Annotated in this window: 57 protein-coding genes (2 of these 57 only partly in view); 40 read left to right on the forward strand and 17 right to left on the reverse strand. The window is 69.0% G+C overall.

The features are described from left to right. Both CKW34_RS10515 and CKW34_RS10520 read left to right on the forward strand, forming a co-directional pair. On the forward strand, positions 1-519 hold the 3' portion of the coding sequence (locus tag CKW34_RS10515; RefSeq protein ID WP_059381328.1) for an adenine phosphoribosyltransferase. It extends 39 nt beyond the left edge of the window; the window shows 519 of its 558 coding nt (coding positions 40-558); its start codon lies beyond the left edge, outside the window; its stop codon occupies positions 517-519. Positions 520-623: 104 nt separating this feature from the next. Next, on the forward strand, positions 624-2936 hold the full coding sequence (locus CKW34_RS10520) for a RelA/SpoT family protein (protein WP_016694930.1): 2313 nt from the start codon (positions 624-626) through the stop codon (positions 2934-2936). 22 nt (positions 2937-2958) lie between these two features. Here CKW34_RS10520 and CKW34_RS10525 read toward each other — a convergent pair whose 3' ends face one another. The 3 genes from CKW34_RS10525 to CKW34_RS10535 all read right to left on the reverse strand — a co-directional run bounded on the left by CKW34_RS10525 (position 2959) and on the right by CKW34_RS10535 (position 5626). Then, a complete protein-coding gene (locus CKW34_RS10525; RefSeq protein WP_059381329.1) occupies positions 2959-3756 on the reverse strand; it encodes a peptidylprolyl isomerase in 798 nt (265 codons plus the stop codon). 212 nt (positions 3757-3968) lie between these two features. Further along, on the reverse strand, positions 3969-4751 hold the full coding sequence (locus CKW34_RS10530) for a peptidylprolyl isomerase (protein WP_059381330.1): 783 nt from the start codon (positions 4749-4751) through the stop codon (positions 3969-3971). Beyond that, positions 4751-5626: a peptidylprolyl isomerase gene (locus tag CKW34_RS10535; RefSeq protein ID WP_059381331.1), complete on the reverse strand. Its 876-nt coding sequence runs from the start codon at positions 5624-5626 to the stop codon at positions 4751-4753. Before CKW34_RS10535 ends, CKW34_RS10530 begins: the two co-directional genes overlap by 1 nt. Before the next feature lie 149 nt (positions 5627-5775). On the opposite strand from CKW34_RS10535, the gene CKW34_RS10540 reads away from it, so the two are divergent. The 3 genes from CKW34_RS10540 to CKW34_RS10550 all read left to right on the forward strand — a co-directional run bounded on the left by CKW34_RS10540 (position 5776) and on the right by CKW34_RS10550 (position 8470). Further along, entirely contained in the window at positions 5776-6459 is a 684-nt protein-coding gene (locus CKW34_RS10540) for an MBL fold metallo-hydrolase (protein WP_179161701.1), read from the forward strand. A gap of 105 nt (positions 6460-6564) precedes the next feature. Further along, positions 6565-7839 (forward strand): histidine--tRNA ligase, encoded by a 1275-nt coding sequence (gene hisS, locus CKW34_RS10545; RefSeq protein WP_059381333.1) that lies wholly within the window; start codon positions 6565-6567, stop codon positions 7837-7839. Continuing rightward, positions 7826-8470, forward strand: coding sequence for a hypothetical protein (locus CKW34_RS10550; RefSeq protein ID WP_174479579.1), 645 nt, complete (start codon positions 7826-7828; stop codon positions 8468-8470). The genes hisS and CKW34_RS10550 overlap by 14 nt, the downstream gene beginning before the upstream one ends. 25 nt (positions 8471-8495) lie before the next feature. Here CKW34_RS10550 and CKW34_RS10555 read toward each other — a convergent pair whose 3' ends face one another. Together CKW34_RS10555 and CKW34_RS10560 are read right to left on the reverse strand one after the other, a co-directional pair. Next, positions 8496-9713, reverse strand: a complete 1218-nt coding sequence (locus tag CKW34_RS10555; RefSeq protein WP_059381501.1) for a hypothetical protein — start codon at positions 9711-9713, stop codon at positions 8496-8498. After that, entirely contained in the window at positions 9713-10048 is a 336-nt protein-coding gene (locus tag CKW34_RS10560; protein WP_059381334.1) for a type VII secretion target, read from the reverse strand. The genes CKW34_RS10555 and CKW34_RS10560 overlap by 1 nt, the downstream gene beginning before the upstream one ends. 197 nt (positions 10049-10245) lie before the next feature. Here CKW34_RS10560 and CKW34_RS10565 point away from each other — a divergent pair, with 197 nt between their 5' ends. Then, on the forward strand, positions 10246-11274 hold the full coding sequence (locus CKW34_RS10565) for an Rv2578c family radical SAM protein (protein ID WP_059381335.1): 1029 nt from the start codon (positions 10246-10248) through the stop codon (positions 11272-11274). Between the two features lie 20 nt (positions 11275-11294). Here CKW34_RS10565 and CKW34_RS10570 read toward each other — a convergent pair whose 3' ends face one another. Together CKW34_RS10570 and CKW34_RS10575 are read right to left on the reverse strand one after the other, a co-directional pair. After that, the gene (locus CKW34_RS10570; RefSeq protein WP_059381336.1) at positions 11295-11738 is read right to left on the reverse strand and encodes an acyl-CoA thioesterase; all 444 of its coding nucleotides are present in this window, start codon (positions 11736-11738) and stop codon (positions 11295-11297) included. 109 nt (positions 11739-11847) lie between these two features. Beyond that, a complete protein-coding gene (locus CKW34_RS10575) occupies positions 11848-12312 on the reverse strand; it encodes a MarR family winged helix-turn-helix transcriptional regulator (protein WP_059381337.1) in 465 nt (154 codons plus the stop codon). Positions 12313-12404: 92 nt separating this feature from the next. Here CKW34_RS10575 and CKW34_RS10580 point away from each other — a divergent pair, with 92 nt between their 5' ends. Together CKW34_RS10580 and CKW34_RS10585 are read left to right on the forward strand one after the other, a co-directional pair. After that, positions 12405-13430, forward strand: a complete 1026-nt coding sequence (locus CKW34_RS10580; protein ID WP_059381338.1) for a pirin family protein — start codon at positions 12405-12407, stop codon at positions 13428-13430. Beyond that, positions 13427-14206 carry a pirin family protein gene (locus tag CKW34_RS10585; RefSeq protein WP_059381339.1) on the forward strand — a complete coding sequence of 260 codons (780 nt, stop codon included), beginning with the start codon at positions 13427-13429 and terminating at the stop codon, positions 14204-14206. Before CKW34_RS10580 ends, CKW34_RS10585 begins: the two co-directional genes overlap by 4 nt. An 87-nt stretch (positions 14207-14293) precedes the next feature. Here CKW34_RS10585 and CKW34_RS10590 read toward each other — a convergent pair whose 3' ends face one another. Both CKW34_RS10590 and CKW34_RS10595 read right to left on the reverse strand, forming a co-directional pair. Continuing rightward, entirely contained in the window at positions 14294-15307 is a 1014-nt protein-coding gene (locus CKW34_RS10590; protein ID WP_174479580.1) for a hemolysin family protein, read from the reverse strand. Continuing rightward, positions 15300-16667, reverse strand: coding sequence for a hemolysin family protein (locus CKW34_RS10595; RefSeq protein ID WP_059381341.1), 1368 nt, complete (start codon positions 16665-16667; stop codon positions 15300-15302). Before CKW34_RS10595 ends, CKW34_RS10590 begins: the two co-directional genes overlap by 8 nt. Positions 16668-17097: 430 nt before the next feature. Between CKW34_RS10595 and CKW34_RS24780 the strand changes: the two genes are divergently transcribed. Both CKW34_RS24780 and CKW34_RS10600 read left to right on the forward strand, forming a co-directional pair. Continuing rightward, positions 17098-17220, forward strand: coding sequence for a hypothetical protein (locus tag CKW34_RS24780; protein ID WP_016933989.1), 123 nt, complete (start codon positions 17098-17100; stop codon positions 17218-17220). A gap of 265 nt (positions 17221-17485) precedes the next feature. Further along, a complete protein-coding gene (locus tag CKW34_RS10600; RefSeq protein WP_174479588.1) occupies positions 17486-17920 on the forward strand; it encodes a DUF4383 domain-containing protein in 435 nt (144 codons plus the stop codon). Between the two features lie 46 nt (positions 17921-17966). On the opposite strand, the gene CKW34_RS10605 is transcribed toward CKW34_RS10600, so the two are convergent. Beyond that, positions 17967-19727, reverse strand: a complete 1761-nt coding sequence (locus tag CKW34_RS10605; protein WP_059381343.1) for a RecQ family ATP-dependent DNA helicase — start codon at positions 19725-19727, stop codon at positions 17967-17969. A 163-nt stretch (positions 19728-19890) separates the two neighbouring features. On the opposite strand from CKW34_RS10605, the gene CKW34_RS10610 reads away from it, so the two are divergent. Next, positions 19891-20682 carry an SDR family NAD(P)-dependent oxidoreductase gene (locus tag CKW34_RS10610; protein ID WP_059381344.1) on the forward strand — a complete coding sequence of 264 codons (792 nt, stop codon included), beginning with the start codon at positions 19891-19893 and terminating at the stop codon, positions 20680-20682. A 79-nt stretch (positions 20683-20761) separates the two neighbouring features. Here the strand turns inward: CKW34_RS10610 and CKW34_RS10615 are convergent, their stop codons facing one another. Together CKW34_RS10615 and CKW34_RS10620 are read right to left on the reverse strand one after the other, a co-directional pair. Further along, positions 20762-21385 carry a nucleoside/nucleotide kinase family protein gene (locus tag CKW34_RS10615; protein ID WP_059381345.1) on the reverse strand — a complete coding sequence of 208 codons (624 nt, stop codon included), beginning with the start codon at positions 21383-21385 and terminating at the stop codon, positions 20762-20764. A gap of 33 nt (positions 21386-21418) precedes the next feature. Beyond that, a complete protein-coding gene (locus tag CKW34_RS10620) occupies positions 21419-21880 on the reverse strand; it encodes a hypothetical protein (RefSeq protein ID WP_231921869.1) in 462 nt (153 codons plus the stop codon). A 154-nt stretch (positions 21881-22034) separates the two neighbouring features. Between CKW34_RS10620 and CKW34_RS10625 the strand changes: the two genes are divergently transcribed. Beyond that, on the forward strand, positions 22035-22334 hold the full coding sequence (locus CKW34_RS10625) for a protease inhibitor I42 family protein (protein WP_059381347.1): 300 nt from the start codon (positions 22035-22037) through the stop codon (positions 22332-22334). 49 nt (positions 22335-22383) lie between these two features. Here the strand turns inward: CKW34_RS10625 and ypfJ are convergent, their stop codons facing one another. After that, complete coding sequence (ypfJ, locus tag CKW34_RS10630; RefSeq protein WP_059381348.1) at positions 22384-23301, reverse strand: KPN_02809 family neutral zinc metallopeptidase; 918 nt, start codon at positions 23299-23301, stop codon at positions 22384-22386. Positions 23302-23440: 139 nt separating this feature from the next. Here ypfJ and aspS point away from each other — a divergent pair, with 139 nt between their 5' ends. The 3 genes from aspS (at position 23441) to CKW34_RS10645 (ending at position 27047) form a co-directional block, all read left to right on the forward strand. Beyond that, positions 23441-25228 carry an aspartate--tRNA ligase gene (aspS, locus tag CKW34_RS10635; protein WP_059381349.1) on the forward strand — a complete coding sequence of 596 codons (1788 nt, stop codon included), beginning with the start codon at positions 23441-23443 and terminating at the stop codon, positions 25226-25228. A gap of 181 nt (positions 25229-25409) precedes the next feature. Continuing rightward, positions 25410-25679 carry a DUF4235 domain-containing protein gene (locus tag CKW34_RS10640; protein ID WP_006551422.1) on the forward strand — a complete coding sequence of 90 codons (270 nt, stop codon included), beginning with the start codon at positions 25410-25412 and terminating at the stop codon, positions 25677-25679. A gap of 204 nt (positions 25680-25883) precedes the next feature. Next, complete coding sequence (locus CKW34_RS10645) at positions 25884-27047, forward strand: hypothetical protein (RefSeq protein ID WP_059381350.1); 1164 nt, start codon at positions 25884-25886, stop codon at positions 27045-27047. Positions 27048-27078: 31 nt separating this feature from the next. Here CKW34_RS10645 and CKW34_RS10650 read toward each other — a convergent pair whose 3' ends face one another. Continuing rightward, positions 27079-28716: an alkaline phosphatase D family protein gene (locus CKW34_RS10650; RefSeq protein ID WP_059381502.1), complete on the reverse strand. Its 1638-nt coding sequence runs from the start codon at positions 28714-28716 to the stop codon at positions 27079-27081. A gap of 95 nt (positions 28717-28811) precedes the next feature. On the opposite strand from CKW34_RS10650, the gene CKW34_RS10655 reads away from it, so the two are divergent. From CKW34_RS10655 to CKW34_RS10690, 8 genes are all read left to right on the forward strand, one after another. Further along, the gene (locus CKW34_RS10655; RefSeq protein ID WP_059381351.1) at positions 28812-30224 is read left to right on the forward strand and encodes a replication-associated recombination protein A; all 1413 of its coding nucleotides are present in this window, start codon (positions 28812-28814) and stop codon (positions 30222-30224) included. A 169-nt stretch (positions 30225-30393) separates the two neighbouring features. Then, positions 30394-33060, forward strand: a complete 2667-nt coding sequence (gene alaS, locus CKW34_RS10660; protein WP_059381352.1) for an alanine--tRNA ligase — start codon at positions 30394-30396, stop codon at positions 33058-33060. A 2-nt stretch (positions 33061-33062) separates the two neighbouring features. Further along, positions 33063-33581, forward strand: a complete 519-nt coding sequence (gene ruvX, locus CKW34_RS10665; RefSeq protein ID WP_059381353.1) for a Holliday junction resolvase RuvX — start codon at positions 33063-33065, stop codon at positions 33579-33581. Then, positions 33578-35497, forward strand: a complete 1920-nt coding sequence (locus CKW34_RS10670) for an endolytic transglycosylase MltG (RefSeq protein WP_059381354.1) — start codon at positions 33578-33580, stop codon at positions 35495-35497. The genes ruvX and CKW34_RS10670 overlap by 4 nt, the downstream gene beginning before the upstream one ends. Beyond that, positions 35487-36341, forward strand: coding sequence for a shikimate dehydrogenase (locus CKW34_RS10675; RefSeq protein WP_059381355.1), 855 nt, complete (start codon positions 35487-35489; stop codon positions 36339-36341). Before CKW34_RS10670 ends, CKW34_RS10675 begins: the two co-directional genes overlap by 11 nt. A gap of 162 nt (positions 36342-36503) precedes the next feature. Beyond that, positions 36504-37655 carry a thiolase family protein gene (locus CKW34_RS10680; protein ID WP_059381356.1) on the forward strand — a complete coding sequence of 384 codons (1152 nt, stop codon included), beginning with the start codon at positions 36504-36506 and terminating at the stop codon, positions 37653-37655. 147 nt (positions 37656-37802) lie between these two features. After that, positions 37803-38159: a YciI family protein gene (locus CKW34_RS10685; protein ID WP_059381357.1), complete on the forward strand. Its 357-nt coding sequence runs from the start codon at positions 37803-37805 to the stop codon at positions 38157-38159. A gap of 13 nt (positions 38160-38172) precedes the next feature. Further along, positions 38173-39420 (forward strand): RNA polymerase sigma factor, encoded by a 1248-nt coding sequence (locus CKW34_RS10690; protein ID WP_059381503.1) that lies wholly within the window; start codon positions 38173-38175, stop codon positions 39418-39420. Here CKW34_RS10690 and CKW34_RS10695 read toward each other — a convergent pair. Then, positions 39413-39793, reverse strand: a complete 381-nt coding sequence (locus CKW34_RS10695) for a DUF1622 domain-containing protein (RefSeq protein ID WP_059381358.1) — start codon at positions 39791-39793, stop codon at positions 39413-39415. The two genes, CKW34_RS10690 and CKW34_RS10695, sit on opposite strands and share 8 nt — an antisense overlap. 152 nt (positions 39794-39945) lie before the next feature. Between CKW34_RS10695 and CKW34_RS10700 the strand changes: the two genes are divergently transcribed. Genes CKW34_RS10700 through aroB form a run of 4 tightly spaced genes read left to right on the forward strand, consistent with a single transcriptional unit; the run spans position 39946 to position 43488 of the window. Continuing rightward, entirely contained in the window at positions 39946-40575 is a 630-nt protein-coding gene (locus tag CKW34_RS10700; RefSeq protein ID WP_059381359.1) for a prepilin peptidase, read from the forward strand. A gap of 48 nt (positions 40576-40623) precedes the next feature. Next, entirely contained in the window at positions 40624-41811 is a 1188-nt protein-coding gene (aroC, locus tag CKW34_RS10705; protein ID WP_059381360.1) for a chorismate synthase, read from the forward strand. A 4-nt stretch (positions 41812-41815) separates the two neighbouring features. After that, on the forward strand, positions 41816-42382 hold the full coding sequence (locus CKW34_RS10710; RefSeq protein WP_016691666.1) for a shikimate kinase: 567 nt from the start codon (positions 41816-41818) through the stop codon (positions 42380-42382). Then, a complete protein-coding gene (gene aroB / locus CKW34_RS10715) occupies positions 42379-43488 on the forward strand; it encodes a 3-dehydroquinate synthase (protein ID WP_059381361.1) in 1110 nt (369 codons plus the stop codon). Before CKW34_RS10710 ends, aroB begins: the two co-directional genes overlap by 4 nt. Positions 43489-43507: 19 nt before the next feature. On the opposite strand, the gene CKW34_RS10720 is transcribed toward aroB, so the two are convergent. Both CKW34_RS10720 and CKW34_RS10725 read right to left on the reverse strand, forming a co-directional pair. Continuing rightward, positions 43508-44116, reverse strand: a complete 609-nt coding sequence (locus tag CKW34_RS10720; protein ID WP_059381362.1) for a TIGR03086 family metal-binding protein — start codon at positions 44114-44116, stop codon at positions 43508-43510. A 117-nt stretch (positions 44117-44233) separates the two neighbouring features. Continuing rightward, the gene (locus CKW34_RS10725) at positions 44234-44836 is read right to left on the reverse strand and encodes a B-4DMT family transporter (RefSeq protein WP_059381363.1); all 603 of its coding nucleotides are present in this window, start codon (positions 44834-44836) and stop codon (positions 44234-44236) included. Between the two features lie 75 nt (positions 44837-44911). Here CKW34_RS10725 and CKW34_RS10730 point away from each other — a divergent pair, with 75 nt between their 5' ends. From CKW34_RS10730 to rpoZ, 13 genes are all read left to right on the forward strand, one after another. Further along, a complete protein-coding gene (locus CKW34_RS10730; protein WP_059381364.1) occupies positions 44912-46009 on the forward strand; it encodes a M24 family metallopeptidase in 1098 nt (365 codons plus the stop codon). A 34-nt stretch (positions 46010-46043) separates the two neighbouring features. Further along, a complete protein-coding gene (efp, locus tag CKW34_RS10735) occupies positions 46044-46607 on the forward strand; it encodes an elongation factor P (protein ID WP_059381365.1) in 564 nt (187 codons plus the stop codon). Next, entirely contained in the window at positions 46608-47117 is a 510-nt protein-coding gene (gene nusB, locus CKW34_RS10740) for a transcription antitermination factor NusB (protein ID WP_059381366.1), read from the forward strand. Between the two features lie 207 nt (positions 47118-47324). Further along, positions 47325-47942 carry a bifunctional pyr operon transcriptional regulator/uracil phosphoribosyltransferase PyrR gene (gene pyrR / locus CKW34_RS10745; RefSeq protein ID WP_024100783.1) on the forward strand — a complete coding sequence of 206 codons (618 nt, stop codon included), beginning with the start codon at positions 47325-47327 and terminating at the stop codon, positions 47940-47942. Next, entirely contained in the window at positions 47939-48880 is a 942-nt protein-coding gene (locus CKW34_RS10750) for an aspartate carbamoyltransferase catalytic subunit (protein WP_016691672.1), read from the forward strand. Before pyrR ends, CKW34_RS10750 begins: the two co-directional genes overlap by 4 nt. A 44-nt stretch (positions 48881-48924) precedes the next feature. Further along, positions 48925-50238, forward strand: coding sequence for a dihydroorotase (locus tag CKW34_RS10755; protein ID WP_059381504.1), 1314 nt, complete (start codon positions 48925-48927; stop codon positions 50236-50238). Positions 50239-50246: 8 nt separating this feature from the next. Continuing rightward, positions 50247-50738 carry a PH-like domain-containing protein gene (locus CKW34_RS10760; RefSeq protein WP_059381367.1) on the forward strand — a complete coding sequence of 164 codons (492 nt, stop codon included), beginning with the start codon at positions 50247-50249 and terminating at the stop codon, positions 50736-50738. A gap of 117 nt (positions 50739-50855) precedes the next feature. Further along, positions 50856-52040 (forward strand): glutamine-hydrolyzing carbamoyl-phosphate synthase small subunit, encoded by a 1185-nt coding sequence (gene carA, locus CKW34_RS10765; RefSeq protein ID WP_033096601.1) that lies wholly within the window; start codon positions 50856-50858, stop codon positions 52038-52040. Further along, complete coding sequence (carB, locus tag CKW34_RS10770; RefSeq protein WP_059381368.1) at positions 52040-55384, forward strand: carbamoyl-phosphate synthase large subunit; 3345 nt, start codon at positions 52040-52042, stop codon at positions 55382-55384. Before carA ends, carB begins: the two co-directional genes overlap by 1 nt. Further along, on the forward strand, positions 55381-56223 hold the full coding sequence (pyrF, locus tag CKW34_RS10775) for an orotidine-5'-phosphate decarboxylase (protein ID WP_059381369.1): 843 nt from the start codon (positions 55381-55383) through the stop codon (positions 56221-56223). Before carB ends, pyrF begins: the two co-directional genes overlap by 4 nt. A gap of 429 nt (positions 56224-56652) precedes the next feature. Further along, positions 56653-56973 carry an integration host factor, actinobacterial type gene (gene mihF / locus CKW34_RS10780; protein WP_006551450.1) on the forward strand — a complete coding sequence of 107 codons (321 nt, stop codon included), beginning with the start codon at positions 56653-56655 and terminating at the stop codon, positions 56971-56973. A gap of 65 nt (positions 56974-57038) precedes the next feature. Next, positions 57039-57590, forward strand: a complete 552-nt coding sequence (gene gmk, locus CKW34_RS10785; RefSeq protein WP_016691679.1) for a guanylate kinase — start codon at positions 57039-57041, stop codon at positions 57588-57590. A 75-nt stretch (positions 57591-57665) separates the two neighbouring features. Further along, a protein-coding gene (gene rpoZ / locus CKW34_RS10790) for a DNA-directed RNA polymerase subunit omega (protein WP_016691680.1) crosses the window boundary here: on the forward strand, positions 57666-57671 show its beginning. It continues 297 nt past the right edge of the window; only the first 6 of its 303 coding nucleotides appear in the window; it begins with the start codon at positions 57666-57668; its stop codon lies off the right edge, out of view.

Genomic DNA, 57671 nt, shown 5'->3' on the forward strand with positions numbered 1-57671 from the left:
GAAGCTGCCGGGGCCGTGGCCGAACACACCCGATGGGTCGACGACTTCCCGACCGCAGGTGTCCGTTTCGCCGACCTGACGCCCGTCTTCGCCGACGGACCGTCCTTCTCGGCCGTGATCGCGGCGCTGGCCTCCGCTGCGCCCGACGCCGAACTCGTCGCCGGTATCGATGCGCGCGGCTTTCTCCTCGGCGGCGGCATCGCCCGCACCCTCGGGGTGGGCGTGCTCGCCGTCCGCAAGGCGGGCAAACTCCCGCCGCCCGTCCAGACTTGTGAATACAGCCTCGAATACGGCACCGCCGCGATCGAGATCCCGGGCGACTGGATGGCCCTCCAGGGCCGCAAGGTGCTCGTCGTCGACGACGTCCTCGCGACCGGCGGAACCCTCGCCGCGACCGTCGAACTGCTCGAACGCGTCGGCGCCGAGGTCGTCGGGATCACCGTCGTCACCGAGATCGAAGCTCTCGGAGGCCGGGCGCGACTGCAGAAGTACCCGCTCACGTCTCTCGTGCGGATCTGAGAGATAGAGTTGCCACAGGTGCCGGTGAACCCGCCGGGCCCGTACGGTCCGGACATGCGCATCGGTGACGAACCGGGTTCGCAGCCGCGACGGGAGGTGGAGGCATGACCCAGAATCTCGATCGGTCCCACAATTCCGGTCAGAACCCGACCCCCACACCGGCATCGACCTCCGCGTCGAGGCGGGTACGCGCCCGCCTGGCGCGACGCATCACCGGTCAGCGGGGCACGAGCCTCAAGCCGGTCCTCGAGCCGCTGGTCACCATCCACCGCGAGCTGTATCCGAAGGCCGACCTCTCGCAGCTGCAGCGCGCGTACGACGTCGCCGAGGAACGGCACGCCAGCCAGAAGCGCAAGTCCGGTGATCCGTACATCACCCACCCGCTGGCGGTCGCCACGATCCTTGCCGAACTCGGCATGGACACCACGACCCTCGTCGCGGCACTGCTCCACGACACAGTCGAGGACACCGGGTACACGCTCGAGCAGCTCACCGCCGAGTTCGGCGAAGAGGTCGCGCATCTCGTCGACGGCGTCACCAAACTCGACAAGGTCGTGCTCGGCTCGGCCGCCGAGGGCGAGACCATCCGCAAGATGATCATCGCGATGGCACGCGACCCCCGGGTGCTCGTCATCAAGGTCGCCGACCGCCTGCACAACATGCGGACCATGCGTTTCCTGCCTCCCGAGAAGCAGGCCCGCAAGGCACGCGAGACCCTCGAGGTCATCGCCCCGCTGGCCCACCGTCTCGGGATGGCGACGGTCAAGTGGGAGCTCGAGGACCTCGCGTTCGCGATCCTCCACCCGAAGAAGTACGAGGAGATCGTCCGGCTCGTCGCGACCCGCGCGCCGTCCCGCGACACCTACCTGGCCACCGTCCGCGACGAGATCGGGCGGACGCTCGCCGCGTCGCGGATCGACGCGGTCGTCGAGGGTCGGCCCAAGCACTACTGGTCGATCTACCAGAAGATGATCGTCAAGGGCCGCGACTTCGACGACATCCACGACCTGGTCGGCGTGCGCATCCTGTGCAACGAGATCCGCGACTGTTACGCGGCCGTCGGCGTCGTGCACTCGCTGTGGCAGCCCATGGCGGGACGGTTCAAGGACTACATCGCGCAGCCCCGTTACGGCGTCTACCAGTCGCTGCACACCACCGTCATCGGTCCCGAGGGCAAGCCGCTCGAGGTGCAGATCCGCACGCACGAGATGCACCGCACCGCCGAGTTCGGCATCGCCGCGCACTGGCGGTACAAGGAGACCAAGGGACGCCACTCGGGTGATGTCGCCGAGCTCGACGACATGGCCTGGATGCGGCAGCTCCTCGACTGGCAGCGGGAAGCGGCCGACCCGGGGGAGTTCCTCGAGTCGCTCCGCTACGACCTGGCGGTCAAGGAGATCTTCGTCTTCACACCCAAGGGCGACGTGATCACCCTGCCCTCCGGGTCGACCCCCGTGGACTTCGCGTACGCCGTGCACACCGAGGTCGGGCATCGCTGCATCGGAGCCCGCGTCAACGGTCGGCTCGTGGCCCTCGAACGCAAGCTCGAGAACGGCGAGGTCGTGGAGGTCTTCACCTCCAAGGACCCCAACGCCGGGCCGAGCCGCGACTGGCAGTCGTTCGTCGTCTCCCCTCGCGCCAAGGCGAAGATCCGGCAGTGGTTCGCCAAGGAGCGTCGCGAGGAGGCCCTCGAATCGGGCAAGGACGCCATCGCGAAGGAGGTCCGTCGCGTCGGTCTGCCGCTGCAGCGCCTGATGAACGCCGACCTGATGGTCGCGGTCGCCAAGGAGCTGCGCTACGCCGACGTCTCGGCGCTGTACACCGCCGTCGGCGAGCACCACGTCTCGGCGCACCACGTCGTGCAACGGCTGGTCGCGCTGCTCGGCGGGGTCGGTGGCGTCGAGGAGGAGCTGGCCGAACGGTCCACCCCGTCGACCATCCCCACCCGCTCGCGGCACAGCGGCGACTCCGGTGTCCTCGTACCGGGCGCGCCGGGCACGGTCTCGAAGCTCGCCAAGTGCTGCACGCCTGTCCCCGGTGACGAGATCATGGGCTTCGTGACCCGCACCGGAGCGGTGAGCGTGCACCGCACCGACTGCACCAATGCGGGGTCGTTGCGGGAGCAGTCGGAGCGCATCATCGAGGTGCAGTGGGCGCCCTCGCCGTCGTCGGTCTTCCTCGTCGCGATCCAGATCGAGGCGCTCGACCGGCATCGCCTGCTGTCGGACGTCACCAAGGCCCTCGCCGACGAGAAGGTCAACATCCTGTCGGCCTCGGTGACCACCACGGGCGACCGGGTCGCGGTAAGCCGGTTCACCTTCGAGATGGGCGATCCGAAGCATCTCGGACACGTGCTCAACGTCGTCCGCAACGTCGAGGGTGTCTACGACGTCTACCGGGTGACCTCCGCCGCCTGATCACCCCGGTCACGTCATTCCGTCACCGCACGGCCCCGATCACGACCGGTGTCGTGGGTACGCCGCCCCCGAGCGGGCTGGAACCGTCGTGTCCGTCCGCGGCGGCCGCGTCGAGCACCGGCATCCCGGCATCGGCGATGCGGCCGAAGGCCGTGAAGTCCGGGCGCAACAGTGAATCTCCGAGCAGCAGGAAGAACTGGCTGCCGTTGCTGTCCTCCACGCCGGCATTGGCCATCGCGATCGTGCCGCGCGGATACAGCACCGCCGGCGGGAGATAGGACGTCGCGGCCTCCGCCGCGAACTGCGGCACCGGGTACTCGTCGGCGAACGTGTACCCGGGCCCGCCGGATCCCGTCCCGGTGGGGTCGCCGCACTGGTAGAGCTCGCCGCCCGGATCGGTCGCCAGACGGTGGCAGGACGTGCCGTCGTAGAACCCGCGACGCGCGAGATCGACGAAGCTGTTGACCGTGCACGGCGCCTGGGTCCGGTCGAGCACGAGCGGGATCGCGCCGATCGACGTCTCGAGGGTCAGATCGACGATGCCCACGGTCGATGCGGTGGACGGGGGACGAGCACCACCCTTGTCGACGTACTCGCACGTCACGGTCGGTGCCGGTTGGGCCGGGACCTCGGGGAGTCCGCGGTAGATGGACAGATCGCGTGGGGGAGCCGACCGCGGTTGTGCGACCTCGGTGACCTTCGTGGTGGCGGAACCGGCGTCCTGCGCACAGCCGCCGAGCAGCGCTGCGACGGCGACGAGACAGAGCGGAACAACGGTGCGGAGCCGGGACGCGAACCGCCGCTCGGTGGTGTGGATCACAGCATCGGGACGCTATCGGAACCCTGCACGAACCGATAGGGGCCGAGAGCGGATCGATGAACAATCACCCCCGAGATCACCCCGTGAGGTGGTGCGCTCCAGTGGATCTCGTACCGGGCGGCAGAGTCCGCCCTCTCCGGAGTCCCGAAGACGCGCCGTCCCCGCCCCGGGATCCGGGGCGGGGACGGCGCGTGCTGTGGCGCGAGCGGGTGTCAGGACCCGACGGTCACCGACTCGATCTGCACCGCGCGGTTGGGGGCACCGCCGCCGGCCGCCATCGATCCGTCGTCGCCCTCTGCCGCGACCTCCTCGATCACGGCGAGTCCGGCCTCGTCGACCGTCCCGAAGACCGTGTAGGTGGGGGGAAGCTGCGAATCCTCGTAGACCAGGAAGAACTGGCTGCCGTTGCTGCCGGGCCGGCCGGTGTTGGCCATCGCGACCGTACCGCGCGGGTAGATCACCGGCTGCCGCAGCTGGGCGTCGCCGGGCGCGTACACGTTCTCCGGGTACTCGGTGTCGAAGCCGTAACCCGGCCCGCCCGTGCCGGTGCCCGTCGGATCGCCGCACTGCAGAACCTGCAGACCCGGCGAGGTCACCAGACGGTGGCAGGGCGTGTCGTCGAAGTAGCCCTGCTCCGCGAGGGACACGAAGCTGTTCACCGTGCACGGTGCCGCGGCCCGGTCGAGTTCCACGCCGATCACGCCGACGCTGGTGGTGATCTGCGCGGCGGTGGTGCCGGAGGCGGAGACGTCGTCCGCGGACGGGGCGGTCACGTCGCGCGCGGCTTCACCCGAGGCGTTGTAGGTGCACGAGACGGAATCGCCACCGGCGGGCCGTTCCGGCAGTTCGCCCGTGTAGGCGGGGGACTGACGGTCGGCGACGGACGCCGGTGCCGAGGAGGTCGCGGCGCTGTCGGTGGACGTGTCGTCGGAACATCCCGTGAGCAGGAGTGCCAGCCCGGCGCCGGCGGCGAGGGTGGTGCGCAATCGGATCATCAGTCCATCCTGACCGACGTGAGCGTGGTCTCCAGCGCGGGGGCACCGTCGGCGGCTCCACCTGCGACACCGGCCGCGGCGATCGTGTCGAGGGTCGCGAGTCCGGTCTCGTCGATCGTGCCGAAGACGGTGTACTGCGGCGGCAGCACCGAATCGCCGTACACCAGGAAGAACTGGCTGCCGTTGGTGTCCGGACCGGCGTTGGCCATCGCGAGCGTGCCGCGCGGATAGGTCATCGGTTCCTGCGCCGCGGGATCGTCGGCGGCGAACTGGTCGGTCGGGAACTCGTTCGCGAACTGGTAACCCGGTCCGCCCGATCCGCTACCCGACGGGTCGCCGCACTGCAGGACCTGCAGGGACGGCGAGGTGGTGAGCCGATGGCAGGCCGTCTCGTCGAAGAAGTTCTGCGAGGCGAGCGACAGGAAGCTGTTGACGGTGCACGGCGAATCGTCGTTGTGCAGGATCAGGCCGATGTTCCCCTGGCTCGTCTCCACGCTGACGCTGATGTCCGTGTTGCCCTCGCCGGTGGTGCGGATGCCCTCGGTGCGCGGCGGCTCTGCCGGCTTCGACGGTTCGCGGCCGTCCGCGGGGTAGGAGCAGCTCACCGTCTCGGGCAACGGTTCGGACCGGCCCTCGGGGAGGGCGGCGTACTCGAGTTCGGAATCCGAGGTGTCGTTCGACGCCGCCTCGGTGGCCGTGTCGTCGCCCCGGTTGACCGCCCACAGAGCAACACCCGCGCCGACGACCACGATCACTCCGAGCGCGGACAGCGCGATCATCGTGCGGCGCCGCTTGCGCTCGCGTTCGGCTCGACGCTCGAGCTGCCGTTCGAGTTTGCGTTTCGCGGCCTGGCGCCGTTGTGCGTTGCTCGGCACTGCAGTAGTCCTCCCGTGAACGATCGATGTGGTCCAACCGACTTCGAAGCAGACCCGAGTCTGCCACTCGGGACCGGCAACCCGTGGGCAGGGCGCAACGCATAGTCTGTAGGAGACCTCGAAGGCTTCCACCCGTAGGAGCGATGCTCGTGCTCGTGACCGGATTCCCTGCCGGGATGTTCCAGACCAACTGCTACATCCTCGCGCAGGACAACGCGAAGGAGTGCGTCGTCGTCGATCCAGGCCAGGACGCCGCCGAGCCGCTCGTGGAGTTCCTCACCGGATCCGATCTCACGCCCCGGGCGGTGCTGCTCACGCACGGTCACCTCGACCACATGTGGTCGGCGCAGCCGGTGGCCGACCGGTACGGGATCCCCGTCTACATCCACCCGGACGACCGGATGATGCTCACCGATCCGCTGCAGGGCATGGGATCGAGCCTTGCGCCCTTCCTGGACGGTGTCGAGTTCGTCGAACCGCAGCAGGTCGTGGAGTTCGCCGACGGGGACGAGATCGAACACGCCGGAATCGAGTTCGTCGTCGACCACACGCCCGGACACACCCGCGGCTCGGTCGTCCTGCGCACCCGCACCACCACGCCCGATGGCGCCGTCCTGAACGTCGCACTGACCGGCGACACCCTGTTCCAGGGATCGATCGGCCGCACCGACCTGCCCGGCGGCGACCACGCGCAACTCCTCGACTCGATCGCGCGCAAGCTGCTCGTGCTCGACGACGGCACCAACATCCTCCCCGGACACGGCGGGGCGAGCACGATCGGCCAGGAGCGGGTGTCGAACCCCTTCCTCACCGGCCTGGCAGAATCCCGCTGACGGCACGAACACCGACGCACGAACGCCGGCGCATCGATACCGACGCACGAACACCGCGATCCGTCCGGTGACCAACCGAGAGAATCCCGAGAGAAGGCAGTACCAGTGAGCAAGGCCTCCACGTTTTCGGCGCCGAAGGGTGTGCCCGATTACGTTCCCCCGCAGTCGGCGGAGTTCGTGGCGGTACGGGACGGTCTGACCCGTGCCGCACGCCTGGCGGGGTACGGGCACGTCGAGCTGCCCATCTTCGAGGACACCGGCTTGTTCGCTCGCGGCGTCGGCGAGTCCACCGATGTCGTCACGAAGGAGATGTACACCTTCGCCGATCGCGGTGAACGCTCGGTCACGCTGCGTCCCGAGGGCACCGCAGGCGTGATGCGCGCGGTGATCGAGCACGGCCTCGACCGTGGTCAGCTCCCCGTGAAGCTGTCCTATTCCGGACCGTTCTTCCGCTACGAGCGCCCCCAGGCGGGTCGCTACCGTCAGCTGCAGCAGGTCGGCGTCGAGGCGATCGGCGTCGACGATCCCGCGCTCGACGCCGAGGTCATCGCGGTCGCCGACGCAGGATTCCGGTCGCTCGGACTCGACGGTTTCCGCCTCGAGATCACGTCCCTCGGCGACGAGACCTGCCGCCCGCAGTACCGGGAGAAGCTGCAGCAGTTCCTGTTCGCGCTCCCGCTCGACGAGGAGACGCGCCGCCGCGCCGAGATCAACCCGCTGCGCGTGCTCGACGACAAGCGCCCGGAGGTCCGCGAGATGACCGCCGACGCGCCGTTGATGCTCGACCACCTCTCGGACACCGCTCGCGCGCACTTCGACGAGGTGCTCGCGCACCTCGATGCGATCGGCGTTCCGTACGTCGTCAATCCGCGCATGGTGCGCGGTCTCGACTACTACACGAAGACCACCTTCGAGTTCGTCCACGACGGGCTCGGCGCCCAGTCCGGCATCGGTGGTGGTGGTCGCTACGACGGACTCATGGAACAGCTCGGCGGCCAGCCGCTCTCGGGCATCGGATTCGGGATCGGCGTCGATCGCACGGTTCTCGCGCTCGCCGCCGAGGGCAAGACCGCCGGCAGCCCCGCGCGGTGCGAGGTGTACGGGGTGCCGATGGGCGACGCCGCGAAGGCCGCGCTCGTGCCCATCGCGCACAAGCTGCGCGCCGCGGGTGTCCGCGTCGACCTCGCCTACGGTGGGCGCGGCCTCAAGGGCGCGATGAAGGCGGCCGACAAGTCCGGTGCCGTCGTCGCGCTCGTGCTCGGCGATCGCGAACTCGAGGCGGGCGAGATCGTCGTCAAGGATCTGCGCAACGGCGAGCAGCACAGCGTTGCACTCACGGACGTCGTAGCCCGTGTGGGTGAGGTCGTTGCCGGCGCATGACGACCGGGACGGTGCCACCGTCCCGCTCGATCTGATCCCGTCCCGGCTGCTCAGGCCACGCGCCCGCAGGATCGCGCTGCTCGCGCTCGTCGTCGGCGTCGTCCTCGGCTTTCTCGTCTGGATCGTCGCGCCCGGCTGGGTCGCCCTGCTCGTCGGGGCCGTCTTCACGGTGCCGCCGGCCGTCGGTGCGTTCCTGGCCACGCGCCGGCACCTGCTGCTGCGTGGCACCGTCGTCACCCTGTCGGGGGCGTTCCGGTCGCGCAGTGTCGATCTCGCGCGACTCGCCGGGGTCGAACTGATCGTTCGGGTGGGTGGCGTGTCGCAGGCCGTCGTGCGCGTCAACGACGGTGAGCACAATCTGGTGTCGGTCCCGCTCGCCCTGTATGCGAACGGCGGCGGTCGCGAACTCGATGTCCTGTCTCTGCGAAAGCTCGCCAATGCGCTCGCCACCAGCGAGATCGCTCCGGCGGCGGCGATCTCGTCGGTGCTCGTCGAACAGCTGCGGGCGGAGGCCCGCGACGCCGCGCTCGGCGAACGCCCGCTCTACCGGGCGATCGAACTCGCGCGCGGCGCCGGCCGCGTGCCGCAGACGACGCTGACCGATCACGAGGTGGCCTCCCTCGTCGACTGACGGGCTCGCCCGATGGACGAGGTGCTCAGCGGTCGTCGTGCGATCCGATCACCGCGGGAACGACCAACGGCAGTTCTCCGACGACCTCGCTTCCCTCCGCGGCGGCGCTCAGCAGACGGGTGGCGGAGCGATGCTCCTCGTCGTCGGATCCGCGGGCCGAGGTCGCGGGGACCATCCCGCCGGTCGACGGCGCCCGTCCCATCGCGCTTGCGCCGGTCGTGGCCGGCGAACCCCCATTCGAACCCGGTGCGGTCGGAATCGGAGCGGCGGCAGGCACGGCCGCAGTTCCGAACGCAGCCCCCGCGGGGCCGTGACCTGCGATCACTCCGGCCGACACGGTTCCGGCCGATCCCGCGACCGCCGCGCCGACGGTCGGAACCGCCGTGTGTGCGGTGGGCACGGTCGCCGCGTAGGCAGTGGGAGTGGTCGCGGCGTGCGCGGCGGCCGTGAACGGGGCTGCGACACCCGACGCGACATCGGTTGCGGCAGTGGCGGCCGTGCGCATCTCGTGCACTCCGGCCACGGCGACCGGCGCGGGTACGGGAACCGGTGTGGTCAGCGCGGTCATCGCGGCGGTGTGGATCGTCAGCTCGCCTCGGGTGCGCGCGACGACGGCCAGTGCCGCCTGGAGATGCTGCGCGGCGGACGCCAACAGGGCGGCCTGGCCCGGCGGCGTCGCGAGAGCAGGCGCGGCCGCTGTCGCCGTGGCCACGAACGACTGTGCGATGCCGGTCAATTCGATGTTGCCGCGTTCGACGGTCGCCGTGGCGGCGCGGGTGACATCGCCGATCCGGTCGCCGCGGTCGGCCAGTTCGAGGGCGGACTGCTGCGCGCGCACCCCGTGCCCTGCGGCCTCGTCGGCCGTGACTCCCTCCCATGACTCCGGAAGTGCGTGCAGTGCACTGCGTCCGAGCATCGTGGCGGTCTCGAGCAGACGCGACCCCTGCTGCAGGATCGCCGAGGGATCGAGCGAGTCGAGGATGCCGGTGCCGAACATCGAGCAGAGTTCGGTGAGCGGCTGCACGATCGTCTCGAGGTCGGGCAGGACCGGTACCGGGATCGTCCCGAGCAGTTCGGCGATCGAATTCACCTCGGGGACGGGCAGACCCGGCTCGGGGAGGACGGCTTCCGGCAGTACCGGCAGCGGTGCGTCGAGGACCGGTCCGATCGGGGACGCGCGGAGAGCGTCGAGAACGGTCGGTGACGCGGCGGGTGTCGCGGTGTCGGCGACCGATCCCTGCATCACAGTCCTCCCGCCGCATCGGCCAGCGCCGAAGCCGTTCCGGTGTCGGCTGTTTCGTAGCCGGTGGCCGCCTCGTGTGCTGCGATGCCGTTGGACGCGTAGGCCCATGACAGTTGCGCGACGGCGCGGGTGTGCTCGGACTGGGCTGCGGCGAACACTGCGAGGAACTCTCCGCCGATGAGTCCCATGGCCGGGCTCAGCGCGGAGATGTTGGCCTGCAGATCGAACGTCCCCGCCTGCGCCACCTGCTCGGCCGCACGAAGATTCGTGGTCCCGAACGCTCGAATTCCGTCGGGCACCACCCGGATTCCGGCACCGGGAAACAGACCGCTCATCGAACCCCCCATCGAAGATCAGTGTGGCGAGCACTGTAACTCGAGCGCACCGGGCGAGCCACCGGTCCCTCGGGCGCCTGTGGATGGAGCGCGCGGAAAGCCGATGTATTCGTTGCACAACGAATGCGCCTCATCCGATCGAACACGATGTCGAACGATCTGTTGACACCGAATAGCACACATGTTCGACTGGAGGCATGAGGTGGGCGGGTCAGACTGTGGACGCGGACGACGGAGCTCTGCCGGGTCTCGAGCGGGCAGGCCTCGTCCGTAGTGTCCGCACACCGGAGTTCGAGGGCGTCACCTTCCACGAGGTGCTGTGCAAGAGCGCGCTGAACAGGACGCCGGAGGCATCCCGGTTACCGTTCCGGTACACCGTCAACACCTTCCGCGGGTGCACCCACGCGTGCCGGTACTGCTTCGCCCGTCCCACGCACGAGTATCTCGATCTCGACGCCGGGCACGACTTCGACTCGCAACTGGTCGTCAAGACCAACGTCGCCGCCGTCCTGCGCCGCGAACTCGCGCGCCGATCCTGGACCCGGGAACACGTGGCGCTCGGTACCAACACCGATCCCTACCAGCGTGCAGAGGGGCGTTACCGGCTGATGCCCGGAGTCATCCGGGCCTTCGCCGAATCCGGCACCCCCTTCTCCATTCTCACGAAGGGCACGCTTCTGCGCCGCGATCTCCCGTTGCTGTCGCTGGCGGCCGGTCGGGTCGATGTGTCGGTCGCGGTGTCGCTCCCCATCGGCGATCCCGAACTCGCCGCGCAGATCGAACCGGGCACGCCGTCACCGAAGGCCCGTCTCGATCTCGTGAAGGCGATCGTCGACGCCGGGTTGTCGTGCCACGTCATGGTCGCTCCGGTGCTGCCCTTCCTCACCGATTCGCGTCAGCACCTCGACACGCTGTTCGACTCCCTGGCCACGGCCGGCGCGTCGGGGGTGACGGTGATACCGCTGCACCTGCGCGGCTCGACCCGCGGGTGGTTCCTGTCGTGGCTCGCCCAGGAGCATCCTGCCCTCATGCGACGCTATCGCCGCCTCTACGGACGGGGTGCCTACGTCGCGCCCGAGTACTCGCAGTGGTTGGACGAGCGGGTCGCGCCCCTGCTCGAACGCCATCACCTCGGGACCCGGGCGTCCGCTCGGCGCGAGGAGACGGGCGCGTTGCGGACCGACGAACGCGCTCCCGAACCCGAGGCGGCGCTCACCCTGTTCTGAGGCGGTTCGTGGACGTCGCGTCAGTCGCCGTATGCGAGCCGGAACTTCTCGAACGCCAGGCGTGAGGCTTCGGGGACCGGACGTGATCCGCCTTCGGCGGCGGTGCCGACGTCCACCGAATCGGCGAGCGCGACGCACCGGCCGTGCTGGAACAGGGCCGAGCCGATCACGACCGACGACGTTCCTGTGCGGTGGACGCCGGTGGCGATGACGATGTCGTGCGGATAGAACACCTCGGCCAGGAAGTTGATCTCGATCTTCGCGAGTACCGCACGCTCGAAGGGATGCGTGCCGCCCAGGGTTGACGACACTGCCTCCATGACGAGGACGCGGGCCTGTTCGAAGTAGCGGGCGATCGAGACGTTGTTGATGTGCCCGAGCGCGTCGGTGTCGCCGAACAGGGGCGTGATCGTGCGCTGCAACGGATACAGGTCGAGCGAGGTGCGCCGCGGGTCGTACCGCATGGGAGGTACCGCCTTCGAGATGGTGACTGTGACCCGGTCAACATATCCGTGAGCGGGTGGGCGCCCCCGCCCCGGAGGTGCGGGCGGCGTTCGGCCGCGGGCGGGAGGCCTACCGCCTACCGTCGATCATGCGATCGCGCATGCGGGTGAAGGCCTCGGTCATGGAGGTGATGTCGTCGGGGGAGAGCAGGTCGAACATGTTCTCGCGGACCGCCTCGACGTGGCCCGGACCCGCCTCGGCGAGTCTCGCGTAGCCGACGTCCGTCAGTTCGGCCCACGCACCACGTCGGTCGGATTCGCACTCCACGCGCCGCACCCACCCGGCGTTCTCCATGCGGGAGACGGCGCGGGTGATGCCGCTGCGGGTCGTGGTGCTGGCGTCCGCGAGGTCGCGCATGCGCATCCGGCGATCGGGTGCCTCGGACAGCAGGACCAGGATCTCGAAGTCGGTGAAGGAGATGTCGGAGTCCCGCAGCAGCTGCTTGTCGAGATTCTGGAACAGCAGTCGCGTCGCATCCAGATAGGCGCGCCACAGGCGCTGTTCGTCGTCGCCGAGCCACTTCGCTTCTCCCATGACCTCCAGTGTACCCGTGTTAGTTGACTGCGCAATCAAATGTGACACACTGGAAGCGTCGACCGACGGACCACCGAGAGGAGTCGAGCGGCATGAGCAACACCGACACCCGTCCCGAGGAGATCCGCTGCCGGACGGAGGACCTCCCGATTCGCGACCCGCTCCGCCCCCGCGTGGAGATCATCACCTCGCGTGAGGTCCCGCTCGGCGGCCCCCGGGCCATGCCCGTCCGCCGCACGCTCCCGCAACGGCAACGTTCGCTGATCGGTGCGTGGTGCTTCGTCGACCACTACGGTCCCGACGACGTCTCCCGCACCGGCGGCATGGACGTCGCACCGCACCCCCACACCGGGCTCCAGACGGTGTCGTGGCTGTTCACCGGGGAGATCGAACACCGCGACAGTCACGGCGTGCACGCGATGGTCCGGCCGGGGGAGTTGAACCTCATGACCGGAGGCCACGGGATCTGCCACTCCGAGGTCTCCACCGCCGCGACCACGACGCTGCACGGTGTCCAGCTGTGGGTGGCCCTGCCCGACGCGCATCGCGATGCGCCCCGCGACTTCCAGCACCACGTGCCGCCGGTCGTCCGGGTGCCCGGCGCCGACGTCAAGGTCTTCCTCGGTTCGCTCGCCGGCCAGGAGTCGCCCGTGACGACGTACACCCCGCTGCTCGGCGCGGAGATCGTCCTGGACCCCGCAGCGAGTATCACCCTCGACGTCGACCCGTCGTTCGAACACGGGGTGCTCGTCGACACCGGTACGGTCGCACTGTTCGGCACCGTGCTCACCCGTGCCGCGCTCGGCTACACCGGAACCGGCGTGCCGGCCCTCGAACTGGCCAACACCACCGACGAACCCGCACGTATCGTCCTCCTCGGCGGAACACCCTTCGGCGAGGAGATCGTCATGTGGTGGAACTTCGTCGGGCGCGACCACGACGAGATCGTCGCCTACCGGGACGCCTGGGAACGCGGCTCCGATCGGTTCGGCAGCGTCTCCGGCTACACCGGCAGGGTCGAGCGTCTCCCGGCGCCACCCCTGCCCCAGGCACGTATCCGCCCCCGCCGCAATCCGCCCACCGCAGATCCGAACTGCCCGACACAGGACCCCGCATGAGCACCGCACCGATTCTCGACGTCCGCCGCGCGGACGACCGCCTCCACACGAAGATCGACTGGCTCGACTCGAGGCACTCCTTCTCGTTCGGCCACCACTACGATCCCGACAACACGCATTTCGGGATGCTGATGGTCAACAACGACGACATCGTCCGTCCGGGAAGCGGTTTCGACACCCACCCGCATCGCGACATGGAAATCGTCACCTGGGTGCTGCGCGGATCGCTCGTGCACCAGGACTCCACGGGGCATTCCGGGGTGATCTACCCGGGTCTCGCGCAGCGCATGAGCGCGGGCTCCGGGATCCTCCACTCCGAGAAGAACGACTCGTGGCGTCATCCCGGCGCCACCGCGTCGTATGCCGCCGAGCACGACGAACCGGTGCGGTTCGTGCAGATGTGGGTGCTGCCGGACGAAGCCGGGATCGAGCCGGGATACGAACAACTCGAGATCGACGACGAACTGCTCTCCGGCGGTCTCGTGCCGGTCGCATCCGGAATGGACGCCTACGCCGACCATTCCGCCATCCGCATCCGCAACAGATATGCCGCCATGCACGTCGCGCGGATGCGTCCGGATCGCCCCGTGACGCTGCCGGACGCACCCTTCGTGCACCTCTTCGTCGCCCGGGGCGAAGCCGCACTCGAGGGAGCCGGACCTCTCGCCGAAGGAGACGCGGTGCGGATCGCCGGAGGTGGCGGTCGAGCGCTCACCACGGCGACCGGCGCCGAGATCATCGTCTGGGAGATGCACGCCGCACTCGGACATTCCTGAACACCGGCACTGCCGACCGCTCCGGCGGACCGGAAACGGCAACAGGCCCGCCCCGCAGATCCGGGACGGGCCTGTCGCCGTCGTGGGTCAGTTCGCGGCGCCGCTCATCGGCAGCAACCGGGCCAGGACGTCCGACAGGGTGATCAACCCGACGATCCGTCCGTTCTCGGTGACGGTGACCAGATGGTTCCTGGTCTCCCGCATCGTCGTGAGCGCCTCGTAGACCGGCGTCGCGGCGTCGATCGTCAGCGCGGGGCGCATCAGTTCGACCGCCGTGGTTCCGGGTGCGGCCTGGAGACTGTCACGTACGTGCACGACACCGTCCACGTGCCCGTTGGCGCGTACGAGCAGCCGGAGATGCCCCGTGCGATGAGCCGTCTCACGGATCTCGTCGGCCGTCGAGGTCGGCTTCACACTGCTCGGCTCCGCCTGCGGCGTGACGATCTCGCCGAGCGTGAGCGTCTCGAGCTCCAGCGCGCTGCTCAGGTGCCCGTGATAGCGCTCGTCGAGCGTGCCGACGGTGGCCGAGTGCTCGACCAGATGGCGGAGTGCATCGGGATCCTGACCTTCGGCGACCTGATCCACGGGATCCACGCCGACCTTCCGCAGGCACCAGTTCGCCATGTGGTTCAACCGGACGAGCAACGGCCGGGTCACCCACATGAACGCCCGCATCGGCAGCGCCAGCATCGTGGCGGACTTCTCCGGGTGGGCGATCGCCCACGACTTCGGTGCCATCTCGCCGACGACGAGGTGCAGGAACGTCACGATGATCAGCGCAAGGACGAAGCCGGCGACATCCGCGAGCCACAGCGGCGCGCCCCAGTTCTCGAACAAGGGCGTGAGCCAGTGGTGCACTGCGGGTTTCGTCGTCGCACCGAGTGCGAGCGTGCACACCGTGATACCGAGCTGGGATCCTGCGAGCAGCACCGACAGTTCGGACGCGCTGCGCAGGGCGGCGCGCGCCGACCGGCTCGACGGCGCTGCGTCCTCGAGCCGGTGTCGTCGCGCCGCGATGAGCGCGAACTCGACCGCGACGAAGAACGCGCTGGCGGCGATCAGGCCGATCGTCACCACCGCGACGACCACAGGACTACTCATTGCCGGTCACCTCGTCCGTCAGAACCGTCACGCGCACGGACGACGGCACGTGCTTGTCGATGTCGCGGACCTCGGCCACCAGGGTCCTGTGGAGCGGGCCGTCCTCGTTCAGCAGTTCGGCCGGATCCGGATCCAGCGTGATCCGGACGGTGTCACCCACCTCGGGCAGGCCGCCGAACTCGGTGATGACCAGACCCGCGAGCGTCTCGTAGTCGCCCTCGGGCAGTTCGTGGTCGAGGGTGCGGGCCACCTCGTCGATATGTGCATCGCCTCGGACGATCCAGCCGTCACCCTCGGGGCGGATGACCTCGACGGCCATCGCGGGATCGTGCTCGTCGGCGATCTCGCCGACCAGTTCCTCCGCGATGTCCTCGAGCGTGACGACGCCGGCGAAACCGCCGTACTCGTCGATCACCAGCGCCATCTCGTCCTCGGCCCGGGCCAGCTCGGTGAGAACCTCCGGCAGGGCCAGCGTGGCCGGCACGATCACGGGCGGACGGCAGACCGTCGCGGCCGTGCCCGTCGGTGTGTCGAGGCCGAGGAGGTCGTGCAGATGCACGACACCGCGCAGATCGTCGGACGAGGTGCCCACCACCGGGTAGCGGGTGTGCCCCTCGCTCATCTTGTCGAGGATCGTGGCGACCGGCTCGTCCAGCTCGACGACGTCGACCCGCGACCGCGGGATCATCGCGTGTTCGGCGGTCCGGGTCGGGAACTCGAGGATCCGGTCGAGGAGGGTGGACAACTCCGGCGGAAGTTCACCGGTCTCGCGGGACGCGGCCACGATGTGTTCGAGGTCGCGCGGTGTCGCGGAGTGCTCGACGTCGTGCACCGGCTCGATGCGCAATGCCCGCAGCAGGAGATTCGACGAGGCGTCGAACAGTTTGATCAGCCATCCGAAGACGGCGAGATAGGCGCTCGTCGACAGGGCGAGGCGGCGTGCGACCGGTTCGGGACGGGCGATGGCGAGGTTCTTGGGTACCAGCTCACCGAAGACCATCTGGACGACGGTCGAGAAGAGCACGGCCAGCACGGTGCCGACGGCGACTCCCACGGCGGTGGGGATGCCCACACCGCCCAGCAGTTCGCCGAGGCCGCTACCGATCAGTGGTTCCGCGACGTAACCGACGAGCAGGCCGGTGACGGTGATGCCGAGCTGAGCGCCCGAGAGCATGAAGGAGGTGCGGCGGGTGACCGCCAGTGCGCGGGCCGCAGCCGAGTCACCGCCTTCGGCGCGGGCCTTCAGGCGGGAACGGTCGACGGCCATGTACGCGAATTCCTGCGCGACGAAGTAGCCGGTCAGGGCAGTGATGGCGAGAACGACAAGAATGCCGGCCGCGATTCCGAGGGCGGTCAGCACTTCGGGGACCGGGCTCGGGTGACGAGCAGAGCGTCACGTCTGGGCGGGACGGGTCTTCGAGGTTTTCGCTTGGGGCGTTTCATGACTCCCTCGGGGTCGGGTCGGTCGGACGGATGCATTCACAGGATAGGACGAACGGATGGGGGTGGAAGTTCCCGCCGTCCGGGTGGAGGTATGGTCACAGGGCGATCTTGTAATCTTCGGATTTTCATCCGAATGGACCGTATTGTCCGTCCCGGGTATTTCCGAACGATTACGACATATCTGACCGATTTTTTCGAGAAGATCTTCGTTTTCGCTGGTGGAAGCGCTTTGTGGCCTGTATTACAAATTTAAGTGCTGCGCGGACGTGGAATGCAGGTAACAATTGGATCGCGTGTCGACGCGCGTCGTCACAACTTCGTTGTTGTTCCATTGATGGGAGAAGCCCGTGCCTGCACTCGAGTTCCTTGTCGACCTCTTCGGTAACCTTTCCGACCTGTTCGACGTGCTGAACTTCTTCACCGGTTCCGCTGATGCGGCCGGCGATGCGTTCGGCAGCAGCCAGGCCTGAGCCTCGCAGACTCGAAGGCCCGTGGGTTGATCCCGCGGGCCTTCGTCGTGTCCGGAGATGGTCGTCTCCATCCGGACCGGGGGAGCGGAGTACCGCCCCGCTCCACACCCCGCTCGGCCCCGGTCTCGACGCCGGAAACCGACGTTTGGGTTCGTTTCATCACGGCTAACCCGTGAATGTAATTCGGACCACTCAACCGAAACGGACGTTCGGTGAGAGGACACGAAAGATGACATCTCGATCACCAAGCCCGGGCCGCGGCTCGATGACGGCAACGCCGGTGCAGACCGCGGCGCTCGTGGTGGGCGCCGTCTTCCTACTGGTGGGCATCCTCGGGTTCATCCCGGGTGTCACGTCGGACTACGACCAGCTCTCGGGCGCAGGCCACCATTCCGAGGCTCTGCTGTTGGGGATCTTCCAGGTCTCCATCCTCCACAACATCGTGCACCTGCTCTTCGGTGTCCTGGGCCTCGCAGCGGCCCGGGCTGCAGCCACGGCCCGCAGTTTCCTCATCATCGGTGGTGCGATCTATCTGGTGCTCTGGATCTACGGCCTGATCATCGACAAGGACAGCAGCGCCAACTTCGTGCCCGTGAACTCCGCAGACGACTGGCTGCACTTCGTTCTGGGGCTGGGCATGATCGCTCTCGGCGTGCTCCTGACGCGTGCGCGAACGGCCCCGGGCACGGCTCGTCCCTGACCCGAGCCCGCACCTCCCGACATCGGGATCCGGAAGAACCCGTGGTTCACGCCACGGGTTCTTCCATGTGGGCAGGCAGGGCCGCGGTGGAGGCCTCGTCGGGAAGGTGGTCGTCGTCGACCGTCAGCACTCCCGACTCGGCGACCGCGGCGAGCGACAGGGTCCGATAGCCCTCGCTGTCGAACAGGACGGTGACCCGATCGTGCTCGCAGGTCATCACCACTCCCGGTCCCCACTCGGTGTGCACCACACGAGTGTTCGGGATGAATTCCGTCGTCTCGCAGTCCGGTTGCGCAGCCCCGGTGCCCGGAAGCACGGATACCGTTGCGACCTCGTCGGACGCGCCGTCCCGGCAGGTGTCGCACCGGCCGCAGGGGTCGGCCGATGTCTCGCCGAAGTATCCGAGCAGGAACCGGCGGCGGCACCCACGGGTCTCGGCGTAGCCGCGCATCATCTCGACCCGCGATCGGTCGAGTCGCTCGCCCGACGCGGCCGTCTCGCGTGCCTGCTCGATCGCCTGACGTCGCGGGATGTCGGTTGCGGAGAGTCCACGCCGGCCGGAGACGAGAGCCCCGCACCGTTCGAGCAGGTTCACCGCATTGGACAGCCGCCGCCCCCGCACGTCGAGTTCGGTGCGCAGCCGTCCGAGCTTCATCGGCGATGCGGAGCGGACCGCCGAGAACACCCGACCGATCAACTCCTCGTCGGGGTTGTGGGTGGTGAAGAAGGTCGCGAGCGACAGATCCTCGGGACGGTAGAACATCAGGACGGTGGCCGGTTCCCCGTCGCGCCCGGCACGCCCGATCTGCTGGTAGTAGGAATCGACCGAGTCGGGCACCGAGGCGTGCACGACGAAACGCACGTCAGGCTTGTCGATGCCCATGCCGAAGGCGGAGGTCGCGACCACGACGTCGCAGCGACCGTCGAGGAATCCGAGGTGGACGTCCTCGCGCTCGGCCGCCCGCATCCCGGCGTGATAGGGGCACGCGTCGATCCCGCGTTCACGCAGGGCGTCGGCGTACCGCTCGGTGTCCTTGCGGGTCGCGGCGTAGAGGATGCCCGGACCCGGCAGGGACGCCACGGCCTCGACGACGGCGCGTCGCTTCTCACCGTCGTCGGTGTGCCTGCGCACCTCGATGTCGAGATTCGGCCGGTCGAAACCTCCGGCGACGACGAGCGGATCCCGCATGCGCAACGCCTCGACGATGTCCTCGCGGACCGGCGGTGAGGCGGTCGCGGTGAGCGCGACGACGGGTGGTCGGCCCAGGGCCTCGGCCACGTCTCCCAGGCGTAGATATTCCGGCCTGAAGTCGTGGCCCCACATGGCGACGCAGTGCGCTTCGTCGACGACGAGGAGCGAGACCTCCACGCTCCTCAGGCGCTCCAGGACCTCGTCCTTGGCGAGTTGTTCGGGAGCGAGGAAGACGTAGTCGGCGTCGTGTTCGAGCACGGCGCGCCAGTTCGCCTCGTTCTCCGACTCGCGCTGGCGCGAATTGATCGCGACCGCCTCGGGCGCCTCCGAGTGGTCCAGGCCGGCGATCTGATCGTTCTGCAGCGCGATCAAGGGGGAGACGACGACCGTCACCCCCGGTAACAGGAGTGAGGGCACCTGATAGATCGCGGATTTCCCGGAGCCGGTGGCCATCACGGCCAGGACGTCGCGTCCGTCGAGCAGCGGAACCATCGCGTCCAGCTGCTCGGGGCGAAGCGTGTCCCAGCCGAACACCTTCTGCGCGGCGGTGCAGAGTTCCTCGCGTGCATCGTCCGATGCTCGGGCGGACGACGGCCGATACGTGTTGTGCTGCAAGTGGACTCCAGAATTCGGAAGGGACTGCCCGTGACGGGGCGAGCGCAGGGTGTCTCTCGCATACCCGAGGACGTGCCCGACCCAAACGGTTGCGACGTCCCCGGCGCCGTGTCGACCCGACGGGATGTGGGTACCCGCGAGCCATACGTGCCGAGGAGGAGATATGGACGACGCTCGACCTCTCGCTCTGGTGACCGGAGCATCGCGAGGCATAGGCCGGGAGCTGGCGGCCCTGTTCGCGGCCGACGGATACGACCTCGTGCTCGCGGCGAGGTCGGACGCGCTGGACGACGTTGCCGCCGACCTGCGGACGTCCGGTGTGGAGGTGGTGTCGGTCCACGCGGATCTGCGGACTCCCGAAGGGGTCCGGGCGGTCCACGAGGCCGCCACGGCCGGAGGTCGCGTCCCGGCAGCGGTTGCGCTCAACGCCGGTGTCGGGATCGGTGGGGCGTTCGTCGACGCAGAACTCGAGGACGTTCTCTCCGTCATCGACGTCAACGTACGTTCGACGGTGCATCTGGCACACCTGTTGCTGAACGACATGTTGCGGGTCGGCTCGGGCCGGATGCTCATCACGTCGTCGGTCGTGTCGAAGATGCCCGGCCCGTACCAGGCCGTGTACAACGCGTCCAAGGCGTTCGTGCAGTCCTTCACCGACGGCGTCCGGAAGGAACTCGACGGCAGCGGGGTCACGCTCACGGCGATGCTGCCCGGGGCCACCGATACCCACTTCTTCGCACGGGCCGGGATGCTCGACACGATCCTGGGGAAGGCGCCCAAGGACGATCCGGCCCACGTCGCGCGCGACGGTTATGCCGCTCTCATGCGCGGCGAGGGGAACGTGGTGCCGGGTTCCGTGCTCGCGAAGTCGATGGCGGTCTTCGGTACGGTCGCGCCCGACGCGGTGACCTCGGCCGTCCACCGGGTCCTGGCCAAGCCTCGATCGGGGAGATGATCCGCTTCGGCAGGCGCCGCCCGCGTATCCGACGCATCGTCCGAGGCTGTTGCGACGCGGATGCGATCCGACCTGTGGCTCAGGCGGATCGCGTCCGTACTGCCGGGCGGGTGGGGTGGTCGTAGCGCACCAGGATGTCCCCGTCCGTCCCCGACTGCTCGAGCACCGAATGCTCCAGCAGCGCATCGATCGTCCAGAAATCCTCGGGGCGCGTGCGTCTTTCGAGCGCGCCCCGAGACATCGTCAGGACGACGGTGACGTCGAAGTCGAGACCACGTCCGAGGAGCATGGGGCCGGCGACGACCAGGATCTGGTCCTCCGCCGCCCGCCGCGGGCGTTCGCGCGCCGAACGGTCGGTGTCCTCGTCCCACAGACGCGGAAGCCACCGCTGATGTTCACGTACCGCGCGCAATACCTCCCTGTCGACCGCGGCGTAGTCGAACCAGTCGTGGCGGTAGCTGTACGGATCGGTGCGTCCGTGCTCGAGCCTCAGCGATGCGGGCCGGACGAAATCGTGGAGGTCGACGACGTCCGCGGCGCGGCCCCGCGTTCTCAGTTCCGTCGCGACACGCTGTGCGAACTCCACCGGGTCCGCCGCGTCGGCTGCGCTCACGGCGACGCACACGTTTCCGCTGAGGGCCTCGGCGCGATCGGCGACGGAGACCGCGAGCATCTCGGGAGTCAGGGGAGTGAAGGCGGGCATCGCTCGCCGTTCACGCCCTTCCACATGTGGGGGTCACCAGGGCGGTGTGTCGTTCCCGTCCGGTACCGGTGTGTCGAGAAGTCGGTCGAGCCAGAGCACTGCCTCGACCAGTGCTTCCATCTGCGACGCCCAGTCCATCGCGAAGACCACTTCGTCGAGGTCGCTGCGGGCCGCGATCGAGTCGCCGGCGAGCGCATCGACGACCGCTTTCATCACGGTGCTCTCCGGCTGCGGGAGTTCCTCCGGTCGGACGTGACGGCCGCTCTCGGTCCGGATGGTCAGTTCGAAGTTCTTGTCGCCACGGACCTGTGGGCCGATCTTGTCGACGACGACGTCGGCGATCGTCGAGACCGTCCACCTCAGCACACCCCCGTAGAGCGGGGGAGTGATCTGTGACGGCGAGTCCGAACCGGCGCTCGACACCAGCGCCGCGACCTCTTCGGTCAGTTCGCTGTAGCCGTTCTCGTGTGCCAGAGCGAGAAGGCGTCCTCCCATCACCGCGTCGCTGCGTGTGATTCCGGCTCGTTCCTCGTGCATGGAGAACGAATGCCCCGTTTTGTGTCCCATCACACATCGACGCCGTGACCGCCGCGCGAGCATCCTCGTCACGAGAGTGAGGAAAATCACATTCGCGGGCTATCCTGAGGTCATGAAGCACATCGCCACTGGTCCGAAGGATGTCACGGTCGGTGTCGGGGACATGATCGAGCTGCATCTTCCCGAGAACACCTCCCGGGACTACTGCTGGTCGACGTCGAGGGTCGGAGAGGGGCTCGTCCTCCGCGACATCCGATTCGTGCCGTCGAAGAACCCGTTGCCGGGAGGGACCGGTGAGCGGGTCTTCTGTTTCAAGGCGCGCCGCCCCGGTGCCTGGCCCATCTCCCTGCGCATGCGGAAGCACGCCGACCTGGTCGCCGACCGCGCGAACATGACCGTCACAGTCGCGTGACGGCGTCCGGAGGCGCACGGACTCAGCGCAGTGCCGGAGGCGCACGGACTCAGCGCAGTGCCGGCGGGTTGTCGAGATCGCGTGCCGAGTAGGTGTCGCACGCGTCGACCCGACCGGTGCGGTAGCCGGCCAGGAACCAGGCCTGACGCTGCTCGGACGATCCGTGCGTCCAGCCCTCCGGGTTCACCCGGCCGGTGGCGGCCCGCTGGATCCGGTCGTCGCCTACGGCCGATGCTGCCGACAGTGCGTCGCGGATGTCGTTGTCGGTGAGCGGCACGAGGAAGGGCTCTCCGGTGGTCGGCTCGGGAAGCTTGTCGGCGTGGTAGGCCCACACCCCGGCGTAGCAGTCGGCCTGCAGTTCCGTACGGACGGCGCCGGATTCGGGACCGCGCGGGTCGGCCTGCGCGCGGCCGAGGTCGCCGAGCTGATTCTGCAGGTGATGCCCGAACTCGTGGGCCACGACGTATTCCTGCGCGAGCGGACCGCCGCTGGCGCCGAACCGTGTCTCGAGTTCGTCGAAGAAGCTGGTGTCGAAGTAGGCCGTCCGGTCCGCCGGGCAGTAGAACGGCCCGATGTCGCTGGTGGCGTTGCCGCAACCGGTGGACGTGGCAGACGTGAAGATCTCGACCTCCGGCTGCACGTAGGCCACACCGGTCTGCGTCCCGAACTGCTGTTCCCACACCGAGTCGAGTGACCCGACGGTGTAGAGCACCCGGCAGTCGACGTTCTCGTTTGCGGCACTGCCGCCGACCTCGCACTGCTCGAGCGCGCTCTCGGCCTGCGGATCGCCGGAGGTGTCGGGTACTCCCGAGCCGAGCAGGGAGGACGGATCGCCGCCGAACAGCAACGCCAGGATGATGACGATCAGGCCACCGGCCCCGCCGCCGAGAGCGAGCTTTCCACCGCGTCCACCGCCGCCGGTACGGACACGGCCCGCATCCATGCGTGCACCTTCTCTGAACGTCATCGCCGCCGCTTTCTGCTGTGTTCGTCGGATTCGGACAAGCTTGGCACGAACTATTCGGTACGGGTGCGCTCGGGCCGATCGTGTCTTTCGTAGGATTACAGCCGACGAACCCGTCGCTGATCGTTTCGAAAGGAATTCCGTGCTGCGCACCCATCTCGCCGGCTCGTTGCGAGCCGAGCACGCCGAGCAGACAGTCACCCTCACCGGTTGGGTTGCCCGGCGACGCGATCACGGCGGGGTCATCTTCATCGACCTGCGTGACGCCTCGGGTGTCTCGCAGGTGGTCTTCCGCAGCGCCGGCGTCCTCGAGCAGGCGCACCGGCTCCGCGCGGAGTACTGCGTCCGGATCACCGGCAAGGTGGATATCCGCCCCGAGGGCAACCAGAACTTCGAGATCCCCACCGGGGCGATCGAGGTCGACGCCTCCGAGCTCGTGGTTCTCAACGAGTCCGCCCCGCTGCCGTTCCAGCTCGACGATCAGGTGGGCGAGGAAGCCCGCCTGAAGTACCGCTACCTGGACCTGCGTCGCGAGAAGCCCGGCAAGACCATCCGCCTGCGCAGCAAGGTCAACGCTGCGGCTCGCGCGGTGCTCGCCCACCACGAGTTCGTGGAGGTCGAGACGCCGACCCTCACCCGTTCCACGCCGGAGGGCGCCCGCGACTTCCTGGTGCCCGCCCGCCTGCAGCCCGGCAACTTCTACGCCCTGCCGCAGTCCCCGCAGCTGTTCAAGCAGCTGCTGATGGTCGGAGGCATCGAGCGCTACTACCAGATCGCCCGCTGCTACCGCGACGAGGACTTCCGCGCCGACCGCCAGCCCGAGTTCACTCAGCTCGACATCGAGATGGCGTTCGTCAACCAGGACGACGTAATCCTCCTCGCGGAGGAGGTGCTGCACGCGCTGTGGCGTCTGGTGGGCTACGAACTCGAGACCCCGATCCCGCGGATGACCTACGCCGAGGCCATGCGCCGCTTCGGCACCGACAAGCCGGATCTGCGTTTCGGCATCGAACTCGTGGAGTGCAAGGAGTTCTTCAAGGACACTACCTTCCGCGTCTTCCAGGCCGAGTACGTCGGTGCCGTCGTCATGCCCGGTGGTGCGAGCCAGCCGCGTCGTCAGCTCGACGCGTGGCAGGAATGGGCCAAGCAGCGTGGCGCCAAGGGTCTCGCCTACGTGCTCGTCGGCGAGGACGGCACGCTGAGCGGTCCGGTCGCCAAGAACCTCACCGACGCGGAGCGCGAGGGTCTCGCCGCACACGTGGGCGCGAACCCCGGCGACTGCATCTTCTTCGCCGCCGGTCCGACCAAGCAGATGCGTGCGCTGCTCGGCGCCGCCCGCGACGAGATCGCCCGCAAGCTCGATCTGATCGATCCGAACGCCTGGGCGTTCGTGTGGGTGGTCGACGCCCCGCTGTTCGAGCCGGCGGCCGACGCGACCGCGAGCGGTGATGTGGCCCTCGGTCACTCGGCGTGGACCGCGGTGCACCATGCGTTCACCTCGCCCAAGCCCGAGTACATCGACACCTTCGACACCGATCCGGGTTCTGCGCTGGCGTACGCCTACGACATCGTCTGCAACGGCAACGAGATCGGTGGCGGCTCGATCCGTATCCACCGTCCCGACATCCAGGAGCGGGTGTTCAAGGTGATGGGCATCTCGGAGGAGGAGGCGAACGAGAAGTTCGGCTTCCTGCTCGAGGCGTTCAAGTACGGCGCGCCCCCGCACGGAGGCATCGCCTTCGGCTGGGACCGCATCACCGCACTGCTCGCCGGGGTGGACTCGATCCGCGAGGTCATCGCGTTCCCCAAGTCCGGTGGCGGTGTCGATCCGCTGACCGATGCTCCCGGCCCGATCACGCCGGAACAGCGCAAGGAGACGGGCATCGACTTCGTGCCCGAACCCGAGACCGAGGGCGCCGACAAGGCCTGATCTCCCGCACTGCCGATGGCGCGGTGTCGCCCGTCTCCGGACGGGAGGCACCGCGCCGTCGTGTGTGCCGTCCGGCGGTGTTCCCGGGTGAGGTTCGTGGGTCCGATGAGGTTTGTGAGGATCGTGTCCGGGTATTCCGTCGGTCCGGCGCCAACGGGGGCGACGGGTCGAGGAGGTATCGATGGCCGACGCACGCGTGATCTTCTACAAGCCGCTCGCTCTCGCAGCCAGTGTGGGAGGCGGCATCCTCGCCGGAGCCGTCTTCAACCAGGTGTGGAAGAAGGTCGGCGGCAGTGACGAACGGCCCGAACCTCAGGATCTGTCGCAGCGCACCCGAGACGTGCTGATCGCGGCCGCTCTCCAGGGTCTGATCTTCGGTGTCGTGAAGGCAGCCGTGGACCGCGGCACCGCCCGCGGTTTTCAGAAGGTGACACACGTTTCACCCGAATGATCGTGACGTGTCCCGATCGTGATCGGCGTCCGGCGAGCGGAGCCGCCGGGGCGCGAACGGGGACACGCCCGGATGAGCAGCGATTTTCCCTCACAAAGTAGACAAAAGCGACCTGGTGGGCTGGGCACGGGTGAAGAAGGTCCTGCTCGATCCGAGCATTGTGGACGACCTCGTCGTGACCGAGAACCTGTAGATTGGGCAGTGATGACCGCAACATTGGCAGACCCCGTGTCCGAGGTGGTTCACGCCGCCGAAGCGCTGCTCACCCGCCGTACCGGCGCCACGGTGACCCTGACCGATCCCGTGGATCTCGGGGGCAGTGGACGTTCGGTGGTCGTACGGGTACGAGTGGCCGCCAATCCGTTCTCGCTCCCGCGCACCCTCGTCCTCAAGCAGGTACCGCCCTCGCGTGGTACCGGCCACGTCGACTTCCGCGGGTCCGAGACGGACGAGCAGATCGCCTTCCTCCGCGAGGCGGTCTCCTACCAGTTCACGACGGCCCTCGCGAAGGATCACCGTCCGGGCGCCGAACTGCTCGCCTACGACTTCGAGGCCCGCCTGCTGGTGCTCAGCGACCTCGGCGACGCCACCACCCTGTCGGAGGTGCTGCGCAACAGTTCCGAGGCCGCCGGCAACACCCTGATGGCCCTGGCCCAGGCGCTCGGACGCATGCATGCCGCGACCGTCGGCCGCGAGGAGGACTTCGCGGCGCTGCTGCGGCGCGCCGATGTCGCGCGCGTCGCCGATGCCGTGTCCCAGCAGGCCCTCGATGCTGTGCGGGGCGTGCCCGAACTCCTCGAGGCCGACTTCGGCCTGTCGGTGCCCGAGTCGGTACGCGAGCGCGCCGAGCGGGCGTCCAAGCTGTTCACCGGCGGGCGTTTCCGGGCCTTCAGCCCGTCCGACCTGTGCCCCGACAACATCGTGGTCGGCGACGCGGGTGTGCAGTTCCTCGACTACGAATGGGGCGGCTTCCGTGACGCGACCCTCGACATCGCGTATGCCCTCAGCTCGTTCCCGCTGTGCCTGTGCTCGGTGCCGCTGTCCGTCGACCGCATCCGCGCGATGGCCGACGCGTGGCGCGCCGAGGTCGTCGCCATGTGGCCGCAGCTGGCCTACGACGAGGTACTCGAGGAGCGGCTGCTCGACGCCCTGCTCGCATGCATCTGGCTGAGCACGCACCTGTTCCTGCCCGAGGATCATGCGCGGATCGCCTCGGTCCGCGAACACGGACTGTCGGTGCCGCGCATCCCGGCGCTCCGCGCCCGCTGGTCGCTGCTCGCCGAGTTCGCCACGGCGACAGGCCACGACGACGTCGCCGCACACGCCCGCGACGTGCTCGCCCACCTCGAGGACCGCGCCGCCGGTTAGAGCGGTCGGTCCGGCAGGCGCCGCTCGCCGTCTACACCAGGGGAGCGGCGGGTTCGATCCTCGTCGCGCCGTCGGCCACCCGGTATCCCGCGACGCGGCGCGCACCGGTGTTCGGATCCGTGCGGTCGCCGATGAAGAACCACTCCATCTGCGTCGCCTCGGGAGTCACCTCGAGCACCCCGTAACCGTGCGAATCCAGTTCGACGAACCGCACGTGCCGGTTGGCCGCGGTCGCCGTCGCCTCCAGCGCGGGCGACAGGCTCCGCGGGGGCACACCGAGCAACTCGTCGATGTTCGCCGACGTCACCGACGGAACCACGAACTCCGTGGCGACGGTGCCCGCACCCGGATAGTCGGCGGCGTCCACCGGGACGTCCATCGCCCACGAGGTGTGGATGTCGCCGGTGAGGAAGACGACGTTGCGCAGACCCGCCGCCGTGATGGTGTCCATCAACCGCCGACGGTCGGCGGTGTAGCCGTCCCACTGGTCGGTGTTGAAGGGCACACCTCCGGCCGGCACTCCCACGAGTTCGGTCAGCGCTCCGGTGGTCCGTGGATCGAGGGGCGGTAGGACGATCGGCGAGAACATCACCGAATTGCCGATCAACTGCCATCGGGTGGGGGAGGTCGCCAGGCCGGCGGTGAGCCATTCCATCTGGTCCTGTCCGGTCATCGTGCGACCCGGATCGTCGACCTGTCTCCCGCCTCCGAGAACCTGCTGGGAGCGGTAGCTCCGCAGATCCAGCATCGACAGTTCGGCGAGCCGTCCGTACCGCAGGCGCCGGTAGAGCCGACCACCGTTCGGGCGCACCGGCATCCACTCGTCGTAGGCCTGCATCGATGCGGCCTTGCGGGAGGCCCAGTCGCCCTCGAGGAGCGGATCGTGGTTCTCCGCGCCACCCGCCCACGCGTCGTTCGCAGCCTCGTGGTCGTCCCGGATCACGATCCACGGCACTTTTGAGTGCAGCGCCTGCAGGTTCGGGTCGGTCTTGTACTGCGCGTGCCGGATGCGGTAGTCGGCGAGACTCACGATCTCGTGAGTGGGCTCGTGCGTCCGGACGCCCCTGCCACCGGCGACGGGGAACTTCCCGGCCGCGTACTCGTACAGATAGTCGCCGAGGTGCATCACGGCGTCGAGATCGTCGCGTGCGGCGAGGTGGCGGTAGGAGGAGAAGAAGCCGCCTTCCCAGTCGGCGCACGAGACGACACCGAAGCGCAGGCGTCCGACCGCAGCGTCGTGCGAGGGCGCGGTGGACGTCCTGCCGGTCGGGGAGACGGTTCCGCCGACGCGGAATCGATAGAAGTAGGTCGTGTCCGGTGCGAGCCCGCGGGCGTCGACCTTGACCGTGTGGTCGGAGACGGAACTCGCCGTCACGGTCCCGCTCGCGACCACCGTGTCGAAGCTGCTGCTGCGGGCGACCTCCCAGGTGACCGGGAGGTCCGGTCCCGCACCCGAGCCGGGTGTCGCCTCCGGCGAGGGTGTCACCCGGGTCCACAGGATCACCGCGTCGGGCAAGGGATCTCCCGAGGCCACGCCGTGCGCGAAGACCGCGGGGGATGCCTGCGCGTGCTGTGTGGTCGAGGCGAAGGCCGCAGCACCCGCGGCGAGGATCGACAACCGGAGCACGGCGCGGCGGGAGACATGATCGGCGGACGGTGTCGTGGCCACGATCAAGATCCGACCACACGGTCGGTCGTCCGTCCATGTGAACGACGAACACCGCCGTCGTCCGGGCGTCGGCGCGAGCTTGTAGCGTCGGATGCGTGAGTGATCTTTTCGGGGCGAACGACCCGTCTGCCGAACCGGACGCCCTGTTCGAGGCGCCACGCGAACCGGAACCCGAGGACGAACCGCAGATCCGCCGGCAACCCGTCGCGGCCGGCGGCGCCGACGCGCCGCTCGCTGCGCGCATGCGACCGGCGAGTCTCGACGAGGTGGTCGGGCAACAGCACCTGCTCGAACCGGGGGCGCCGCTGCGGCGGCTCGTCGAGGGATCGGGTGCCGCGTCCGTGGTGCTCTACGGCCCGCCCGGTACCGGGAAGACGACCCTGGCCTCACTGATCTCCGGCGCCACCGGACGCCGGTTCGAAGCGCTGTCCGCCCTCTCGGCGGGCGTCAAGGACGTGCGTGCCGTCATCGATCTGGCACGCCGCCGCCTCACCCACGGTGAACAGACCGTGCTGTTCATCGACGAGGTCCACCGCTTCTCGAAGACCCAGCAGGACGCGTTGCTCGCCGCGGTCGAGAACCGCATCGTGCTGCTCGTCGCCGCGACGACCGAGAACCCGTCGTTCTCCGTGGTCGCCCCGCTGCTGTCGCGCTCGCTGGTGCTGCAACTGCAGCCGCTCGGGCCCGACGACATCCGGGCACTGCTCGAACGTGCGCGTACCGACGCCCGTGGACTCGCGGGGACGGTCGACATCGACGACGACGCCCTCGACCATCTCGTCCGGCTCGCCGGCGGCGACGCCCGCCGTGCTCTGACGGCGCTCGAGGCCTCCGCCGACACCGCGCTCGCCGTCTCCGGTGGCGACGCGGCCGTCATCGACCTCGCGACCGTGGAGTCGAGCATCGACGAGGCCGCCGTCCGCTACGACCGCGACGGCGACCAGCACTTCGACGTCGCGAGCGCCTTCATCAAGTCGCTGCGCGGCTCCGACGTCGACGCGGCCCTGCACTATCTGGCACGGATGATCGTCGCGGGGGAGGATCCGCGCTTCATCGCCCGGCGCCTGATGATCCAGGCGAGCGAGGAGGTGGGCATGGCCGACCCGACGGCCCTGCAGACGGCGGTCGCCGCATCGCAGGTCGTGCAGCAGGTCGGCATGCCCGAAGCCCAGCTCGCGCTCGCCCAGGCCACCATCCACATCGCCACCGCCCCCAAGTCGGGGTCCGTCACCGCCGCCCTCGGCGCCGCGATCGCCGACGTGAAGGCCGGCAAGGCCGGCCCGGTACCCGCTCACCTGCGCGACGGCCATTACCAAGGCGCGCAGAAGCTCGGCAACGCGATCGGCTACAAGTTCCCGCACGCGCACCCGGACGGCGTGCTCGCGCAGCAGTACGCCCCGGACGAGCTGGTCGGTGTCGACTACTACGAGCCGACCGGCCGTGGCGTGGAACGGGAGCTGTCGGCCCGCCTGCCCAAGCTGCGCCGCATCGTGCGCGGGGAGCGATGACGGTCCATCGAAGACCCCGCACGGCGCCACCGCACGGAAGACTCGATCGGTGCTGCCGTCCAGAAACCACTTTCGGCGGCGCGATAAGCTGAAGAACGGCCGATCGACAGGATCGACCGCCCGTCCCGGGTAGTTCACACCATCGCCAGACCACAAAAGGACCATCGACGTGCAGACCCACGAGATCCGCAGGCGCTTTCTCGATCACTTCGTGAAGGCGGGACACACCGAGGTGCCCAGCGCGTCGCTGATCCTCGCCGATCCCAACCTGCTGTTCGTCAACGCCGGCATGGTCCCCTTCGTGCCCTACTTCCTCGGCCAGCAGACCCCGCCCTACACCCGCGCCACGTCGGTGCAGAAGTGTGTGCGCACCCTCGACATCGAGGAGGTCGGCAAGACCACCCGCCACAACACCTTCTTCCAGATGGCCGGCAACTTCTCGTTCGGCGACTACTTCAAGGAAGAAGCCATCACCTTCGCGTGGTCGCTGCTCACCGGGTCCGTCGAGGACGGCGGCTACGGCATCGATCCCGAGAAGCTGTGGGCGACGGTGTATCTCGACGACGACGAGGCATTCGGGATCTGGCGCGACAAGGTCGGCGTGCCCGAGGAGCGCATCCAGCGCCGCGGCATGAAGGACAACTACTGGTCGATGGGCATCCCCGGCCCGTGCGGGCCCTGCTCCGAGATCTTCTACGACCGCGGCCCCGACTACGGCGTCGAAGGCGGCCCCGAGGCCGACGAGGACCGCTACATCGAGATCTGGAATCTCGTCTTCATGCAGAACGAGCGCGGTGAGGGCGGGGCCAAGGACGACTACCCGATCCTCGGCCCGCTGCCGAAGAAGAACATCGACACCGGCATGGGTGTCGAGCGCGTCGCCTTCCTGCTCCAGGGCGTCGAGAACGTCTACGAGACCGACCTGCTGCGCCCCGTGATCGACAAGGCCGCCGAACTCACCGGCGCCGTCTACGGCGCGAAGCACGACGACGACGTGCGTTTCCGCGTCATCGCCGACCACGCCCGCACCGCGGCGATGCTCATCGTCGACGGCGTCAACCCCGGCAACGACGGCCGCGGCTACGTGCTGCGCCGCCTGCTCCGCCGCATCGTGCGCTCGGCACGTCTGCTCGGCGCCGACAAGCCGACCATGCGCGAGTTCATGGCGGTCGTGCGCGACACCATGGCTCCGTCCTACCCCGAACTCGACACCGACTTCTCGCGCATCGAGACCGTCGCGGTGGGCGAGGAGACGGCCTTCCTCAAGACCCTCGGCACCGGCAGCAAGCTGTTCGAAGGCGCCGTCGAGACCGTGAAGTCGCAGGGGAAGAACGTGCTCGGTGGCACCGAGGCGTTCACCCTCCACGACACCTACGGGTTCCCGATCGACCTCACCCTCGAGATGGCGGCCGAGGCAGGCCTGACCGTCGACGAGGAGGGCTTTCGGTCGCTGATGGCCGAGCAGCGCCAGCGCGCCAAGGACGACGCCCGCGCCCGCAAGCACGCCCACGCCGACCTGACCGTCTACAAGGAACTCCTCGACCGCGGTCCCACCGAGTTCACCGGCTTCAGCGAGCTGGTGACCGAGGCACACGTGCTCGCCGTCATCACCGGTGGCGAGCGTCTGCACGCGGCGAGCGCGGGCCAGCAGGTCGAGCTGATCCTCGACCGCAGCCCCCTCTACGCGGAGTCCGGCGGTCAGATCGCCGACATCGGCACCATCACCGGCCCGGGCCTGAAGATCAAGGTCGACGACGTCCAGAAGATCGCCAAGCAGTTGTGGACGCACAAGGTCACGGTGCTCGAGGGTCAGGTCGTCGAAGGCGACGCCGTCCTCGTGCAGGTCGATCCCGGGTGGCGCAAGGGCGCCACCCAGGGTCACTCCGGCACCCACCTGGTCCATGCCGCGCTGCGCGAGGTGCTCGGCCCCAACGCCGTGCAGGCCGGTTCGCTCAACAAGCCCGGCTACCTGCGCTTCGACTTCTCGTGGCCGGGCGCGTTGTCCGAGCAGCAGAAGCAGGACATCGAGGCCGTCACCAACGAGGCCGTCGCGGCGAACTATCCCGTCAACACCTTCGTCACCGACCTCGACAAGGCCAAGAAGATGGGTGCGATGGCCCTGTTCGGCGAGAACTACGGCGACGAGGTCCGCGTCGTCGAGATCGGTGGCCCGTTCTCGATGGAGCTGTGCGGCGGTACGCACGTGCAGCACTCCTCGCACGTCGGCACCGTCACGCTCCTCGGTGAGCAGTCCGTCGGTTCCGGTATCCGCCGCGTCGAGGCGTACGTCGGTCTCGACTCCTACCGCCACCTGGCGAAGGAACGCGCGCTGCTCGCAGGCCTGTCCTCGACCCTGAGGGTTCCCTCCGAGGAGGTGCCCGGACGTGTCGAGGCCCTGCTCGACCGACTCAAGGCCGCCGAGAAGGAACTCGAGAAGACCCGCGCCGCGAACGTCGCCGCCGCAGCCGGAACGTACGCGGGCAAGGCGCAGCGCGTCGGTGATGTGCTCGTCGTGGCCGAGGCCGCCCCGGAGGGTGTCGTCGGCAACGACCTGCGCACGCTCGCGTCCGACGTCCGTGGCCGGCTCGGCACGGAGCCCGCCGTGGTGCTGCTTCTCGGCAACGCCGACGGCAAGGTGCCCTTCGTCGTCGCCACCAGCAAGGCCGCGCAGGAGAAGGGCATCAAGGCCGGCGACCTCGTCGCGAGCTTCGGTCCCGCGATCGGTGGTCGCGGTGGCGGCAAGCCCGACATGGCGCAGGGCGCAGGGTCGGATCCGGCCGGTATCCCGGCAGCACTCGACGCCTTCCGTGCCCGACTGAGCGAGCTGGCCGGCTGAGCGTGGCCGAAACGCCGCGCCCCGATCGTCCCGGAGAGGACGATCCCGGCCGTGGTCGCCGCATCGCAGTCGACGTCGGCAGCGTCCGGATCGGGGTCGCCTCCAGCGACCCCGACGGCATCCTCGCCACCCCCGTCGAGACGGTGCCGCGTTCGAAGGTACGCGGACCCGACGCACCCGATATCCGGCGCATCGTCGACATCGTTAGGGAATACGAGGCTGTTGAGGTTATCGTCGGGCTGCCGCAGACACTGCGCGGTGAGCCCGGCAAGGCTGCGAAACTGGCGAGCGACTTCGCGCGTCGACTTCGCCGTGCCCTACCCGACGTTCCCGTGCGCCTGGCCGACGAACGCTTCACGACGGTCACTGCGGCGCGTGCCCTCCGCGAGAGCGGGGTGAGTGCGCGAGGTGCGCGGCCGGTCATCGACCAGGCTGCCGCCGTGGCCATCTTGCAGGGTTGGTTGGACGAGCGGAGTTCGGTAGTGAACGAGTCGGGGCGTGACGCGGGGGGCAGCCGGTGAGCCGGCACGGACGACACGACGACCATTCGGAGAACGCACGGGAGGATCTGTTCGCGGATCCCTATGCCGGTGGGTACACGCAACCTCCGGTCGATCGCACCGGATCCGAGGATCCGTATCGCACGCGATCCGAGGATCCGTATCGATCCGAACCGGGTTACCGGTACGACGATCCGTACGCATCCGACCCCCACGGTCACGATGCGTACGGGCACGACCCGTACGGCGGTGGTGCGTACGAGGGCGCCCCGGGTGAGACCCCGGAGGCCCGTCGACCCGATCCGGACGATCACGAGACCACGGTCCTGAACTTCGAGCCGGGTGTGTTCGACGGCCCGCCGCCCGGCCACCCCGAACAGGGTTATCCCGAACAGGGTTATGCCGACCCGGCTTACGGCGAGCAGGGTTACGCCGAGGAGCATCAGGGGTATGTCGAGCAGGGCTACGCCGAGCAGGGCTACGGCGAGAGTTACGCAGCATCCGGGTACGAACACGCCGGACCCACCGACGCCGACGCCGGATACGCTCCGGCCGGTCACTCCGACGGGGCACCTCTCGACGGGGGGCACCTCGACGGGGGGCACCTCGACGACGAGTACCCGGGCGGGTACTCGTACGCCGCACGCGACGCGAACCGGGATGCCTACCGGGACGACGACCCCGCCGACGACGCGGTCGCAGCGGAGGAAATCACCGCCGAGCAGCGTGCGGTTCCCGCCGCAGTCGGTGGTTCGGAACGCGCCGCACGCCGCGATCCGAAGGCGCGCGGACGCAAGAAGCGCGGTCGTGTCGTGGGCGCGCTCGCCGCCGCGGTGCTCCTGCTCGTCGTCGTGGGCGGCGGTTATCTCGCCTACGACCGCTTCCTCGGCACGAACCTTCCGCCGGACTTCACCGGGCCTCCCGGGCCCGCCGTGGTCGTCCAGGTCAACCCGGGCGAAACCGCCGGGGAGATCGGCAGCGAGTTCGTCGACAAGGGGGTCGTCGCGAGTTCCGCCGCCTTCTACGAAGCGGCCGTGCAGAACCCGGGGATGAACTCGCTGCAGCCCGGCTTCTATCAGGTGGCCACCAACATCCCGGCCGTCGACGCCGTCGCCGCCCTCGTCGACCCGGCCAGCCGGGTCGGTGCGCTCGTGATCTCCGAAGGGCGGCAGCTGCACGACATCCGCGACGTCAACACCGGTGCCGTCCGCAAGGGCATCTACACACTCATCGCCGAGGCGAGCTGCCACGGCGATCCGGCCGCCGAGAACTGCGTCACCTACGAGGAACTCGACGCGGCCGGCGCCACCCCGGACCTGCAGGCGCTCGGCGTCCCGGAATGGGCGCGCGACGCGGTGGCGAACGTGCCCGACCGCAGGCGGCAACTCGAAGGCCTCATCGCCGCGGGCAGCTGGGATTTCGATCCGACGGCCGAACCCGTCGAGATCCTCGCCCGTCTCGTATCGGAGAGTGCGTCGAGCTACGACGCGACAGGGATCACCGAGGCGGCCGCACGCGTAGGCCTGACCCCGTACGAGATGCTCATCTCCGCATCGCTCGTCGAACGTGAGGCCCTGCCACAGGATTTCGCGAAGGTCGCGCGCGTGATCCTCAACCGCCTCGACATCGACCAGATGCTCCAGTTCGACTCGACCGTCAACTACGAGCTCGACGAGACCGAACTCGCGACCACCGACGCCGACCGCGCGCGGGTGACCCCCTGGAACACCTACGCCATGGTCGGTCTGCCGGCGACGCCCATCTCCTCACCGAGCATCGGCGCTCTGCAGGCGATGGAGAACCCGGAACCGGGCGAATGGATCTACTTCGTGACGATCGACGACCAGGGCACCACGCTTTTCGCGAACTCCTACGAGGAGCACCTGCAGAACACCGAACTGGCACTCGCGAGCGGGATCCTCGACAGTGGCCGCTGATCCGAAGTCGGGTGTCCGGAGGGCGGCGGTCCTCGGGAAACCCATCGCGCACTCGAAGTCGCCCCTGCTGCATCTCGCGGCGTACCGGGCACTCGGGCTGACCGAGTGGACCTACGAACGCATCGAATGCACCGGTGAACAACTGCCGGGACTCGTGTCCTCGCTCGGTGAGGAATGGGTCGGCCTGTCCGTCACGATGCCCGGCAAGTTCGCGGCACTCGAATTCGCCACCGAACGCACCGAGCGGGCGGTGAGGATCGGTTCGGCGAACACCCTCGTCCGCCTCGACGACGGATGGCGTGCCGATTGCACCGACGTCGACGGTGTGTCCGGCGCACTGCGCTCGGCCGGCGTCGGCGATCTGTCCGACGCGTCGGCGGTCGTCGTGGGCTCGGGGGGTACCGCGAGACCGGCGCTCGTCGGTCTGACCGACCTCGGTATCCGCTCGGTGACCGTGGTCGCCCGGTCCGAGGAGAAGGCTCGCGCGACGTTCGATTGTCTCGACGACGACATCGAGGCTCGGTGGTTGTCGTTCGACGCACCCGAACTCGCCCGGGTCTGCGCCGAGGCCGGTGCGCTCGTGAGCACCGTGCCCGCACCCGCGGCAGCGCCGTACGCAGAAACCCTCGCGCACGCCCCCTGCATCCTCGACGCGATCTACGACCCCTGGCCCACACCGCTGGCGACAGCGGCCGAGGCACGCGGTGTCCGCGTCGTCAGTGGTCTGCACATGCTCCTGAACCAGGCATTCGGGCAGGTCGAGCAGTTCACGGGGCTGCCCGCGCCGCGCGCGGAGATGGCGCGCGCCGTCGGGCTCGACCTGAATTCTCCGCACCCGGCCTGAGAACCCGCACGCTCCTCGATCCATAGATACGGGTGAGGGGTCCGATACCGAACAAGAATGGTCCGCAAGCACTTTCCGGCCCGTTCGCGAAGTAGTGTCGGACCCGTCCGACGGCCGTGACGGCCGTCACCGCTGTCGCCTGCGGGCCGAGAAGGAGCAACTATGAGTGCAGTGATCGTCCAGGCCGTGCGTACGCCTGTCGGCAGGAGGAACGGCGGACTGTCCGGCGTGCACCCGGCACAGCTGTCCGCCGTGGTGCTGAACGCGCTGGTCGAGCGCGCCGGCATCGATCCGTCGGTCGTCGAGGACGTCATCTGGGGTTGCGTGCAGCAGGCCGGTGAGCAGGCTATCGACATCGCCCGCACCGCGGTGCTCACGGCGGGCTGGCCGGAGTCGGTGCCCGGCGTGACCATCGACCGGCAGTGCGGCTCGAGCCAGCAGGCGCTGAACTTCGCGATCGCGAGCGTCGAAGCGGGGCACTACGACGTCGTCGTCGCCGGTGGCGTCGAGGTGATGTCGCGGGTGCCCATGGGCACCTCGACCTCCGTGGGCGGGTCGCCCTACCCCGAGGCCTTCCTCGAGCGGTACGACGGGGTGCGGCCCAACCAGGGCATCGGTGCCGAGATGATCGCCGAGAAGTGGGGCCTGAGCCGGACCGACGTGGACGCCTTCTCCGCGCGCTCGCACGAACGCGCCGCGGCCGCACAGGACGCCGGACTGTTCGCCGACCAGATCGTGCCGGTCACCACGCCGGACGGAACCGTCGTCTCGCAGGACGAGGGCATCCGCCGCGGCACCACCGTGGAGAAGCTCGCCGGCCTGAAGACCGTCTTCAAGGAGGACGGTGTCATCCACGCCGGAAACTCCTCGCAGATCTCCGACGGCTCCGCGGCGCTGCTGATCATGAGCGAAGAGGCCGCCGCGAAGTACGGTCTCACCCCGCTCGCGAAGATCCACACCGCCGTCGTGACCGGCTCCGACCCGGTCATCATGCTCACCGCACCCATCCCGGCGACGGAGAAGGCGCTCGCGAAGTCCGGTCTCACCGTCGACGAGATCGGCGTCTTCGAGGTCAACGAGGCGTTCGCTCCGGTGCCCATGGCGTGGCAGAAGGAGATCGGCGCGCCGGAGGACAAGCTCAACCCCAACGGTGGTGCGATCGCCCTCGGTCACCCGCTCGGTGGCTCCGGTGCCCGCATCCTCACCGACATGATCTTCCACATGCGCCGCAACAACCTCCGCTACGGCCTGCAGACCATGTGCGAGGGCGGCGGACAGGCCAACGCCACCATCCTCGAGCTCGTCGCGCAGTAGCCGCACCCGACGTCGTCCGCTGCCCACCCGCTGCGCCTGCGCGGGTGGGCAGCGGCTTTCTCCGCGCAGGTGTCGAATCGGCGCCCTACCGTTCGTATAGAGGGTGAGAGGCCGGAACCGCCGGCCGCCGAGGGGAAGGACCCCGACATGGCGCAGTACCTGCTGAGCATCTACCAGCCGGACGGCGAACCGCCGTCACCGGAGTTCCTCGAACCGATCATGAAGAGGGTCGAGGCGTGGCAGAACGAGATCCGGGAGGCCGGGGTCTGGGTGTTCTCCGGCGGCCTGCACCCACCGGACACGGCGACGGTCGTGCGCACGGACGAGGGGCGCACGGTGACCACCGACGGTCCGTACATCGAGGGCAAGGAGCATCTCGGCGGTTTCGACGTCATCGACGTGCCCGACCTGGACGAGGCGCTGAAGTGGGCGCGCGGTCTCGCCGACGCCACCACACTGCCCATCGAGGTGCGGCCCCTGGCGTTCGGATCCTGCGCCGGATGACGTGCACACCTCGATGACCGGGCCGTCCACCGCCGACATCGCACGTGTCTTCCGTGAGGAATACGGCCGGGCGGTCGCTGTGCTCACCCGCGTCCTCGGTGACATCGACGCCGCCGAAGACGCGGTGCAGGACGCCTTCTCGATCGCCGTCGAACGGTGGCCCGGGGAGGGGATCCCGCCGAGCCCGGCCGGGTGGATCATCACCACCGCCCGTCGCCGGGCGATCGACAGGGCGAGGCGGGAGGCCGCACGCTCGGTCAAGCACGCCGAGGCGGACCTGCTCCACCCGGCATCCGGCGTCGCGTTCGACCCCGAGGCGGTCGACTCGCCCGAAATCCCCGACGATCGCCTCCGTCTGATCTTCACCTGTTGTCACCCGGCGCTCGCGCCTGCGTCGCGAGTCGCGTTGACATTGCGGCTGCTCGGCGGGCTCACCACCGCGCAGATCGCCCGGGCCTTTCTCGTTCCCGAAACAACGATGGGGCAACGGATCTCCCGCGCCAAGCGGAAGATCCGCGACGCGCGCATCCCGTTTCGTATCCCGTCTCCGGACGAGTTTCCCGAACGCCTCGACGCGGTGCGGTCCGTGCTCTATCTCGTGTACACCGAGGGCCACACGGCGAGCACCGGACCCGAACTCGCCGACACGGACCTGTGTGCCGAGGCGGTGCGGCTGGCCCGCGTGCTGACCGGGCTCGTTCCCGGCGATCCCGAGACCACGGGACTGCTCGCCCTGATGTTGCTCGGTGAATCCCGACGCCCGGCGCGGACAGGACGCGGGGGCGAACTCGTCCTGCTCGCAGACCAGGACCGCTCGCGATGGGACCGCGCGTTGATCGACGAAGGGCAGGCGCTCGTGCGGCACACCCTGCGCTGGAACAGACCGGGGCCCTATCAGATCCAGGCCGCGATCGCCGCAGTGCACGCGGAGGCGCCCGCTTTCGAGGACACCGATTGGGCGCAGATCGTCGCGCTCTACGATCTGCTGATGGCCGCGGACCCCACCCCGGTCGTCGCGTTGCATCGGGCCGTTGCACTCGCCGAAGTGGAAGGTCCCGCAGTGGCTCTCGGGATCGTCGACCGCGTCGACCTCGAGCCGCACCACGTCTTCCATGCCGTCCGGGCCGACCTGCTCGCCCGCCTCGGCCGGATCACCGAGGCGTGTGAGACATACGCCACCGCCACGGCCCGGACGGCGAACACGATCGAACGCGCACATCTCCTGCGCCGGCGCGACGAGCTCCGGGGCTCGCTCAGGTAGCCGGTGTCGTTCCGGCCGTCGTCTCGGTCTCGGGAACCGAACGCTGCCACGGCCAACGGCCATCGATCTCCAACTGCAGCGACCAGCTCAGGAAGGTACGGATGAGCACGATGATCGCCAGTACACCCACCGACGTGAAGGTCGGAGTGACGGCGACGGTCTTGATGATGTCGGCGGCGACCAGGAATTCGAGGCCGAGCAGGATCGATCGGCCGAGATTGCGCCGGTACGGCTCGTAGATCCCCGAACCCGGTGCGCGCCGCCGCGCGGTCGCCGCGAGCCAGGTCGCCGCCAATGCGCCGATCACCATGACGCCGACTCCGACGACGTCGATGGCCGTGCCCACGTGTTCGAGCAGCGACGAAATCTCCATTCGACCAGAACCTTCCGACCGGAACCGACAGACTCCGGCAATCCTCGCAGGACGATCGCCGCGCCGTGCGGCTTTGTCCACAGGACCTGGGCCTGTCCACAGAACCGGGTCGGACACCGCGCGAACGCCCTGCCGGAGCGTGCGGGTGGGAGATGCTCCGGGTCGTGACAGGGGAGACGGGTGTGCTCGCGATGATGGTCCTCGGCGCGGGCGTGGGAGCGATCGTCCGCATGGTGGTGGGACGGACGGCCGGTCGTCGGCCGCCGCCGGGTCTGTGCAAGGCGGCATGCGCGGCAGTCGCACTCGTTGCGGTCTCGGTGACCACGGGCACCGCGGCGGCCGTCGGAGCAGCGATGTTCGGATGGTGGTGCGTGTGCCTGAGCGCCGTGGACCTGCTCGTGCGGCGTCTGCCGAACGTGCTGACCCTCGGGGGAGCGACCACGATCCTCGGCGTGGCCGCGGCGACCGGGCACGGCCGGGCGGCGTTCGCCGGTGCGTTCCTGCTCGCGGCACCGTTGTTGGTCACGCACCTCGCGGTGCCGCGGTCGATGGGTGCGGGTGACGTCAAACTCGCCCTCGGTCTCGGTGCCGTCACCGGACTCGCCGGTCCCTCGGCAGTGCTCGTCGGAGCACTGCTTCCACCTGTACTCACCGCAGGTGCGGCCCTGTTTCTGCGGCTCCGGGAGGCCGGCCGAGGGGGAGCGTGTGCCGCTCCGCGCGCGCTTCCGCACGGACCGTCGATGTGTGCCGCCGCGGCACTGGCGGTGATCTCGACGGGTTGACCAGGGGCGGCATGTCGAGGTGGCGGACGAACATGGAAGGATGGACGTGTGCTGCGTTGGATAACTGCTGGAGAATCCCATGGTCCCGCCCTCGTCGCGATGCTCGAGGGGATGGTTGCCGGAGTCGAGGTGACGTCGAACGACATCTCGGAGCAACTCGCGCGACGGCGACTGGGCTACGGCCGCGGCGCACGCATGAAGTTCGAGGCCGACAAGGTCACCGTGATCGGTGGCGTCCGGCACGGACGCACAATGGGCGGCCCGATCGCGATCGAGATCGGCAACACCGAATGGCCCAAGTGGGAGACCATCATGGCCGCCGACCCGGTCGATGCCGAACTGCTCGAAGGCCAGGCGCGCAACGCGCCGCTGACCCGTCCCCGTCCCGGCCACGCCGACTTCGCGGGCATGCTCAAGTACGGCTTCGACGATGCGCGTCCCGTCCTCGAGCGCGCGAGCGCCCGGGAGACCGCAGCACGCGTGGCGGCCGGCACCGTCGCCCGGAACTTCCTGCGCCAGGCGTTCGGCGCCGAAGTCGTCTCGCACGTCATCTCCATCGGTGCATCCGACCCCTATGTCGGCCCCGAACCCGGTGTCGACGATCTCACCGCGATCGACGCGAGCCCCGTGCGCGCCTACGACAAGGCCGCCGAGGAATCGATGATCGCCGAGATCGAGGCCGCGAAGCGCGACGGCGACACCCTCGGTGGAATCGTCGAGGTCGTGGTGCACGGGCTGCCCGTGGGCCTCGGTTCGTACGTCAGCGGTGCCGATCGCCTCGACGCGCGACTGGCCGCGGCCCTCATGGGGATCCAGGCCATCAAGGGCGTCGAGGTCGGCGACGGCTTCGAGACCGCGCGCCGCCGCGGCAGCGCCGCCCACGACGAGATGAAGCCCGGCCCCGACGGTGTGCTCCGCTCGAGCAATCGCGCCGGCGGCATCGAAGGCGGCATGACCAACGGTGAGGCCCTGCGTGTGCGGGCGGCGATGAAGCCGATCTCCACCGTGCCCCGTGCCCTGTCGACGGTCGACATGACCACCGGCGACGAGGCCGTCGCGATCCACCAGCGTTCCGATGTGTGCGCGGTGCCCGCGGCGGGTGTCGTCGCCGAGGCGATGGTCGCCCTCGTCGTCGCGCAGGCCGCTCTCGAGAAGTTCGGCGGCGACTCGCTCGCCGAGACCGTGAGCAATATCGACCACTACCTGAAGGGCATCGCGGCGCGGCCGCCGCGGTGATCTCATGTCGCCTCGCCTGGTACTCATCGGCCCGCCGGGAGCGGGCAAGTCGACGATCGGTCGTCGGGTTGCGAACGCACTCGAGCTGCCCTTGCTCGACACCGACGCCGAGATCGAGCGTGTGACCGGCCGGACCATCCCCGAGATCTTCTCCCAGGACGGCGAACCGGCCTTCCGGGAGATCGAGGAGGAGGTCGTCGCGCGGGCCCTCGACACCCACGACGGTGTGGTGTCCCTGGGAGGGGGAGCGATCCTCTCGGAGCGCACCCGCGCGCGACTGGCCGGACACACCGTCGTGTACCTCGAGATCAGCGTGGCGGAAGGACTGCGTCGCACCGGTGCGGTCGGCGCAGCAGGTACCAGGCCGTTGCTGGCCGGCGGTGATCCGGCCCAGAAGTACCGCGACCTCATGCGTCGCCGCCGCCCGCTGTACCGGCAGGCGGCGACCATCCGGGTGCGCACCGACGGCCGCAGCCCCGGGCGGGTCGTCCAGCAGGTGCTCGCCAAACTCGAAGCGGCGGACGCCGCGACCAGCCAGACCATCAGCGAGGATCGGAGCCCCACACCGTGACCGAACCGGTACGCATCGACGTCGAGACCGCCCAGCCCTATCCGGTGATCATCGGCCGGGGACTGCTCGGCGACGTCGTCGAAGAACTGTCCGGCACGCGGACCGTCGCGATCTTCCACCAGCCGACGCTCACCGCGACGGCCGAGGCCGTGCGGGAGGCGCTCGCCGAGACGGGCATCGACGCCCACCGCATCGAGATCCCCGACGCCGAGGACGGTAAGGAACTCGCCGTCGCCGGATTCTGCTGGGAGGTGCTCGGCCGCATCGGCCTGACCCGCTCGGATGCCGTCATCAGCCTCGGCGGCGGTGCCGCCACCGATCTCGCGGGCTTCGTGGCCGCGACGTGGATGCGTGGTGTGCGGGTCTACCACATCCCCACCACGCTGCTGGCGATGGTCGACGCCGCCGTGGGCGGCAAGACCGGCATCAATACCGAGGCGGGCAAGAACCTCGTCGGTTCCTTCCACGAGCCCTCCGCGGTCTTCGTCGACCTCGCGACCCTCGAGACGGTGCCGCGCAACGAGATCGTGGCCGGCCTCGCCGAGGTGATCAAGACCGGCTTCATCGCCGATCCGGTGATCCTCGACCTGATCGAAAAGAACCCCGAGGCCGCGCTCGATCCCGCCGGGTCGGTGCTGCCCGAGCTGATCCGGCGATCGGTAGAGGTCAAGGCGAAGGTGGTCGCGGCCGACCTCAAGGAGTCGAGTCTGCGCGAGATCCTCAACTACGGTCACACCCTCGGCCACGCCATCGAGCGTCGTGAGCGGTACCGCTGGCGCCATGGCGCCGCCGTGTCGGTGGGCCTGGTCTTCGCCGCCGAGCTCGGCCGGCTCGCCGGGCGTCTCGACGACGTCACTGCCGACCGGCACCGCGCGATCCTCGAATCCGTGGGCCTGCCCACGACCTACGATCCCGACGCCTTCTCCGATCTGCTCAAGGGCATGCAGACCGACAAGAAGAACCGCGCCGGCATGCTCCGGTTCGTCGTCCTCGACGGGCTCGCGAAGCCCGGCAGGCTCGAAGGACCCGACCCGACCCTGCTCGCGGCCGCCTACTCCGAGGTCGCGCGTCAAGGCAAGGCCGACGCGGGAACCGTCCTGCTCTGACCGTCGCCCGGCTCGACCGCTAGTTCGATGCGGGCGGTCTCCAGGACGGGTCGCGTCCGGTGAGCCCGATCAGGCGTTCCAGCGGCGGGGCGTCGTCGCCCACTCGGACGGCCGGACCGAACAGACCACCCCCGTCGGCGACGCGCTCCCCCTCGGTGATGCTCTCCGCGAAGGCGGTACACGCGGCGATCTCGTCGGGTTCGCAGGAATATTGCTGTCCCGTGGCCACGGCGAGGTCCCAGCCGTGGACGACGAGTTCGTCGAGCGTGACGAGTCCGGCGACCGGCGCGGGCAGGTCGAGGCCACCCGCGCGCGTCATGCCTTCCCAGGCCGAGGGATCGCTCCACGCCCGGCGGAGGTCGCCGAGTCGGTCGGGCACGAGCTGCCGCCAGTCCGGCGGCAGTTCGCTCGTGAGCTGCGGGGGAGTGTCGGTGTACGGGCCGATGTCCTTGTGCGCCGCGGCCGTGAACGCGAGCGACAGGCCGAGCACATGGTCGACGAGCGCACCGACGGAGGTCTCGGAACACGGCGTGGGGCCCGACAACTGTGCGTCGTCGATCCCCGCCAGGATGCGCTCCATGCGGCGGGTCGCGGGAGTCAGGTCGAGCGTCTCGGTGGTGTCGGTCATGGGTAGCTCCTCGATGTCGGCTATCTGTACCGACCGTCACCGTCCCGAAAACTGAGCACCCGCCCCCGACGTATCGGGGGCGGGTGGTCTCACTGCTGTGGTGTCACTGCTGTGGTGTCACGGCTTCGGGTCGATTTTCGGGAACACCTCGGTGGGCGAGTCGTCGCTGCGCCAGGCGGGATCGGCCTGCTGCGCGGAGTTCGCGGGCGCCGAACCTTCGGGTGCCGCCGCTCCGACGCCTACGGGTGCGTGGTGCTCGCGGTGGACGGACCAGTCGTCGTCGCGGGTGGTCTTGCGCTCGTTCCGGCGCGCGAAGAACCGGCCCAGCGTCACTGCGGCCATCGCCGGCAGGAACACCAGGAGCACGGTGAACGCGGCACCGGAGGTGATCTCGAAGAACAGGGACGTCACACCCACCGGAATCGGGGTGATCGCGTCGACGAGCCAGGTGAGGACCCCTCCGACGAGGCCGGTGACCGCACCGGCGGCGAGCCAGCGCATCGTCAGGTCGTCGCCCTCGTCGGGGTCGGGATGGGCGCGGTGGTCGCGGATGCCGTCGAGGCCGGCCCAGACGAACGCTGCGACGACCACGACGGCGAAGCCCAGCCAGCGCAGTACCGATCCCTGCAACGGCCACTGGATGAGAGCGGCACCGAGCAGGACGCGCACGACCACGTGGACCAGGGCGAGCCCGAGTCCGCGGAGCAACCAGGGTTTCATGTACCTCAGCGTAACGGGTGGCGAAGCCGACAGTGTGTCCCGTCCCACAGGCGCGATCGCGGTAGGTTGAGCGATATGTCTGCCGACCACGCCTCCCGCCGTCGCGCGCTGCGTGCGCTGCTCGCCGAACGCGAACTCGACGCGCTGCTGGTGACCGATCTGACCGGTATCCGCTACCTCACGGGCTTCACCGGATCCAACGCGGCGCTGATCGTCTCCACCGAGGACGACGAGAACGAGACGCGCACCGTCGTCTGCACCGACGGCCGCTACGTCACACAGGTGGGGGAGCAGGTCCCCGACCTGCGGGCGGTGATCGCCCGGGCGTCGGCCGCGCACCTCATTACCGAGTTCGGAACCGGCTCCGCGCGTTGGGGATTCGAGAGTCACGTCGTCACGGTCGACGAGCGGGCCCGGTGGGACGAACTCGGCGTCTCCGTCCGTTTCGTTCCCGCTCCCGGTCTCGTCGAGCAGTTGCGGGCCGTGAAGGACGAACACGAAATCGGCCTGTTGCGCGACGCGTGCGGTGCGGCCGATCGCGCACTGGCGGACCTGATCGCGGCGGGCGGTCTGCGCCCGGGACGAACCGAGAAGGAGGTCGCGCGCGACCTCGAATGGCGCATGTTCGAGCACGGCGCCGACGGCATCTCCTTCGAGACGATCGTCGCCGCCGGCGCCAATTCGGCGATCCCGCACCACCGCCCCACCGGCGCGGTCCTCGCCGAGGGCGACTTCGTGAAACTCGACTTCGGGGCGCAGATCGGCGGCTACCACTCCGACATGACGCGCACCTACGTGCTGGGCCGGGTCGCGGACTGGCAGCGCGAGCTGTACGAACTGGTCCTGCGCGCGCAGCAGGCCGGACGCGAGGCGCTCGCCCCCGGTGTCGACTGTGCCGCGGTGGACGCCGCCGCGCGCACCGTGATCGCCGAGGCCGGCTACGCCGACCTGTTCCTGCACGGGCTCGGCCACGGAGTCGGGCTCGAGATCCACGAAGCGCCCGGAATCGGTGCCGCGGCGACCGGTACACTTGTCGCCGGTGCGGCGGTGACCGTCGAGCCGGGTGTGTACTTCTCGGGGCGCGGAGGCGTGCGGATCGAAGACACGCTCGTGGTGCGGGAGCATACTCCGGAGTTGCTCACGCTCACCGACAAGACATTGACCGTCGTTTGAGGGCGGTTCCTCGACCCTAGGAGACACGAACCAAGTGGCTGATACCAGTGACTTCAAGAACGGCCTCGTTCTGAAAATCGACGGACAGCTCTGGCAGATCATCGAGTTCCAGCACGTCAAGCCGGGCAAGGGCCCCGCTTTCGTGCGCACGAAGCTCAAGAATGTGACGTCGGGCAAGACCGTCGACAAGACCTGGAATGCCGGTGTCAAGGTCGAGACCGCCACCGTCGATCGCCGCGACATGACCTACCTCTACAACGACGGTACCGACTACGTCTTCATGGACGGCGAGACCTACGACCAGATCACCATCTCGCCCGAGCTGCTCGGCGACAGCGCCAAGTTCCTGCTCGAGAACATGCCCGTGCAGGTCGCCACGCACGAGGACGTCCCGCTGTTCGTCGAGCTCCCGGTCACGGTCGAGCTCGTCGTCCAGCACACCGATCCGGGCCTGCAGGGCGACCGCTCCACCGGCGGCACCAAGCCCGCGACCCTCGAGACCGGCGCCGAGATCCAGGTCCCGCTGTTCATCAACACCGGCGACAAGCTCAAGGTCGATTCCCGCGACGGCAGCTACCTCGGGCGAGTGAATTCCTGAGTGTCCGGTAACCAGAAGAAGCTCGGGGCCCGCCACAAGGCCCGCAAGCGGGCCGTGGATCTGCTCTTCGAGGCGGAGGCCCGCGACGTGCATCCCGTCGACCTCGCCGCCGATCGCGTCGAACTCGCGATCGACGACGACCAGGTCGCGCCGGTGCCGGCATACGCGCAGACCATCATCCGCGGTGTCGCCGACAATCTCGACGAGACCGATCGGGTGATCGCCGATCACCTGCACGAATGGACGTTGGACCGTCTTCCCGCCGTCGACCGCGCGATCCTGCGCATCGCGGTGTGGGAGCTGTTCCATGCCACCGACGTGCCGCCCGTGGTGGCCGTCGACGAGGCGGTCGAGCTGGCGAAGCAGCTGTCCACCGACGATTCGCCGGCCTTCGTCAACGGGGTGCTCGGTCAGATCGTCACCGTCGCCGACCAGGTGCGCGCAGCTGCCGCTGCCACCCTCGTCCGGCCGGCGCAGGAGTCGCAGGATCAGGATTCCGACGAGTCCTGAATTCGTCACCCTTTCGGGTGAGCGACGACACGAGGCACCGTGAGCGGGCCCGGCGGGAACACTTCCGCCGGGCCCGCTCACGTTCTCGGGCCTGTGTTGCGCTTCACCCGCCATCCGTGCCGGGGCGGACGTCGACGCTGATAGGCTCGACAATCGTCAGGCATCCTTTAACGATCCGTCCAGTGAGGCGGAGAAGGAGGTCGCTGCATGGCCGTGTCCGAGGACGGGTCCACAGCTTCTACCCCCACTACGTCTTCCGGTACCGGCGTGCCGGCGCGTGAGCTGCTCTCCGCTGCCGACGTCCACCGGACGATCTCGCGCATCGCGCACCAGATCATCGAGAAGACCGCGCTCGACACCCCCGAGGACGCACCACGTGTCGTGCTCCTGGGCATCCCCACCCGCGGGATCACCCTCGCCCAGCGCCTCGCCGACCGCATCGAGGAATTCGCCGGTGTCCGCGTCCCGGTCGGCTCGCTCGACATCACGCTCTATCGCGACGACCTCCGCACGAAGCCGCACCGCCCGCTGGAGCGCACCTCGGTGCCCGAGGGCGGCGTCGACAACACCCTCGTCGTCCTCGTCGACGACGTCCTGTTCTCGGGACGCTCCGTCCGCGCCGCGCTCGACGCCCTGCGCGATCTCGGACGACCCCGCGCGGTGCAACTCGCGGTCCTCGTCGACCGCGGCCACCGCGAACTGCCGCTGCGGGCCGACTACGTCGGCAAGAACGTGCCCACCGCGCGCAGCGAGGACGTCCGCGTACTGCTGACCGAACACGACGGGCGCGACGCCGTCGAGATCTCCGGAGGCAAGTCCCAGTGAAACACCTGCTCACCATCGCGGATCTGACGAAGGACTCCGCGACGGGGCTTCTCGACGAGGCCGAGCGGTTCGAGCAGGCACTGCTCGGGCGTGAGGTGCGCAAACTCCCCACGCTGCGCGGCCGCACCATCATGACCGTCTTCTACGAGAACTCCACCCGTACCCGTGTGTCCTTCGAGGTCGCCGGCAAGTGGATGAGCGCCGACGTCATCAACGTCTCGGCGTCCAGTTCGTCGGTGAAGAAGGGCGAATCGCTGCGCGACACCGCGCTGACCCTGCACGCCGCCGGTGCCGACGCACTGGTGGTCCGTCACTCCGCTTCCGGTGCCGCACACCGGATCGCCCAGTGGACCAACGAATCCGGCTCCGGACCGGCTGTGGTCAACGCCGGTGACGGCACCCACGAACATCCCACCCAGGCGTTGCTCGACGCGCTCACCCTGCGCCAGCGTCTCGGTTCGATCGAAGGCCGCCGGATCGGCATCGTCGGCGACGTGCTGCACAGCCGCGTCGCGCGATCGAACGCGCTGCTGCTGAGCATGCTCGGCGCCGAGGTCGTGCTCGTCGCTCCCCGCACCCTGCTGCCGGTGGGGGTGGAGACCTGGCCGGTGACGGTCGCCGATTCGCTCGAAGCCGAACTTCCCACTCTCGACGCGGTCATGATGCTGCGCGTGCAGGCCGAGCGCATGAACGGCGGGTTCTTCCCGTCCGCCCGCGAGTACTCGATCCGATACGGACTCAACGCCAAGCGCGCGGCGTTGCTGCCGGAGCACGCGGTGATCCTGCATCCCGGCCCGATGCTCCGCGGCATGGAGATCGGCTTCCCCGTCGCCGACGCCCCGCAGAGCGCTGTGCTGCAGCAGGTGAGCAACGGTGTCCACGTGCGGATGGCGGTGCTCTTCCGCCTGCTCGTCGGCACGGAAGGGAACCTGTCGTGACCCACACTTCCCACCCGGGAGACACAGGAACAGGAGTGACACAGGTGACGCCGCAGGTGCTCATCCGCAACGTCCGCCTCTACGGCGAAGGCGACCCGGTCGACGTGCTGCTCGGCGACGAGCAGATCCTCGCGATCGGCACCGACCTCGAGGCCGACACCGACGCAGAGATCGTCGACGGCACCGGGCAGATCGTGCTCCCGGGCTTCGTCGACCTGCACACGCACCTGCGCGAACCGGGCCGCGAGGACACCGAGACCGTCGACTCGGGCTCGGCCGCTGCGGCGCGCGGCGGATACACCGCGGTCTTCGCGATGGCCAACACCGATCCGGTCGCCGACTCGGTGGTCGTCACCGATCACGTGTGGCGCCGCGGCCGCGAGGTCGGGCTCGTCGACGTTCACCCCGTGGGCGCCGTCACCGTCGGACTCGAAGGCAAGCAGCTCGCCGAGATGGGCACGATGGCCGCCGGTGTCGGTGGCGTGCGGATGTTCTCCGACGACGGCAAGTGCGTCTACGACCCGTTGCTCATGCGCCGCGCGCTCGAGTACTCCGCCTCGCTCGGGGTGCTCATCGCCCAGCACGCCGAGGAACCGCGGCTGACCGTCGGTGCCGTCGCGCACGAGGGTCCGAACGCGGCACGTCTCGGCCTCACCGGCTGGCCCCGCGCCGCCGAGGAGTCCATCGTCGCCCGCGACGCGTTGCTCGCCCGCGACGCCGGAGCCCGTGTGCACATCTGCCACGCGTCGACGGCCGGCACCGTCGAGCTCGTCCGGTGGGCACGCTCGCAGGGCATCTCGATCAGCGCCGAGGTCACGCCGCACCACCTGCTCCTCGACGACTCGCGTCTCGAGAGTTACGACGGCATCAACCGGGTCAATCCGCCGCTGCGCGAGCGATCCGACGTCGAAGCGCTGCGCCGCGGCCTCGCGGACGGGACCATCGACTGTGTGGCCACCGACCACGCCCCGCACGCCGAACAGGACAAGTGCTGCGAGTTCTCGCAGGCACGTCCGGGAATGCTCGGGCTCGAGACGGCGTTGTCCGTCGTGATCGAGACGATGGTCCGGCCGGGCCTGCTGGACTGGCGCGGCGTCGCGAAGGTCATGAGCGAGCGTCCCGCGGAGATCGTGGGCCTCGACGATCAGGGCCGGCCCCTCGAGGTGGGCGAACCCGCGAACATCGTGCTCGTCGACCCGGATACCGAGTGGACGGTGCACGGCCCCGACCTCGCAAGCATCTCCCACAACACGCCCTACGAGGACATGACCCTGCCGGGCCGGGTCACCACCACCGTGTTGCGTGGGCGGATCACCGCCCGCGACGGTGCGGTGTTCCCGCGCTCGACCGAAAGGTAGGAACCGACATGGATCGCTTCTTCATCACCGTCGGTTTCCTCGCGCTCTGGGTCGTGCTCGTGCTGCTGATGTGGAAGGGCTGGAAGGGACGTGCCCGACGTCAGCAGGACGCGGTCGGCGAACTGCCGACCGTGCCGGCTGAGCTGGGGGAGCGGCTCGTCGAACCGACCACCGGTCTGTACGTCGGCAGCACGCTCGCGCCGAGTTGGCAGGACCGCATCGCGGTCGGCGATCTCGGGCACCGCGCCAACGCGGAACTGACCCGATACCGATCCGGTGCCCTGCTCGAACGCGACGGTGCGTCCCCGATCTGGATCCCGCAGGACTCGATCCGCGCGATCCGCACCGAACGCGGTCTGGCGGGCAAGGTCATGTCCAAGGACGGGGTGCTGGTCATCCGCTGGCAGCTGCCCTCGGGAACGGAGGTCGACACCGGCTTCCGCGGGGACGACAAGTCGATCTACCCGCTCTGGACGAACGGGTCGGACGAAAAATCTTGAGACGGTGACGATCACAACGACGATGACGATCACGACGAACAACACGACGATCACGACACGCGAGATCTCAGCCCGTGCGGCCGGCTCTGGTGCGGTCGATAAGAACGGAGACAACGCATGAGCGGCAGAACATTCGGCGGCGGCACGGCTGTGCTGGTCCTCGAGGACGGACGGGTCTTCCGCGGCATCCCCTTCGGAGCGGTCGGACAAACTCTCGGCGAGGCCGTCTTCAGCACGGGCATGACCGGCTACCAGGAGACCCTCACCGACCCCAGCTACCACCGGCAGATCGTGGTGGCCACGGCCCCGCAGATCGGCAACACCGGCTGGAACCACGAGGACAACGAGTCCGTCGGCCCCACCGGCGACCACACCGAGTCCAAGATCTGGGTGGCCGGCTTCATCGTCCGCGACCCCTCGCGTCGCGTGTCGAGCTGGCGCGCCACCGGCTCGCTGCAGGACGAACTCGAGCGGCAGAACATCGTGGGTCTCGCGGGTATCGACACCCGCGCACTCGTGCGGCACCTGCGCACCCGCGGTTCGATGCGCGCCGGCATCTTCTCCGGCGACGCCCTCGCCTGGAAGGGTGACGACCTCGACATCGACGTCCTGCTCGACCGGGTGAAGAGCCAGCCCTCGATGCTCGGCGCCGACCTCGCCGGCGAGGTGAGCACCACCTCCGGTTACGTCGTCGAACCGACCGACGGGGACGCGCGCTTCACCGTCGCGGCCATCGACCTCGGCATCAAGACCAACACCCCGCGCATGTTCGCCCAGCGCGGCATCCGGGTGCACGTGCTGCCGTCCACCGCGACGCTGCACGACATCCTCGACCTGAAGGCCGACGGCGTCTTCCTGTCCAACGGCCCGGGCGACCCGGCGACCGCCGACGGCGCAGTGCACCTGACCAAGGAGGTGCTCGGCCAGGGACTGCCCCTGTTCGGCATCTGCTTCGGCAACCAGATCCTCGGCCGCGCGCTCGGCCTGGGCACCTACAAGATGAAGTTCGGTCACCGCGGCATCAACATCCCGGTGGTCGAGCACGAGACCGGCCGCATCGCGATCACCGCGCAGAACCACGGGTTCGCGCTCGAAGGGGAGGCCGGCCAGGAGTTCGACACCCCGTTCGGTCGCGCGGTCGTCAGCCACACCTGCGCCAACGACGGTGCGGTCGAGGGCGTCAAGCTCCTCGACGGCCGTGCCTTCTCCGTGCAGTACCACCCCGAAGCGGCGGCCGGACCGCACGACGCCGCCTACCTGTTCGATCGTTTCACCCGCATGCTCGAGGGAGAGAAGAACTGATGCCACGCCGTACCGACCTCTCCCACGTCCTGGTCATCGGGTCCGGCCCGATCGTCATCGGACAGGCCTGCGAGTTCGACTACTCGGGCACCCAGGCGTGCCGGGTGCTCCGCGAGGAGGGCCTGCGCGTCTCCCTGGTCAACTCGAACCCGGCCACGATCATGACCGACCCCGAGTTCGCCGACTCGACCTACATCGAGCCGATCACCGCCGACTACGTCGAGAAGGTCATCGCGACCGAGCAGGCCAACGGCACCCCGATCGACGCGGTGCTCGCGACCCTCGGCGGCCAGACCGCCCTCAACACCGCCGTCGCCCTGTCCGAGCGCGGCATCCTCGACAAGTACGACGTCGAACTCATCGGCGCCGACTTCGACGCGATCCAGCGCGGCGAGGATCGGCAGAAGTTCAAGGACATCGTCGCCAAGTGCGGCGGCGAGTCCGCCCGCTCGGCCGTCTGCTACACGATGGACGAGGTCCGCGCGACCGTCGCCGAACTCGGCTTCCCGGTCGTCGTGCGCCCCTCCTTCACGATGGGTGGCCTCGGCTCCGGCATGGCCTACGACGATGCCGACCTCGAGCGCATCGCCGGTGGCGGCCTCGCGGCCTCGCCCACCGCGAACGTGCTCATCGAGGAGTCCATCCTCGGCTGGAAGGAATACGAGCTCGAGCTCATGCGCGACGGCGCCGACAACGTCGTCATCGTCTGCTCGATCGAGAACGTCGACCCGGTCGGTGTGCACACCGGCGACTCGGTGACTGTCGCTCCCGCGATGACGCTCACCGACCGCGAGTACCAGAAGATGCGCGACCTCTCGATCGCCATCCTGCGCGAGGTCGGTGTCGACACCGGCGGCTGCAACATCCAGTTCGCGATGGATCCGCGCGACGGCCGGCTCGTCGTCATCGAGATGAACCCGCGCGTGTCGCGGTCGTCGGCCCTCGCGTCGAAGGCCACCGGCTACCCGATCGCGAAGATGGCCGCCAAGCTCGCCATCGGCTACACGCTCGACGAGATCGTCAACGACATCACCAAGGAGACCCCGGCCTGCTTCGAACCGAGCCTCGACTACGTCGTGGTCAAGGCCCCACGGTTCGCCTTCGAGAAGTTCCCCGGCGCCGACGGCACCCTCACCACCACCATGAAGTCGGTCGGTGAGGCCATGTCGATCGGCCGCAACTTCTCCGAGGCCTTCGGCAAGGTGCTGCGCTCGCTCGAGACGAAGTCCGCCGGCTTCTGGACGGGCCCCGAGGTCGAGGGCACCCTCGACGAGATCCTCGAGGAGATCCGCACCCCCACGGACGGCCGGTTCTACCGGATCGCCCGGGCCTTGGAGCTCGGTGCGACCGTCGAGCAGCTCTTCGACGCCACGAAGATCGACCCGTGGTTCCTCGAGCAGTTCGCGCACATCGTCGAGCTGGGCCAGGACGTCCGCAACGCAGAGCAGTTCGGTGCCACCGAGCTGCGCTACGCGAAGCACCACGGCTTCTCCGACCGGCAGATCGCGGCCCTGCGCCCGGCACAGTTCGCCTCCGAGGACGAGGTGCGCGCCCTGCGTCAGGAGCTGGGGATCCACCCGGTCTACAAGACCGTGGACACCTGCGCCGCCGAGTTCGAGGCCAAGACGCCGTACCACTACTCGACCTACGAACTCGATCCCGCGGCCGAGACCGAGGTCGCGGAGCAGCGTGACAAGCCGAAGGTGCTCATCCTCGGCTCCGGCCCGAACCGCATCGGCCAGGGCATCGAGTTCGACTACTCGTGCGTGCACGCCGCGCTGACGCTGTCCGAGGCCGGCTACGAGACCGTGATGGTCAACTGCAACCCCGAGACGGTCTCGACCGACTACGACACCGCCGATCGCCTGTACTTCGAGCCGCTGACCTTCGAGGACGTCCTCGAGGTCTACCGCGCCGAGTGCGAGTCCGGCACCGTCGCCGGCGTCATCGTCCAGCTGGGCGGCCAGACCCCGCTCGGCCTGGCGCGTCGCCTGAAGGCCGCCGGGGTGCCGATCGTCGGTACCTCGCCCGAGGCCATCGACCTCGCGGAGGACCGCGGCGAGTTCGGTCGCGTGCTCGACGAGGCCGACCTGCCGGCCGCGAAGTACGGTACGGCCACCACCTTCGAGGGTGCGCGCGAGATCGCCGCCGGCATCGGATACCCGGTGCTGGTGCGCCCGTCGTACGTGCTCGGTGGTCGCGGCATGGAGATCGTCTACGACGAGAAGGCGCTCGAGACCTACATCTCCAACGCGACCGAGATCTCCGACGACCGCCCCGTGCTCGTCGACCGCTTCCTCGACGACGCCGTCGAGATCGACGTCGACGCGCTGTGCGACGGCACCGACGTGTACATCGGCGGGATCATGGAGCACATCGAGGAGGCGGGTATCCACTCCGGCGACTCGGCCTGTGCGCTGCCGCCGATCACCCTGGGCCGCTCCGACATCGAGAACGTGCGCCGCTCGACGGCGGCGCTCGCGAAGGGCATCGGCGTCAAGGGCCTGCTCAACGTCCAGTACGCGCTCAAGGACGACATCCTGTACGTCCTCGAGGCGAACCCCCGTGCCTCCCGCACGGTGCCGTTCGTGTCCAAGGCCACCGCGGTGCAGCTCGCCAAGGCCTGCGCCCGGGTGATGCTCGGCGAGTCCATCGCCGAACTGCGTGCCGTCGGCATCCTCCCCGCCGAGGGCGACGGCAGCGACATCCCGCTCGATGCACCGGTCGCGGTGAAGGAAGCGGTGCTGCCCTTCAACCGGTTCCGGCGTGCCGACGGCACGGGTATCGACACCCTGCTCAGCCCGGAGATGAAGTCCACCGGTGAGGTCATGGGCCTCGATGACGACTTCGGAACCGCGTTCGCGAAGAGCCAGACCGCCGCCTACGGCTCCCTGCCGACCTCGGGCACGGTCTTCGTCTCGCTCGCGAACAAGGACAAGCGGTCGATGATCTTCCCGGTCAAGCACCTCGCCGACCTGGGATTCCACATCATGGCCACCGTGGGAACCGCAGAGGTGCTGCGCCGCAACGGTGTTCCGTGCGAGCAGGTCCACAAGGTCTCCGGTGAGGACAAGCCGGAAGGCGCGCTCGACGTCGTCGACCGCATCCGCGCCGGCGACGTGGACATGGTCATCAACACCCCCTGGGGCAACGCCGGTCCGCGCGTGGATGGTTACGAGATCCGCAGCGCGGCGGTCGCCGCGAACATCCCGTGCATCACCACGGTGCAGGGTGCCTCCGCGGCCGTGCAGGGTATCGAGGCGGCGCTGCGCGGTGAGATCGGAGTCAGCTCGATCCAGCGGATGCACGCGCGGCTGCGCGGCGTGCCCGCCGAACAGGCGTGACGCCCTTCGGGCAGCGACTCGCGGACGCCCTCGGGCGCCGCGGGCCGCTGTGCGTGGGCATCGACCCGCACCCGGGGCTCCTCACCGCGTGGGGGCTCGACGACGACGCCGACGGCCTGGCCCGGTTCAGCGAACTGTGCGTCGAGGCCTTCGGCGACACCGTCGCGGTCGTCAAGCCGCAGGTGGCGTTCTTCGAGGCGTACGGTTCCGCCGGTCTCGCCGTGCTCGAACGCACCATCGCCGACCTGGGGGAGGCGGGGGCGCTCGTCCTCGCCGACGCCAAGCGCGGCGACATCGGCTCCACGATGGACGCCTACGCGCGCACCTGGCTGTCGGACGGCTCTGCGCTGCGTTCGGACGCGGTGACCGTCTCCCCGTACCTGGGGTTCGGTTCGCTCGCCCCGGCGCTCGATCTGGCTGCCGGAACGGGCCGCGGGGTGTTCGTGCTCGCGGCGACCTCCAATCCCGAGGGCGCCCAGTTCCAGCGCGCACGGCTCGACGACGGGCGCACCGTCGCGCAGGTCGTGGTGGACGAGTGCGCTGCCCGCAACAGCGCTGCCCGCACGGTCGGGGCCGCAGAACTCGGCTCCGTGGGTGTGGTGGTCGGTGCGACCCTCACCGAGGCACCCGACCTCTCCGACCTCCACGGGCCCATCCTGATGCCCGGAGTGGGGGCCCAGGGCGGTACTGCCGACGACGTGCGACGACTCGCAGGTGACCACCTGCGGGCGGTCGTGCCCAACGTCTCACGTGACGTGCTGCGCGCCGGCCCGTCCGTCGCCGACCTGCGGGCCGCCGTCGCCCGCACCCTGGACGGCTTCGCCTTCCTGATGAACTGAGACGTTCGACTCTCGTGCCCGGATCGCCACGTGCGGTCCGGGCACGAGTCGTACATCCCGCTCGTATGCACTCTGACCTGCGCTCGGAGTGACGCGACACGCGGAATGGGAAGAAAAATTTCTCGACCCGCCCGGGTGCCGGAACAGCGGGTCGGCCAGATGGGGAGCCGCCCCATCCGATGCAACCTCCTCCGCCGCGGCAGATGCCCGGTGACCTGCGGGTTCTCGCTGTTCCGGCAGTTCGTGGCGGTGTCCGGACGCGTGGTGGAGGGCACGAGATCCACTGCGGAAACGGCGTGCACTACCGCACGGATTTTCGAGCGGATCGCCGGGGGTGGGTTCGCATTCGTCGGTAGTCGTGAGTACGGTCGCTATCGCCGCTGGTTACAGCGGTGAAGACTCGAAAGCCAACGATGAGACGGAGGAACCGTGGCCCTTCCCCAGCTGACCGATGAGCAGCGCGCCGCTGCTCTGGAGAAGGCGGCTGCTGCCCGTCGTGCCCGGGCTGAGCTCAAGGAGCGCCTCAAGCGCGGCGGCACCGACCTCAAGCAGGTGCTCAAGGACGCCGAGAACGACGAGATCCTCGGCAAGATGAAGGTCTCGGCTCTGCTCGAGGCCCTGCCGAAGGTCGGCAAGGTCAAGGCGCAGGAAATCATGACCGAGCTGGAGATCGCCCCGACCCGCCGTCTGCGCGGCCTCGGCGACCGTCAGCGCAAGGCCCTGCTCGCCAGGTTCGATTTCGACGCCTGAGCACCGTGGTAGCTGACGCACGACCTGTGACGGACAGCGCACCCGCAACGCGGAGGGGCCGGCTGGTGGTACTGGCCGGACCCTCCGCGGTGGGTAAGTCGACCGTCGTACGCCTTCTGCGGAGCCGGATCCCGGATCTGCACTTCAGTGTCTCGGCCACCACCCGGGACCCGCGACCGGGCGAGGTGGACGGGGTGGACTACCACTTCGTCGGCCGCGCCGAGTTCGACCGGATGATCGAAGCCGGTGAACTGCTCGAATGGGCCGACATCCACGGCGGCCTGCAACGATCGGGCACTCCGGCCAAGCCGGTGCTCGACGCACTCGCCGAGGGGCATCCGGTGCTCGTGGAGGTCGACCTCGCGGGAGCGCGGGCCGTCCGTGCCGCGATGCAGGACGCAGTCCTCGCCTTTCTCGCCCCGCCCAGTTGGGAGGTGCTCGTCGAGCGCCTCACCGGCCGAGGCACCGAAACCGACGAGGTCGTCGCTCGCAGGCTCGATACCGCCCGCAGCGAACTGGCCGCGCAGGACGAGTTCGACGTCGTGATCGTCAACGACGATGTCGACCGGGCCTGCGATGAATTGGTATCCTTGTTGGTTGGACCCGGAGCCGACTGACCGTCCGCGCCTCGAGCGCGTCCGGCTGCCGGTTCCGGCGCCCTCCCATCCCGCGACATCTCAGGAGAACACCGAGTGAGC

The sequence above is a fragment of the Rhodococcus rhodochrous genome (genome assembly GCF_900187265.1).
GTDB lineage: Bacteria > Actinomycetota > Actinomycetes > Mycobacteriales > Mycobacteriaceae > Rhodococcus > Rhodococcus rhodochrous.

Bases quoted from the DNA above. Each gene is read 5' to 3' on its own strand.
- CKW34_RS10520 (WP_016694930.1), top strand. From the start codon at position 624: ATGACCCAGAATCTCGATCGGTCCCACAATTCCGGTCAGAACCCGACC.
- CKW34_RS10530 (WP_059381330.1), bottom strand. From the start codon at position 4,751: ATGATCCGATTGCGCACCACCCTCGCCGCCGGCGCCGGGCTGGCACTC.
- CKW34_RS10555 (WP_059381501.1), bottom strand. From the start codon at position 9,713: ATGCAGGGATCGGTCGCCGACACCGCGACACCCGCCGCGTCACCGACC.
- CKW34_RS10560 (WP_059381334.1), bottom strand. From the start codon at position 10,048: ATGAGCGGTCTGTTTCCCGGTGCCGGAATCCGGGTGGTGCCCGACGGA.
- CKW34_RS10565 (WP_059381335.1), top strand. From the start codon at position 10,246: ATGAGGTGGGCGGGTCAGACTGTGGACGCGGACGACGGAGCTCTGCCG.
- CKW34_RS10570 (WP_059381336.1), bottom strand. From the start codon at position 11,738: ATGCGGTACGACCCGCGGCGCACCTCGCTCGACCTGTATCCGTTGCAG.
- CKW34_RS10575 (WP_059381337.1), bottom strand. From the start codon at position 12,312: ATGGGAGAAGCGAAGTGGCTCGGCGACGACGAACAGCGCCTGTGGCGC.
- CKW34_RS10580 (WP_059381338.1), top strand. From the start codon at position 12,405: ATGAGCAACACCGACACCCGTCCCGAGGAGATCCGCTGCCGGACGGAG.
- CKW34_RS10585 (WP_059381339.1), top strand. From the start codon at position 13,427: ATGAGCACCGCACCGATTCTCGACGTCCGCCGCGCGGACGACCGCCTC.
- CKW34_RS10590 (WP_174479580.1), bottom strand. From the start codon at position 15,307: ATGAGTAGTCCTGTGGTCGTCGCGGTGGTGACGATCGGCCTGATCGCC.
- CKW34_RS10600 (WP_174479588.1), top strand. From the start codon at position 17,486: ATGACGGCAACGCCGGTGCAGACCGCGGCGCTCGTGGTGGGCGCCGTC.
- CKW34_RS10610 (WP_059381344.1), top strand. From the start codon at position 19,891: ATGGACGACGCTCGACCTCTCGCTCTGGTGACCGGAGCATCGCGAGGC.
- CKW34_RS10615 (WP_059381345.1), bottom strand. From the start codon at position 21,385: ATGCCCGCCTTCACTCCCCTGACTCCCGAGATGCTCGCGGTCTCCGTC.
- CKW34_RS10620 (WP_231921869.1), bottom strand. From the start codon at position 21,880: ATGGGAGGACGCCTTCTCGCTCTGGCACACGAGAACGGCTACAGCGAA.
- CKW34_RS10625 (WP_059381347.1), top strand. From the start codon at position 22,035: ATGAAGCACATCGCCACTGGTCCGAAGGATGTCACGGTCGGTGTCGGG.
- ypfJ (WP_059381348.1), bottom strand. From the start codon at position 23,301: ATGACGTTCAGAGAAGGTGCACGCATGGATGCGGGCCGTGTCCGTACC.
- CKW34_RS10640 (WP_006551422.1), top strand. From the start codon at position 25,410: ATGGCCGACGCACGCGTGATCTTCTACAAGCCGCTCGCTCTCGCAGCC.
- CKW34_RS10645 (WP_059381350.1), top strand. From the start codon at position 25,884: ATGACCGCAACATTGGCAGACCCCGTGTCCGAGGTGGTTCACGCCGCC.
- CKW34_RS10680 (WP_059381356.1), top strand. From the start codon at position 36,504: ATGAGTGCAGTGATCGTCCAGGCCGTGCGTACGCCTGTCGGCAGGAGG.
- CKW34_RS10685 (WP_059381357.1), top strand. From the start codon at position 37,803: ATGGCGCAGTACCTGCTGAGCATCTACCAGCCGGACGGCGAACCGCCG.
- CKW34_RS10690 (WP_059381503.1), top strand. From the start codon at position 38,173: ATGACCGGGCCGTCCACCGCCGACATCGCACGTGTCTTCCGTGAGGAA.
- CKW34_RS10695 (WP_059381358.1), bottom strand. From the start codon at position 39,793: ATGGAGATTTCGTCGCTGCTCGAACACGTGGGCACGGCCATCGACGTC.
- CKW34_RS10700 (WP_059381359.1), top strand. From the start codon at position 39,946: ATGCTCCGGGTCGTGACAGGGGAGACGGGTGTGCTCGCGATGATGGTC.
- CKW34_RS10710 (WP_016691666.1), top strand. From the start codon at position 41,816: ATGTCGCCTCGCCTGGTACTCATCGGCCCGCCGGGAGCGGGCAAGTCG.
- CKW34_RS10720 (WP_059381362.1), bottom strand. From the start codon at position 44,116: ATGACCGACACCACCGAGACGCTCGACCTGACTCCCGCGACCCGCCGC.
- CKW34_RS10725 (WP_059381363.1), bottom strand. From the start codon at position 44,836: ATGAAACCCTGGTTGCTCCGCGGACTCGGGCTCGCCCTGGTCCACGTG.
- CKW34_RS10730 (WP_059381364.1), top strand. From the start codon at position 44,912: ATGTCTGCCGACCACGCCTCCCGCCGTCGCGCGCTGCGTGCGCTGCTC.
- pyrR (WP_024100783.1), top strand. From the start codon at position 47,325: ATGGCCGTGTCCGAGGACGGGTCCACAGCTTCTACCCCCACTACGTCT.
- CKW34_RS10760 (WP_059381367.1), top strand. From the start codon at position 50,247: ATGGATCGCTTCTTCATCACCGTCGGTTTCCTCGCGCTCTGGGTCGTG.
- carA (WP_033096601.1), top strand. From the start codon at position 50,856: ATGAGCGGCAGAACATTCGGCGGCGGCACGGCTGTGCTGGTCCTCGAG.
- carB (WP_059381368.1), top strand. From the start codon at position 52,040: ATGCCACGCCGTACCGACCTCTCCCACGTCCTGGTCATCGGGTCCGGC.